A 55348-nucleotide genomic window follows, 5' to 3' on the forward strand; every position below is an offset into this window, starting at 1 on the left:
AGCGCCGAAGCGATCGCCCGCGGCCTGGCGACCAGGAGGCTCCACGCCGAGATCTGGGTCGCGCCGCGCAAGTGACGGCTTACCGTCCCGGTTATGGGAACTCCGCCCAAGCACATTTTCTGGCGGGTCGTCGTTTATTGTGCGTTGCACAAAATCTGGCCGGGGGTTACCATTCCCGGCGATATGGGCGAATAGGGTTTGGGGTGTGCCGGAGCGGCGACGACTAACGTCGATGCTGTTCCATCGACATTTTGAGGACCCCGATGACCCTTTCAAGCCCTGACAAGTCCGGCGCTGCAAGCCTCGAGGCGATCGCACGAAACGGCGGCACGCTGCGCCGCATCGCCGCCCGCATCCCGACCTATCTTTCCGACCTTCGCGAGAATCCGGCATGGCTGCCGATGTTCATGCTGGCCCGCACCATGCCGGCGCGGCGCCTGCACTGGCGCGGTGCAAAGCCCGTTCCGCCGGCGCGCAATGTCGGTGAAACGATGTTCGCCGGCGTTGACCGCGATGCCGTCGTCGGCGCGCTGCGCACCGAGGGGCTCTGTTCGGGCCTGATGCTGCCGGTCGCCATCCATGACGAGATCGCCCGCTTCGCCGAGCTCACGCCATGCTTCGGCAATTTCGACCGCCGGCTGGAATTCCTGCCCGAAAAACACGCCGATGCCGAAAAGCATTTCGGCCGCCCGCTGCTCAGCGGTCACTATTTCGAACGGGTCCTCGACTGCAACGCTGCGGTCGCCGTGCAGCGCGATCCGCTGCTTCTCGATATCGCAGCGCACTATCTCGGCAGCCAGGCCAAGCTGATCACGACCCGCGTCTGGTGGAGCTTTCCGACCGGTGGCGTCTCGGACGCCGACAAGAACATGGCCTCGCTCGGCAAATACCATTTCGACCTCGACGACTGGCGCATGCTGAAGTTCTTTTTCTACCTGGTGCCGGTCGACGCCGACACTGGGCCGCATGTCTATGTCCGCGGCTCCCACAACCGCCGCATCCTGAAGCATCAGCTGACGCTGCTGGTCGGCCATTCGGCGGAAGAGGTGCTGGGCGTCTACGGCGAGCAGAGCCCGGTCACGCTGACTGGGCCGGCCGGCCTCGGCTTTGTCGAGGATCCGTTCGGCTTCCATATGGGCACCGTGCCGACGCGCACGCCACGACTGATGATGGAAGTCGGCTTTGGCGTCTCGCCGCCGTCGCGCCGGCGTTTTCACGGCGAGCCGGTCATTCGCTAAACCGACGTCGCTTGGCTGATACCTCGGTTCTCAGCCGCGCCGCAAATGCTCGTCCAGCCGCGGCATGATCTCGACGAAGTTGCAGGGCATGTGCCGATAGTCGAGCTGCGGCTTCAAGATGCCGTCCCAGGCGTCCTTGCAGGCGCCGGGCGAGCCCGGCAGCACGAAGACGAAGGTGGCATTGACGACGCCGCCGGTTGCCCGGCTCTGGATCGTCGAAGTGCCGATCTTGTCGTAGGAGATGCGGTGGAACACTTCGGAAAAGCCGTCCATGCGCTTTTCGAAGATCGGCTCCAGCGCTTCCGGCGTCACGTCGCGGCCGGTGAAGCCGGTGCCGCCGGTGGTGATGACGACATCGATCGCATCGTCCTTCGACCAGCCCAGGACCCTGTCGCGGATCTTGTCGCGGTCGTCGGTAACGATGTCGCGGGCGGCCAGGACATGGCCGGCCTCGGCAATGCGGTCGGCCAGCGTCTGCCCGGATTTGTCGTCGGCGAGGCTGCGCGTATCGGAAACGGTCAGTACCGCGATGCGCACGGGAACGAAGGGGCGGCTCTCGTCAATCCTGGCCATGGGCGTCAGCCTCCGATGTCACGCTTCGCGTCGCCGCGACAAACCAGTCGGGATGGCGGCCGCGGATATCGATGGCCGCGCGCTTGGCCACATTGCCGGTCTCGAACAGCCCGAAGCAGGTGGCGCCTGAACCGGACATCCTGGCAAAACCGGCTCCGGCCTTGTTGAGCACGGAAAGCGCCTTGCCGATGGCGGGCTGGATTGCGCGCGCCGCAGGCTCGAGGTCGTTGCGGGTGATCTCCAGCCAGTTGCGGATGCTGTGGAAGTCGAGGCTGCGCGGCAGCGGCGGCAGCCCCGCATTGTCGCGGCGGCCAAGCGCCTCGAACACGTCGGCCGTCGAGACGGCAGTGCCGGGATTGACGAGCACCAGACCCAGCGCCGGGAAACCCGGCACGAGCGTCAGCTCGTCGCCGATGCCGCGGGCTATCAGCGGTCTGGCTGCGAGGCACATCGGCACGTCGGCGCCGAGCGACAGGCCGATCCGCGCCAGTTCGGCATCGCCGATGTCGAGGCTCCAGGTCTGGACCAAGGCGCGCAGCACAGCCGCCGCATCGCTCGACCCGCCGCCGACACCGGACGCGACCGGCAGGTTCTTTTCGAGCCTGATGGCGACAGCCGGTGCGTGCTGGGGACCGGCCTCGCGCCGCAGTGCGTCGCGCGCTCTCACCACCAGATTATTGTCGTCGACCGGCACCGCGGAGGCGTATTTGCCGGACACGGAAAACCCATCGCTGTCGGCAAGCTCCGTTTCGATGCGGTCGCCGAAGCGCGTGAACACAGCCAGGCTTTCGATCGTGTGATAGCCGTCGGCGCGCTGGCCGGTGACGTGCAGCGCGAGATTTATCTTGGCGTGCGCATGCGACGCGCGGATGCTGGCCTCGGCGTTCACTGGCTCGGCCGCGAGGGGGACGACGGTCAATCCTTGGCCAGACGGTATTCGCCGGTCTTCGGGTCCTTGACCAATGTTCCCATTGTACCGTTGGCGGCCTGCTTTTCGGTACGCCGCACCTTGGCGGTCACACGCTCGGCTTCCCTGACGAAGGAGCGGTAGCCGAAATAGGCGGCAATGCCGACGACGGCGAAGAAAATGATCTGCGGCATGTCAAACTCCTCCCTCGCAAGGCCGGCAAGGCCGCCGGTCGGGTCGGTTGATGATTTATGCTAGACGCTTTCACCGGCTTTTCAAAGCCCGAAGCGCGCCCACAGCGCGCGCTCTTCCGCCGCATCGATGACGCCGCTTGCCGCGGCGGCGGCGATATCGGGCGCCGAAAAGCTCGAGCCGAACAGGCCGAAGCGGCCGAACAGGCCGCGCGGCGCGGTGATCAGCTTGAGCTGGGTTTTTGGCCCGAACCGGCTCTTCAGCACGCTGCGCATGTCGCCGAGCGCATCGACCAGCCCGAGTTCAAGCCCCTTCTTGGCCGTCCAGAACAGGCCGGTGAACAGGTCGGGATCGTCCTTGAGCTTGCTGCCGCGCCTGTCCTTGACGAGGTCGATGAAGGTCTCGTGGACCTCCAGCTGCAGCGCCTTCAGGCGCTCGACGTCCTCCTTCTTTTCCGGTTTGAACGGGTCGAGCACCGCCTTGTTCTGGCCGGCGGTGTGGACGCGGCGCTCGATGCCGATCTTCTTCAACAGCTCCGGAAAGCCGAACGAGGCAGACACCACGCCGATCGAGCCGACGATGGAGGACGGGTCGGCAAAGATCTCGTCGCCGGCGACCGCGATCATGTAGCCGCCCGATGCCGCCACGTCCTCGACGAAAACCAGGACCTTCTTGTTCTTCTCGCTCGCCAGGTCGCGGATGCGCCTGAAGATCAGCCGCGACTGCACCGGCGAGCCGCCTGGCGAATTGATCGAGATGGCGACCGCCGGCGCGTCGAAGGAAAACAGCTTTTCGAGAAGGCCGGCGGTGGAAGCGAGCGACAGGCTCGGCCGGAACTGGCCGCCGCCGGGCATGATCGTGCCGTGCAGCCGGATGACCGGAATGGTGACGACGGCGGAGCGCCAGGATTTCGGCAGCAGGCGGTTGAAAAGGCGTTTCACGAGGGGGCGGTCTCCGGTCGATTTGCTTGACGCATGTAGGAATTCGCCGGCCAACGGCAATGCCGTCACCCCGGCAATCAGAATGGATCAGTCTCCGAAAAGCGACGCCAGCCCGTTATTGATCAGCTCTGCCCGCTCCGAAGGGCCATTGCCTGAATAGGCATGCAGCATCAGCGGTGGTTGGATCGACAGTTTGCCGCGTGCGCCGAGTGCTGCCCGGACGACGATGCGGATCGCCGCCGCTTCGGGGCGAGGATGGACGGCCAGCATCTCGGCATCGCCGAAGCGGCCGGCGATGGCATCGAGGATGGCGCCGAGCTGTTCCGGCCGGGCGATGACGGCCAGCCCGCCGCCCGGCCTGACCACCGCGGCCGCGCTGCGGATCCAGCTGTCGAACAGCCCGTCCTCCGAGACATGCGCGGCCTTTTTCAGCGGATCGGGCGTCGCGCGATCCTCGGCGGCATTGAACGGCGGGTTCATGATGACGAAATCGAAGCTGTTGTCCTCAAGTCCGGCGGCCGTTCGCGCCCGGCCCGACAGCGCGACATCGGCGACGAGCACCGAGGCGCGGTCGCTGAGATGCGCATTGCCGGGGTGGGCAAGCGTGGTGGTGGCGAAGGCCGCCATTTCCGGGGAACGCTCGACGAGCACGGCCGCGGCCCCGGGGCAGCGCGACAGGACCGCCAGGCCGGCCGCACCAGCGCCCGCGCCAAAATCGGCAAGCCGCCCGGCGAAGGAGGACGGCACGGCAGCCGCCAGCATCATCGCATCCATGCCGGCGCGGTGGCCCGCCTTTCTCGGCTGCACCAGCCAGAAGCCACCGCGATGAAAGGCATCGACCGTATGAGCCGGCATGTCCGGGACAAGGGCAGCGGGCGACGCGGACATTATTTTTGGCGGATCTCGTTAGCGATGCCGGCATCCGTCAGGATGCGCCGCGCCGCATCGGCCTTGTCGGCGTCCACCATGACACGGCGGGGCAGGATGCCGATCGAGCCGTCGAGGACGCTCATGTTCTGGTCGGCGACGAAACAGCCGATGCCGGCATCGCGCATGAGCGATTCGACAAACGAAATGATGACGGCGTCGTTGGTGCGGATGAGCTCTATCATCGGATTAGGGCCATGATCTATCGATATGGTCGAAATGGCGCCTGAAACGGCAAGAAGATGCGAGGAGAAGCGTGAAGGTCGGGGTCTTTCCCCCGGCCGAGCGGTTCGACGACGCAGCTTGCAGCCGTTTCGGCGTCCGGAGGATGTGGTCCATCTGCCCGGCTACTTTGTCGCGAAGGACTTGAAAGCCGAATGGCTTCCTGCGCCTTCGCTCCGCGTATCCGGACAGATGGCCTCACACCATTTCGATCATATCGATAGATCATGGCCCTAAACTCGCAGTTTGCGGCGTTGATGTAAACGTAGGCGTGATCATGTACCAGAGCCGGCGCGCCAATTCGCCTCTTGCCGCAGCAGTGGGTGACACCCTAGAGTCTGTCCAGGGACCATGTTGCCGTCGTGCATATCGAGGTTGGGAGTTTTGCCGTGGGTGTCGTTCTCAACATTGAAAACGGGAAGCGCGAAGCCGCCTCGATAAAGGACCTCATCGACCTGACCGCGGCCGACATGGGGCGCGTCAACAAATTGATCCTGTCGAAGGCCGGCTCCGATGTCGAGATGATCCCGGAGATTGCCAACCATCTGATCTCGTCCGGCGGCAAACGGCTGCGGCCGATGCTGACGCTCGCCGCCGCCCAGATGTTCGGCTATTCCGGCGACGGCCATGTCAAGCTCGCCACATCGGTCGAATTCATGCATACCGCGACACTTCTCCACGACGACGTCGTCGACGAAAGCGGCATGCGGCGCGGCAAGAAGACGGCGCGTATGATCTGGGGCAACCAGGCCAGTGTTCTGGTCGGCGATTTCCTGCTCGGCCAGGCGTTCCGGATGATGGTCGATGTCGGCTCGCTGGAAGCGCTCGATATCCTGTCGAGCGCTGCTTCGATCATCGCCGAAGGCGAGGTGATGCAGCTTGCCGCCGCCAAAAACCTCGAGACCACCGAGGACGAACATTTCGCGGTGATCAAGGCCAAGACCGCGGCGCTGTTCTCGGCTGCCGCCGAGGTCGGCCCGGTCATCGCCCAGGCGACGCGCAATGATCGCGCGGCACTTCGCTCCTACGGCATGAATCTCGGCCTTGCCTTCCAGCTGATCGATGACGCGCTGGATTACGGCGGCACCAGCAAGGATCTCGGCAAGAATGTCGGCGACGATTTCCGCGAGGGCAAGGTGACGCTGCCGGTGATCCTCGCCTATCGGCGCGGCACCAAGGCCGAGCGCAGCTTCTGGAAACGCGCCATCGAGGACAATGCCGCCGACGATGCCGGGCTGGAAAAGGCCATCGGCCTGATGCTCCGCCACGGGGCGATTGCCGACACCATCGGGCGCGCCCGCCATTTCGGCGAGATAGCCCGCGACGCGCTGGCGCCGCTCGAGGCGACGCCGCAGAAGTCTGCACTGATCGACGTCATCGATTTCTGCATCAGCCGGGTGAATTGACAGGCGTCGCGGCGCGAGGCCGGGACGCCGCCTGCTCTCATCGAGCCTTTGCCGGAAGCACTATTGCTGCCAGCAAACTGACGACGATGCCCGCCGCCGCGAGCCGGAAGGCAACCTGGATGCCGTCGGCGACGGCAATTTTCAACGCATCGCCGGACAATTCGCCGATTTGGCTGTTCGCAATCGCAATCAGCACGGCCATGCCGATGGCGTTGCCGACATTGAGCGTCGTCGAAGCCATCCCCGAGGCGACGCCTTGCTGGTCATGGGCAACGCCGGAACCGGCGGCAATCCACATTGCGGTCCAGACGATGCCTTGTCCGACGCCGGAGACGATCAGGCCGGGTACGAGGGGCAGATAGCTGCTGTCGGCAGTCGCGCCTGATACCATCAATGCTGTGCCGACCGCGCCGACGATCATGCCGCCGACCAGGGTTCGGCGCGTCGAAAAGTGCGTTGCCAGACGCTCGCCGAGTTGCGTGCCGGTGGCGATGGCGACCGACGGCACGAGAAAGGCGAGGCCCGTCTGCAAGGCAGTGAAGCCGTGCACGTTCTGCAGCAGCACGGTGAGGAAGTAGGGCAGCGCGCCGAAAGTGCCCATGTAGAGGAAGGTTATCGTCATGCCGGCGACGAGGCTGCGGTTGTGGAACAGGCGCGGCGGCATCAGCGGGTCGGCGCTGTTGGCCTCGATCACGGTGAAGGCGATCAGGAAGAATGCCGCCAGTGCTGCGCTGGCGATGATTGCGCCAGAGCCCCAGCCATATTCGGGCCCCTGAACCAGGGTGAAGACAAGCAGCGTCGCGCCGGCGGTGACGGTCAGCGCGCCCGGCAGATCGAAGCTGCGCTGCTCGTGCCGCTTGCGATCGCGCGGGATGATGGCGAAAGCCGCGATGATGGCGATCCCGGCCAACAGCACGTTGACGTAGAAGACCGACGGCCAGCCGAAGGCGCTGGTCAGAAACCCGCCGGCAAGCGAACCGAGCGTCAGGCCGCTGGCGCCCGCGCCGCCCCAGACGGCGAGCGCCCGGTTGCGTTCCGGTCCCTCGGCGAACAGGCGGTTGATCAGCGACAACGTCGCAGGAAACAGGAACGCGGCGCCGATGCCTTGTACGGCGCGGGCCGCGATGATGATTTCCGGCGACCAGGCGAGGCCGCCGACCAGAGATGAGAGCGCGTAGAGCCAGAGCGCGAAGATGAAGACGCGGCGCTGGCCGATCAGGTCGGCGGCCCGGCCGCCGAACAGCAGGAAGCCGCCGGTGAAGACGGTGTAGGCGCTGACCACCCACTGCAGGGTCTGGCCTGAAAATCCGAGGCCGGTGCCGATCTTCGGCAACGCCACGAAGACTATGTTGAGGTCGAGCGAGATGATGAGCTGCGCGAAGGCGAGCAGCGCCAGCGTTGCGCCATGTTTCGCCCTGCTTGCTCCCTGCGTTATCGCCCCGAGCGGCGCGCCTTGATCCAGTGAACTCATGCCGGTCTCCTTGTCGACAATTATTTAATGATCGACAAAGAATTGAGATTTGCAATCCGAAGTCAAGCGGATTATTTGTTGATCGACAAAAATTGGAGACCGCCATGGCGGGAAGGCCAAGGGAGTTCGACCGCGACCAGGCGCTGGAGAAAGCCCGCGACGCTTTCTGGAGACGCGGCTACGAGGGCACCTCGATGGCCGATCTCGTATCGGCGCTTGGTCTCGCATCGGCGCGCATCTATGCCGCCTTCGGCTCGAAGGAGGATCTGTTTCGCGAAGCGGTGGCACTTTACGAGGCCAATGAGGGCGGCTTCGCCACACGCGCACTGCAGGAAGAACCAAATGTCCGGCGCGTCATCGAGCGCATGCTTCGCGACGCCGTCGAAATCTATACGCGGCCCGGGCGGCCGCAGGGCTGCATGGTGGTGACGGCCGCGACCAATTGCGCCGTCGAAAATGACGCCGTGCTGCAATGGCTGGTGGAGCATCGGCTGGCGCGTACCGCATCGATCATCGAGCGGTTGAAGCAGGCGGTGCGCGATGGCGAATTGAAGCCGGACACCGACGCCGAGACGTTGGGGGATTATTACGCCACGCTGCTGCACGGCCTTTCGGTGCAGGCACGCGACGGCGTGCCGAAAAAGCGGCTGCACGATCTTGTCACCGTCGCCATGCAGGCGCTTGACGCAAGCCTTTCGCAAACGTCCTGAGTTTCAGGGCCGTGATGCTCACTTGCCGGCTTGTTCGGCGGCCCTTCTGGGATTGACCGCCGGCGTCGGCGGGTCGGGTATTTCGGTGGCGACAGGCTTTGGCGGTTGCGGCTCCGTCGCCGGCGCTTCGGGGCCGGCCTTGCTGAGCGCGACCGAGATGCCGAACACCTTCCATTGCCGTTCGACCGGCGCAAACAACAGCTCGAAATTGACCTGCATCGGCACCGAGGGAAAGAAACCGGCCATATGCAACATGCCGTTGGACTCGATCTGCGGCAGCAGCGTCAATTGCGGCTCCAGCACCGCGACGCCGCCGAGGTCGAAGCCGTCATTGCGGTGGCTGGCGAAGATCTCGGCAAGCTTGGCCGCATTGTTGGTCTGGAAGCCCGGCGCGCCGAGATCGCGCAGCACCGTGTAATTCCCCGTCTTGTTGGCATGGTCGAGCGCCAGCAGCGAGCCGCGCACCAGGATCAGCACGCCGTTGCGGTCGATATTGGCCGGCTTCGGCGCCTGGGGCTTGGCCGATTTCTGGATTTTCGACGTTTGCGCCAGGGCAGGCTGGACAAGCTGCGGAACGGCTGCCGTCAGCACCAAGGCGGCCAGCAACATTCTGCCCGTCGGCCGCACCGATCCCGGCAAGATTGAGGTCATGCCCGCTGCATCAGTTGAGTGTCCACGATGCGCCGACGCTGACGCCGACATCGCCACGGTTGGTGGAGGCCGACACGGCGGCGTTGAGGCGGAAATCCAGGCTCGTGCTATAGCCAAGGCCGAGCGCCAGGCCCGACTGGCCCTTGAAATGGCCAAAGCCGCCGGCCAGCGACAATTTGCCGGGCCTGTCGTCGTAACGCAATCCCGCCGTCGCCAGCGCAAGCGCCGTTCCGGCGCGGGCTTCCGAGCGGTTTTCGCTGACCTGCTCGCCAAGGTTCTGCAACCCGCCCTCCAGCGCGCTGACGCGGCCGTCGAGCAGGGCGATGTTAGCCTCGTTGATCGTGGTGCGACTGTCGAGGCTGAAAATCTGCGCGGTGTGCAGGTTGAGCGTGTTGGTATTGTTGGTGATACGCGCCTCGTGATCGGCAAGCTGGATCGTATGATTGCCGACCGTCGTGTTGAGCGCGTTGATCTGGTTGGTGTTGTTGACAATGCGCGTCTCGTGATCGGCAAGCTGCATCGTGTGGCTGCTTACCGTGGTGTTGAGCGAGGCGATCTGGGTGGTATGGGCTGCAACGTCGTCGGCCAGTCCTTCGAGTTCGTCGATGTTCACGGAAGCGGTCGCCAGATTGCCCGCGGCGTCGGACGTCACCAGGTATTTCGGTCCGCTCTGGGCCTCCCTGCTGGCTGCGCTGTTGATGCCCGACAGAGTGTAGGTGGCGCTGCTGTTGCCGATAGCCACCTGATTGGCGCGTGTCGTGGTCACACCTTGGCCTACGGCGACTGAATCGGCAAAATTGGCCGTCGCACCGGTGCCGAGGGCGGTGGCATTCACCGCATTCGCCTTGGCCGAGGCGCCAAGAGCGGTAGCGTTGGCCTGGTTAGGGCCTCCCGCACCAGCCTGAGCACGGGCGCCGATAGCCGTCGTGCTTGCATTGTTATGGTTGATGGGACCCGAGATTCCCCCGGCCCACGCATCATCGCCAAGAGCGGTACTGAGGTCTCCATCAGAAACGGCTCTACCGCCGACCGCCGTCGAGGATCCGCCCGCAGCTTGGGCGATAGTTCCGCATGCCATACCGGTGGGCGAAGCCCCGGCGCCATCTGCGCCATAATTTATATCTTCACACACAAACGCAGCCGCCGGAGTCGGCGCGAGGGCCACCAGGCCGGCTGCCGCGGCTATCACCAAAGCTCCGGCCCCGCGAACCGGCACGCGGGACGACATCAGGATGCCGGCAGCCCCCAATGCAGCCGACCACTCAAAGCCTTCTACAACACGGCTCTTCATCGAATTATCCCCTTCTTTCCAGAACGGCGCCGGCCGATCGCAAAGCCCCCGATGAGATGGACCATGCATGAAGCCGGCAACGGCCGGACAGTCGGCAAATGCCTACACTTCGCGGCATTCCCCCTGTTCTTGCAGCGTTTTCAGTCCTGGCTGTTGCAATCTTGCAACGTCGGGCCGGTTGACTGACCGAAATCACGAAAACGGCCGCGCGCTCGTCAGCAGCGCCACGAACTGGCTTTGGCGACTGGTTCCGGTTTTCCGAAAAATTCGCTCGAGATAAGTACGGGCCGATTTGACGGCGATACCGATTTCGAGGGCGGCTTCCTGTACGGAACGGCCTGAGGCAAGCACGACGGCGAGCCGGGCTTCCGCCGGCGTCAAGTCGAACAGGCCCGAAAGGATATCGGGCGACGGCACCGTCGCGCTGATGCTGACGGCAGTTGCCGCGACAAGGATATCCGCGCCCGAAAAGATGTCATGTGCGGCACGGCGCAACGGCAAAAGGTGAACGATCAGCGCAGGCCGCCCCTCAACGGCTGGGACAGGGATGGACCGCACAACGCGATGGTCGTCGTTGTGCATGATGGCTTGCTGGAAAAGCGCGTTTGCAGATAGGTCCGCAAGCACCATGCCGCCGCCGGCCTGGGGGATGAACACGTCCTTCATATCTTCCAGCAGGCGGTTGACCGTCAGCACACGGCCTGATCCGCTCATGACAGCGGCCGGCAGTCCGATTTCGCCCAGCGCCGATGCGGCGGTCCTGGCGCGTTCCATGCCAAGACGCGCGGCAACAAGGCCGGCCCGCGCCAGATGCGGACGCAGTCCGTTCAGCAGGTCGATCGCCGCTTGATCGTACTTGCCGTCCTTCAGCCAGCGCTGGAAGACGAACAGCACCAGCTCTCCGCTCGGCATGGGAATCGACGTGCAGACGGGCGATCCGACGCCGAAATTTCTTGCCCATGCGTAGATCGGGTCCCGCTCGATCTCATCGCCGGTCATGAAGTCGTCGACCCGCACAAAGCTTGCCGGCTGGGTGCTGCACATGCGCTGCACGCTCTCGGAAAATTTCCAATCTGCCATGAAAGCGTCGATCAAGGGCTCGGCCTGCGCCTCGCCGATGGCGCGAAGCGGGGAATGATCGCTGATCATGAAAATCGAGCCGCTTGCCGAGCGCGTGATCGCACTGGTCGCTTCTAACGCTCCCGGCCACTGCTCGGCGGCGAACGCTGCTTCGTAGATACGATCGACGATGGCGAAGGCTTCTTCGTCGCGCGGCACTTCCAGCATCGGCGCCCCCATGGCTGGCGAAGCAAGAATTGAAATCTCATCCTGCCACGCAAAGTTGCATGGCGGAAGCTTTCAACCGCTGGCGCTTAGGGATCGCTTACGGCGTCGGGAAATAGCACCGCGCAGGCACCGCCAAAGCGGACGCCACGCGGTCAAGAGTCGCAGTTCAGGCCCTTTCGGCATGGTTTATTAATTGCTTGACCCGATTGTGAATTCGGGCCGGGTTGAAGCACGACCCCAAAAAGGCCATGCTTTACCTGTAAAAATCGAGTCTACGGCGATCCCGCTGACGCGGAGATGGCGTTTGGCTGAAAGGGATATGATGCGGCAAGGATATGCGCGCTGGCTGACGGGGCTGGCAATCGCGACGGGCATGGCGATCTCGGCTTTGCCGGCGCATGCCAAACAGACCGCCGAGCCGGTCAGGATCACATCCTTCTCGGGGGCCTATCTCGCCGCCAGGATTGCCGACGGCGACAACGACCTCGACAGCGCCATTTCCTATTACAAGCAGGCGCTTGCGTTCGATCCGAACGATAAGGGACTGCAGCAGAGCCTGATGCTGTCGCTGATCGCGCAGGGGCGCTTCGACGAATCCCTGGTCTATGCCGACAAGCTCAAGGCGGTTCCCGATGTCGAGCGCTTCTCGCGCCTGGCGCTGGCCATCGATTCCTTCCACAAGAAGGATTTCTCCAAGGCCGAATACTGGCTCAAGCTGTCGCTCGAGTCCGATCTCGACCGGCTGATCTCCGGCGTCATGACCGGCTGGGCCAAGCAGGGTGCGGGTGACGCCGGCGAGGCCATGGCTTCCATCGACAAGCTGCAAGGCCCCGACTGGTTCAGCCTGTTCAAGTCCTTCCACCGCGCCTTGATTGCCGACGCCTCCGGCCTGCCCGACAGGGCGGATGCGCTCTACACCGCCACCGTGCAGGACACGGCCGCCGGCGGTGCGGCCCCCGAAACATGGATGCGCAACGCGCAGGCCTACGCCTCTTTCCTCGCCCGCAAAGGCGACAAGGCCAAGGCGCTGTCGGTGCTCGACAAGGCCGAGGCGTTTGCGCCCGGCAAGGTCGAGATTGCGGCCCTTCGCGACAAGATCAACAAGGGCGAAAAGATCGAGCCCTTCGTTGCCGGTCCGTCGGACGGCGCCTCGGAAATCCTGCTCGATCTCGCCACCGCGCTCAACCGCGGCGGCGGCGAGCCGTTCGTGCGGCTTTATCTGCAATATGCCCTGGCGCTGCGGCCCGACAACGACGCGGCGCTCGTTCAGCTTGCCGCCGTTGCCGAGCAGTTGAAAGACGGCGAGGGCGCCATCGCGCTCTATCGCCGCATTCCCGCCGGCTCGCCGCTGAAGCAGCTTTCGGACCTGCAGCTTGGCCTCAACCTTGCCGATCTCGACCGCAACGACGAGGCGATCGCTCACCTCAAGGCCATCGTCGATGCGCATCCAGACGACATGCGCGCCTACCTGGCGCTCGGCGGCGTCTATTCCTCGAAGGACGATTTCCGCTCCGCCGCCAATCTTTACGACAAGGCGGTCGAGGTGCTGAAGACGCCGACCGCCGCCAACTGGAACATTTTCTACCAGCGCGGCATCGCCTATGAGCGGCTGAAGGAATGGCCGAAGGCCGAGCCGAATTTCCGCAAGGCGCTGGAGCTCTACCCCGACCAGCCGCAGGTTCTGAACTATCTCGGCTATTCCTGGGTCGACAAGAACATGAACCTCAAGGAAGGCCTCGCGATGATCCAGAAGGCCGTCGACCTGAGGCCGAGCGACGGCTACATCGTCGATTCGCTGGGCTGGGCCTATTACCGCCTTGGCCAGTTCGACGATGCAGTGCGCGAAATGGAACGCGCCGTTTCGTTGAAGCCGGAGGATCCGGTGCTCAACGATCACCTCGGCGACGCTTACTGGCGCGTCGGCCGCAAGCTGGAAGCCACCTTCCAGTGGAACCAGGCGCGCGACCTGAAGCCGGACCCGGATGTGCTTGCCGCCTTGCAGCAAAAGCTGATGAAAGGCCTGCCGCCGATCGAATCCAACACGGCGCAGGAAACCCCGAACGTAAAGCCCTTGCCGGCGCCCGCCCCTAAGGGGTGACCCTTCTTTCCTTCTCCCCTTGTGGGAGAAGGTGGATCGGCGCGCAGCGCCGAGACGGTTGAGGGGTGTCGGACGGATTGCCGTCGGTGCCAAGCTGGAACACCCCCTCATCCGACCGAGCTTCGCTCGGCCACCTTCTCCCACAAGGGGAGAAGGGAACACCTTCAAAGGCCTGACCCCCTCTGCCTTGACGCTTGCTGGCCAGGCATCTAGGACGTGCCGGCATCCCGCCTTTCCCGCCGAGGCCGCCGTGACCATTCCTGCCCACATGCACCCCAGCCGCTCGTTCCAGGGGCTGATCCTGACGTTGCATAATTATTGGGCGGACTATGGCTGCGTCGTCCTCCAGCCTTACGACATGGAAGTCGGCGCCGGCACATTCCATCCGGCAACGACATTGCGCGCGCTCGGCCCAAAACGCTGGAACGCGGCCTATGTCCAGCCCTCGCGCCGCCCCAAGGACGGCCGCTATGGCGAGAACCCGAACCGGCTGCAGCACTATTACCAATACCAGGTGATCCTGAAGCCCAATCCGCCCAATCTGCAGGAGCTTTACCTCGGCTCGCTGGCCGCGATCGGCATCGATCCGCTGCTGCATGACATCCGCTTCGTCGAGGACGACTGGGAAAGCCCGACGCTGGGCGCCTGGGGGCTGGGCTGGGAGTGCTGGTGCGACGGCATGGAGGTCTCGCAGTTCACCTATTTCCAGCAGGTCTGCGGCATCGAATGCGCCCCGGTGGCGGGCGAGCTCACTTACGGGCTGGAACGGCTGGCCATGTATGTGCAGGGCGTCGACAATGTCTACGACCTCAACTTCAACGGCCGCGAAGGCGCCGACAAGGTGACCTATGGCGACGTCTTCCTGCAGGCCGAGCAGGAATATTCGCGCCATAATTTCGAATTTGCCAACACCGCAATGCTGCTCAGGCATTTCGAGGACGCCGAAGCCGAGTGCAAGGCGCTGCTACAAGCCGGCGCGCCTGTCTCCCCCCTTGAGGGGGAGATGCCCGCGAAGCGGGCAGAGAGGGTCGCCTCGGAAGGCACTGCAGGTCAGGCGTCGAGCACTGCGCGGGCGACCCCTCCCGGCCAGACTTTGTCTGGTCCCCTCAAGGCGGAGGGATACCACCGCATGGTCTTCCCAGCCTACGACCAGTGCATCAAGGCCAGCCACGTCTTCAATCTGCTCGACGCACGCGGCGTGATTTCGGTCACCGAGCGCCAGAGTTATATTTTGCGGGTGCGCAATCTGGCCAAAGCCTGCGGCGAGGCGTTTCTGCTGACGCAGGCGGGCGGGCTGGCGGCCTAGCTCAAGGCGAATTCGGCAGGAGTGCTGATTGGCAACGTGCCTTGGCCGCTTGCACCGGCTATTGTCCGCAGCGCTTGCCTGACGCCGGGCATCGAGAACGTGCCGTGCACCTGCGCTGTAAAACAGGCGCTGAGCGCGAGGATCTGCAGGAATGTCGATGCCGTTCTCATGGTCGGTCAGCCAATAGCTCTCTGCCTGAGCGTTGGTCGCTTCAGCGCTGCGTTCGGTTCAGGGAAATCTTTGATCCAAGGACGGGCGGACCGGCGCGTGTCCGACAGGCGGCTGAATTTTTCGGAAATCGCCGTTAGATGTCCCGATCGAGCGGGGAAGGGTGACAGCGGCCAGCCGAGTTGCTATGCCCCCGCTTACCTCCCCCTCGATGGGGGAGGTCGCCGCGAAGCGGCGGCTATTTTTGTCCATGAGTTCCTTCGATGCCCGACCTGCTTTTAGAACTCCGTTCGGAAGAGATTCCCGCCCGCATGCAGCGCAAGGCTGCCGGCGATCTCAGGAAGCTTTTGACCGACGGGCTGGTCGACGCCGGGCTGACCTACGAGGCGGCGCGCGAATATTGGACGCCGCGCCGGTTGACGCTCGACATTCGCGGCCTGACCGCCCGCTCGAAGGACATCAGCGAGGAGATCAAGGGGCCCTCGACCAAGGCGCCCGAGCCGGCGGTGCAGGGTTTTCTGCGCAAGGCCGGCCTCGCCTCGATTGCCGAGGCGCATGTTCATTCCGATCCGAAGAAGGGCGACTTCTACGTCGCCCATATTTCCAGGCCGGGCAGGCCGGCGGAGCAGATCATCGCCGAGCTGGTGCCGGGCATCATCCGCAACTTCCCCTGGCCGAAATCGATGCGCTGGGGCCCGGCTTCGGCCAAGCCCGGCTCGCTGCGCTGGGTGCGGCCGCTGCAATCGATCCTGTGCACCTTCGGCCCCGAAACCGAGGAGCCGGTGGTCGTCGATTTCGAGATCGACGGCATCCGCTCAGGCAATATCACCTACGGCCACCGTTTCCATGCGCCTGGCGCCATCACGGTGCGCCGCTTCGACGATTATGTCGCCAGGCTTGAGGCGGCCAAGGTCGTGCTCGATGCCGACAGGCGCAAGGAGATCATCCTTGCCGATGCCAGGAACCTCGCCTTCGCCAGCGGGCTCGACCTCGTCGAGGACGAGGGGCTGCTGGAGGAAGTGTCGGGCCTGGTCGAATGGCCTGTCGTGCTGATGGGCGAATTCGAGCAGGATTTTCTCGCCATTCCGGCCGAGGTAATCAGGCTCACCATCCGCGCCAACCAGAAGTGTTTTGTGACGACGCGCCAAATCTCCCCCCTCGAGGGGGAGATGTCGCCGAAGGCGACAGAGGGGGTCGCCTCGCGTGGATCGGCGGCATCCCCTGTCCGCGATAGGGAGTCGCGTCAGGTCGTGCCGACCCCCTCTGGCCTGCCGGCCATCTCCCCCTCAAGGGGGGAGATCAGCCAATCGCCGCTCTCCAACCGCTTCATCCTGACCGCCAATATCGAGGCCAAGGATGGCGGCAAGGAGATCGCCCATGGCAATGGCAAGGTGGTGCGCGCGCGCCTGTCCGACGCGCTCTATTTCTGGAAGACCGACCAGGGCGACCTGCCGGATCTCGACCAGCTGCAGGCATCGGCGGAAAAGTTCGGGCTTGATCTAGAAAAACCGCTCGACCAGCGCATGGCCCGCCTCGACCACCTCAATGTAACGTTTCATGCCAAGCTCGGCACGCAAGGCGAGCGGGTGGAGCGGATCAAGCGATTGGCTGAGGAATTGGCGCCGCTCGTGGCGCAGTCGATCTCCCCCCTTGAGGGGGAGATGGCCGGCAGGCCAGAGGGGGTCGCCTCGCGTGAAGCGCCGGCATCCTCTGTTCGCGATAGGGCGTCGCGTCAGGACGTGCCGACCCCCTCTGTCGCCTTCGGTGACATCTCCCCCTCGAGGGGGGAGATTACCGCGCTGGCGCGCCGCGCTGCCGTCCTCGCCAAGGCCGACCTCACCACCGAAGTGGTTGGCGAGTTCCCGGAACTGCAAGGCGCCATGGGCCGCAAATACGCGCTGCTGCAGGGCGAGCATCCTTCCGTCGCCGCGGCGATCGAGGAACACTACAAGCCGCAGGGCCCGTCCGACCGCGTGCCGACCGATCCGGTGTCGGTGGCCGTGGCGGTTGCCGACAAGCTCGATACGCTGGTCGGCTTCTGGGCGATTGATGAAAAGCCGACCGGATCGAAGGACCCCTATGCGCTGAGACGGGCGGCGCTGGGGGTGATCAGGATGTTGGTCGAGAACGGGGTTCGATTGCGCCTTGAGCAGGATTGGCACAAAGCATGGCTTCGAGTTTTCTGGCAGATCGTTGATCAGAAGTACCGGCCAATATTTGAGAAATTTATCGAACTCGGTCGCATGCTTCCGATGTCCTCCGCAGGAGATTGGAAGTTTGATCAGGTCGCAGCCATCTTAGCTGAAGACAAGGCATTCCTGATAGAATGGGCAAACAGATTTAATGCTGCAGAAGCCGACCTCCTGTCCTTTTTCCACGATCGCCTCAAGGTCTATCTCCGCGACCAGGGCGCGCGGCATGATCTGATCGACGCGGTTCTGGCGGCGGGTTCGCGCCCAATCTCCCCCCTGGAGGGGGAGATGTCGGCGAAGCCGACAGAGGGGGGCGCTGTCCCGCCGGCCTCTCATTCTGTCGCGCCCCCCTCTGCCCTGCCGGGCATCTCCCCCTCTAGGGGGGAGATCGGCCAATCGTCCAACGACGACCTCCTGCAAATCGTCCGCCGCGTCGAAGCGCTTGGCTCCTTCCTCGACAGCGAGGACGGCAGGAACCTGCTTGCCGGCACCAAGCGCGCTGCCAACATCGTGGCTGCCGAAGAGAAGAAGGCGACGGCGATCGCAAGCAGCGTTTCGCCGGCGCTGTTCCGGGAGGACGCGGAGAAAGCCTTGTACGCCGCGGTCAATCAGGCCGAGAGGCAAGCCCGCGAAGCAATTCAAAACGAAGACTTTTCCGCCGCCATGCTGGCGCTTAGCGTGTTGCGCGAGCCGGTTGATTCATTCTTTGAGAAAGTCCTGGTAAACGATGAGGACCAGGCCGTGCGTGCCAATCGCCTGGCATTGCTCGTCCGCATCCGCGCGGCGACCGACCGGGTCGCGGATTTCTCCAAGATAGCCGGCTGACGTCCGGGAAAAATCATCGCTTGTGGCGCTATTTCGGCTGGTCGGGAGCTGCTAGCGGCGCAGGCTGCTGCGCAGCTGGTTCAGGGGTTTTGCTGGCGACCTTTGGGTCGGCCTTGCTGTCCGCGGCGGGCGCGGCAGCGGTGGCCGGCGCGGCCTTGGGCGCGGGCGTTGCAAAGGCATCGCCGACGATACCGCCGCGAATGATCATCGGACTTCCGTCGAAGCCATGACTCGGCTGGCTCGGGATTGCCGCGACCTTTTCATCGGCGACGTTTTCATTGACGTCAGGCAACTTCTCGCCGAGCGCGACGATCGACGGTGTTTTCGCCCGTTCGAGCGCGCCGGCACTTACAACCGAAGGCGTCGCCGTCGTTTGCCCGAGAAAAACGAGCGATGAGGCCTGTGCCGTGCCGGCCATAAACGCCAGACCAAGCGCTCCAACGATACGCATCGAAAGCATGATAATTCCCCTTGCCCAACAAGACGGCACCGTAGCCGAGGGCAGTTGATGCCGGCTTGCGGGGAAACAGAGCATTTTAGCGATTTGCGATTCGCCTACGCCCGGACTTGCTCCGTCGGCGTCAGCGTATTAGGCACCCGCATCCGTGAGGTGACGACAGTGGCTGAAATTCGTGCCGTCGGCGAGGCGATGGAAAGGGCGTTGGCGCTGCTCGAGAGCGGCGATGTCGTCGCCATCCCGACCGAGACCGTCTATGGGCTGGCCGGCGACGCGACCAATGGCGTTGCCGTGGCTCGTATCTTCGAAGCCAAGGGCCGCCCTCGCTTCAACCCGCTGATCGCCCATATAGCCGACCCGGCGATGGCCGAGCGCATCGCGCTGTTCGATCCGCTGTCGGAAAGATTGGCGCAGGCATTCTGGCCGGGGCCGCTGACGCTGGTGCTGCCGCAACGGCCCGGCAACGGCATTCATCCGCTGGTCACCGCCGGTCTGGAAACGATCGCGCTGCGCATGCCGAAAGGCTTTGGCGGCGAGCTGATCGCCAGGTTCGGCCGCGCGCTGGCGGCGCCCAGCGCCAATTCCTCGGGCAGGATCAGCGCCACGACGGCCGATGCCGTGGCCGCCGATCTCGGTCCCCGGATCAAGCTTGTGGTCGATGGCGGCGCGACGCCGGTCGGGCTGGAATCGACCATTGTCAAGGTTGAAGCTGGAAAGCTGCGGCTGCTGCGGCCGGGCGGCATTGCCGCCGAAGAGATCGAAGCGGTGGCCGGGTCAAAGTTGCTGCGCGGCGCTTCGGTCGTCGAGGCGCCCGGCATGCTCGCCTCGCACTATGCGCCAGGTGCGGCGGTGCGGCTCAATGCTGCGGAGGTCGCACGGGGCGAAGCCTTGCTGGCCTTCGGCCGCCGCCGTGCCGAAGGCTGGCGCGATGCAGCCGCCCTGCGCAACTTGTCGGAGACCGGCGACCTGCGCGAGGCGGCAAGCAATCTCTTCGCCCATCTGCAGGATCTCGATGACAGTGGCGCCAAAACCATCGCCGTCGAGCCGATCCCGTTCGAAGGGCTGGGCGAGGCGATCAACGACCGGCTTTCGCGCGCCGCCGCCCCGCGTGACAAGATGGATTGAGCACCATAGTTTCCACCCATGAACGACATTTCCCCCGATCTCGACCCCGCCGTCGTCGCCCGCTTTGCGGCAATCGTCGGCGACAAATATGCGCTGCGCGATCAGCGGGACATCGCGCCTTTCCTCACCGAGCGGCGCGGACTTTGGCACGGCAGGACGGCTTTGGTGCTGAGGCCGGGGAGCGTCGAGGAGGTCAGCAGCATCATGCGGCTGGCGACCGAAACCGGCACGCCCATCGTGCCGCAAAGCGGCAACACCGGGCTGGTTGGCGCCCAGGTGCCGGACGCATCTGGCCGCGAGATCGTGCTGTCGCTGTCGCGGCTGAACCGCATCCGCGAGATCGATACGCTGTCCAACACGGTGACGGTCGAAACCGGCGTCATCCTGCAGACGTTGCAGGAAGCGGCCGATGCCGCCGACCGGCTGTTTCCGCTGTCGCTTGCCGCGCAAGGCTCCTGCCAGATCGGCGGCAATCTCTCGTCCAACGCCGGCGGCACCGGCGTGCTTGCCTACGGCAATGCGCGCGAGCTCTGCCTCGGCGTCGAAGTGGTGCTGCCGACCGGCGAAGTGTTCGACGATCTGCGCAAGCTGAAAAAAGACAATACCGGCTACGATCTGAAGAACCTGTTCGTCGGCGCGGAAGGCACGCTCGGCATCATCACCGCCGCCGTGCTCAAGCTGTTCCCCAAGCCCAAGGGGCGCGAGGTGGCGTTTGCCGGCCTGTCATCGCCGGAGGCGGCACTGTCGCTGTTCAGTCTTGCGATGGACCGTGCAGGGGCAGCGCTCACCGCCTTCGAGCTGATCGGCCAGAGGCCCTACGACTTCACGCTTGCCCACGCACAAGGCGTGGTGCGGCCGCTTGCCGGCGATTGGCCGTGGTATGTGCTGATGCAGATCTCGTCGGGCCGTTCGGCCGACGATGCCGGGGCGCTGATCGAGGAGGTGCTGGAGGCAGGCCTCGAGCAAGGCATCGTCGGCGATGCGGTGATCGCGGCAAGCATGGCCCAGGGCGATGCGTTCTGGAATTTTCGCGAGGTGCTGCCCGAGGCGCAGAAGCCGGAAGGTGCCTCGATCAAGCACGACATCTCGGTGCCGGTGGCGTCAATCCCGCCCTTCATCGAAAAGGCCGCCGGCGCCGTGCAATCGGTCAGTCCCGGCGCGCGCGTCGTCTGCTTCGGCCACATGGGCGACGGCAATCTGCACTACAACATTTCCCGGCCGGTCGACGGCGATGACGAGGCGTTTCTCGGCCTTTACCACGTCATGAACAAGGCCGTGCACGAGGTCGTGCGCTCGTTTCATGGCTCGATCTCGGCCGAGCACGGCATCGGCCAGTTGAAGCGGGACGAATTGATCGCGACGGCGCCGCCGATGGCGATCGAGCTGATGCGCAGGGTGAAGGCCGCGTTCGACCCGGCCGGCATCATGAATCCGGGTAAGGTTATCTGATCCTTTCGCCGGCCCGCGCCGGTTCGCATTCCGATAACCATCCGCCCCGGATCAGCAAAATTTAACCGACTTTCTTAAGCGCGAAGATAAGAAGCCCGCGCTAATGTTTCTCCACAAACGAGGCTGGGAAAACCGGCCCGGAGAACCGGAAACACCGGCTCTCAGGAGAAACAGGAAGGCACGATATGAACACTGGACTGAAGCCAGTCTGGGCCGGGCGCAATATGCGCCTCGACCCATTCCGCCTGCCGCAAGTGGTGAGCTACGCCACCCGCGACGACTATGGCGACGTTACCTTCACCATCGACCAGCGCGGCGCGGTTATCCGCCGCACGCTGGAGATGAGCGGCGTGCCGGCGATCATCGCTCTGCCCGCCAACGCGTTTCGCGGCGTCGCCGCCCGCGCGATGGAGGATCCGGATGGCAATGTCACAGTGACGCTTGAGCTTCTGCACAATGACCCGATGCTGTCGGTGCCGCTGCTGGTCGCCGACGATCTCGACGACGTCGCCGCTGACTGGCGCGCCTGGGCCGACGCCTACCGCCTGCCGATGCTGCTGATCGAGGCCGACGGCATTGCCCGCACGCTGGAGGAATCGCTCGGCGCCGCCATCAAGGCGCTGCCGGCGCAGGACCGCCGCAAGGGTCGCGTCTCGACCATGCGCCGCCCGCGCTTCCTCGCCCGCCGCCGCGCCGGCGACCTCGGCCTCAGGCTGGTCATCGGCGGCGAGGAGCTCATTTCGCGGGAGTAGCTAAACCAGCGGCTTCAGCGCCACCCAGGCCGCGCCGCCGATCAGGCCGAGGAAGATCAGCCAGCCGACCTGGTTGTTCGATCTGAACAGCCTCAGGCACTGGTCCGGGTCGTCGATGTCGAGCACGCCGATCTGCCGCGCCAGATGCGCGCCGGCGGCGATCAGCCCGGCCAGTGCAGGCACCGGTGCCTGTGCCGAGGCAAAGGCGATGGCGAAGCAGACCAGCGCTCCGCCATAAAGCCCGGCCAGCCACGCCTTGGTATTGTCGCCGAACAGGCGCGCCGTCGAGCGCACGCCGACGATGGCGTCGTCTTCCTTGTCCTGATGCGCATAGATCGTGTCATAGCCGATCACCCACAGGATCGAGCCGATATAGAGCATGATTGCCGGCCCATCGAGATCGCCGAACTCGACCGCCCATCCCATCAGCGCTCCCCAGGAAAAGGCAAGGCCGAGAACGAGTTGCGGCCAATTGGTGTACCGCTTCATGAACGGGTAGACGGCGACGATGACCAGCGAGCCGATGCCGAGCAAGATGGCGAAGCTGTTGAACTGCAAAAGCACGGCAAGGCCGACCAGTGCCTGCACGACAACAAACATCCAGGCCTGCCGGCGCGTGACCTTGCCGGCCGGCAGCGGCCGCGAGCGCGTGCGTTCCACCTGGTTGTCGATGTCCTCGTCGACCAAATCATTGTAGGTGCAGCCGGCGCCGCGCATGGCGAACGCGCCAAGAAAAAACAGCAGCAGATACCACGGCGACGGCAGCAGAGAGAAAAGCGGGTCCGTCGGACGCGGATAGGCGCTCGCGGCAAGCGCAGCCGACCACCAGCATGGCCACAGCAGCAATTGCCAGCCGATCGGCCGGTCCCACCGGGCAAGCTGCGCATAGGGCCACAACCGCCGCGGCAGCACGCGATAGACCCAGTGGCCGCTCGGCGCATCTGCGACGCGGCCCTGGGCCGCTTTCGACTGGACGGTTTCCATTTTGCTGGAGTGGCAGCAGAGGCGAATGCCGTCAAGCGTCAAGCAGCCCCCGCACGCTCGCCACGCGCAATCGGCGCTTCGGCAGCCAAATGTCTTGACCCGTCGCGCGCGGCGCAATAGCGCAGTCCTGGTCTTGGAATGACGAGGAATCTGGGCATGCGTGTTTTGCTGATCGGCTCTGGCGGACGAGAGCATGCGCTGGCCTGGAAGATCGCGGCGTCGCCGCTGCTGACCAAACTCTACGCGGCGCCCGGCAATCCGGGGATCGGCCACGAAGCCGAACTGGTGAGGCTCGATACTGCCGATCACGCAGCGGTGGTCCGGTTTTGCCGCGAGAATGAAATAGGCCTCGTCGTGGTCGGGCCGGAAGGGCCGCTGGTCGCCGGCATTGCCGACGACCTGCGCGCCGAGGGCATCCGCGTCTTCGGACCGTCAAAGGCAGCGGCACGGCTGGAAGGCTCGAAAGGTTTCACCAAAGACCTCTGCGCCAAATACGGCATCCCGACCGCCGCCTATGGCCGCTTCGACGATCTGGCTTCGGCCAGGACCTATGTCGAGAAGACGGGTGCGCCGATCGTCATCAAGGCCGACGGCCTCGCTGCCGGCAAGGGCGTCACCGTCGCCATGACGCTTGACGAGGCGCTGGCCGCGCTCGACGCCTGTTTTGACGGCTCCTTCGGCCAGGCCGGCGCGGAAGTGGTGGTCGAGGAGTTTCTCGTCGGCGAAGAAGCAAGTTTCTTCTGCCTGTGCGACGGCACCACCGCGCTGCCCTTCGGCACCGCGCAGGACCACAAGCGCCTCAGTGACGGCGACACCGGCCCGAACACCGGCGGTATGGGCGCCTATTCGCCGGCCCCGGTGATGACGCCGGAAATGATCGACCGAACCATGCGCGAGATCGTCGAGCCGACCATGCGCGGCATGGCTGAAACAGGCGCGCCGTTTTCCGGCGTGCTGTTCGCCGGGCTGATGATCACTGACAGCGGGCCGAAGCTGATCGAATACAATACCCGTTTCGGCGACCCGGAATGCCAGGTGCTGATGATGCGGCTGAAGGACGATCTGCTCGTCCTGCTCAACGCAGCCGCCGACGGCCAGCTGGCGCATACTTCGGTGCGCTGGCGCGACGAGGCGGCGCTCACCGTGGTGATGGCAGCCAGGGGTTATCCCGGCACGCCGGAAAGGGGCTCGGTCATCCGCGGCGTCGAGGCGGCGGCGGGTGAGGGCGTCGAGATATTTCATGCCGGCACCGCCATCAACGGCGGCGCACTCGTCGCCAATGGCGGTCGCGTGCTCAACATCACGGCGACCGGCCGCACCGTCGGCGAGGCGCAGAAGAAGGCTTACGCCGCGCTCGACCGGATCGACTGGCCGCAAGGCTTTTGCCGCCGCGACATTGGCTGGCTGGCGGTGGCGCGCGAGCAGGCGAACTGATGCTTCGGGCTGCCTTCGGCCTCAGCGCAAGCCGTGGTCGAATTCGGTCGAGACGCTGCTGACCGCATCGGCGGTGGAGACAAATCCTGGCACCGATGCCGCACGCTTTTCGTTTCGCGTCCAGGCGACATATTCGGCAATCCCGCGCAGAAGGCCCGGCGCCGCCTTCGCCGCAGGCATTTGAAAGCCGCTGCTGAACCTGGCCAGGCGCGCCCTGAATACCGCGACCATCTCCTCGACGCTTGCTGGCGTCACGCTGGCGTAAGTGATGGTGCCGCCGGCGAGCCCCGCCTCGCGTGAGAGCGGCACCGGTATCGAGGTGAGATAATCCGGCTGCACGTCGATCAGGCCGCCGAACGGCCACTGCGCGCGCAATTCCGTGGCGTTCATCGGCGCGACGCTGACGTCGATATCGTTGGGTGTGCCCGCGACCCTGTAAGGGCAGCGGAACCGGCCGCAGTTTGCTCGCGCCGAAAACTGCCAGAGCGCATAACCCTGCCAGTTGCCCATCGGAAAATGCACGCCGATGTCTGGCTTGTAGCGCGCATACCACAGCGGCAGCCGCGACAGCAGCTGGTATTTGTATCTGTTGTCGGCGATGTGCCGGGCGGTCGTGCCGTTGGTGTAGAGCACCGGAAAGCGGCCGAGCCGCCGATGCACCTGGCGGACGAATTCTTCGGCGTCGTCCAGCGACATCCACTGCGTCGGGTCGTCGTCCTCGATGTCGAGGGCAAGCAGGTCGTCCGGCCCGGGTTCGGCGAACTCGATGAAATGATTGGCCTGGCCGACCGGGTTGCCGGGGCGGGCGAGGTGATAGGCGCCCCATTTCAAGCCAAGCGCCTTGGCCACAACCTTGCGCGTCTGGAACAGCTCACGCGCCACCGCATGGCGCTTCCAAAGCGTCTTGCACAGCCGCGTCTCGGTCTCGTCGCCGAAACAGAAATAGGGTGGCGGCATTCCGTCGGATGCCTTGTTGATGAAGCCGACAAGACGCTTGTCGGTGGCAAGCCTGGTCCAGTCGATGGAATTGTATTCGTAGGCGTCGACGACCAGCGCCCGGTCGGCATCCTTCCACGGTTCGGAGAAATCCGAGGCCTTTGCCGGCGTCAGCATCAGGGTCATCGCGGCCGCGACAAGGAGAAGCGCTGAGCGGACAAGGGGGCGCGCCGGCGTTTTCAAACAGCAGATCCTTGCTGGCCAAAGCCAAATCCTGAACCGCCATGGTTAAGGAAATGCTTCGGGTGCCGAGTGGGCGAGTTGGAGCGCTGGAGAAGCGATCCTTGGTGCTCCTCAAGAGCAAAGCGATGGTTGCGATTGTCAGCCAAATAGCTTCAACGCTGTTGCTATGGGCAGGAACAGTGATAGCGGGCGGCTCTGAAACGAGGTGAAGCCATGCCTGCGATAATACGCGACCGCCTGGTCATCCTTGGCATCGACAATCAACGCGAAGGCTGCTGGGGCAGCGCTAACGCTACGTCGTAGCGCATCCACGATCAGCGCCGACCCGACCCGCCGCCGCTGGTATCGGGCATCGACGGCCAGCCTGCCGACCAATATCGCGGGCAGAACCGGGTAGCGTGGCAGATGTTTTGTCTGTTCGTCAGGCAAGGACGCGATTGGTATGCTCGACGCCGCCAAAGTGTAATATCCGGCGATCGCGCCGCCATCGCGATCCACGGCAACAAAGCAATTGCCGACTCGGCGTTTGACATCCTGGCTGGCTTGCTCCCGAATGTAGCGGTCGAGCGCCGGTACCCCGCAGCTGAACGCCTTGCGATCATGCGATCCGCCGAGCGGTTCGATAATGACGGCGAAAGTCACCGGGTTTCGACGACCAGCCGTTTGTGGGCGTCGGCAGCTTTGCGCAGTGCCTCATTAGGCTCGGGCGGATTGAGAATCGCCTCCATCATGGCGCGCTGATCTTCGATGGAGATACGCATGATGGTGGTGTTCTCGATAGTACGCTGGGCCGCCTCTTGAGCGGCGGCGACCACGAAGTCGCTGACGCTGCGGCCCTGGATTTCGGCGGCACGTTTCACCACGTCCAGCATATCCGGCGAAATACGGGCTTCGAGACGGGCGGTGCGGGTCTGTTGGTTTGGCATTATCGTCACCCCTGATACTGCCTTGTACGGGAAATAGCCGTACAAATCAAGTGCGTCGTCCGGCTCTAAATAATTTTGCAGACGAGCCAGCAACTGCAAAATCCGCGTGACAAAGTTTGACGTTTACGTAAAACGAGGTGGACGGGGAGCGTCGGCACGGATCTTGAGTTGACCTGCCGGACTGAGGAGAGCCGGACAGAGGAGGAGCGAGCGCCATGTATCGGGCACCGGTCGAGGAGATCGCCTTCACCCTGAAGCATGTCGCCGGCTTGAAGCCGGCGCTCGATACCGGCATCTTTGGCGAACTCGGCGAGGACCTCGTCGACGCCATTCTGGCCGAGGCCGGCCGCTTCGCCAGTGAGGAGGTGGCGCCGCTCTACAAGATCGGCGACCAGCAAGGCGCGGTGCTCGACGGCGCTGCCGTCACCACCCCGCCCGGCTGGAAGGAACTTTATCGCCGCTGGATCGGCGGCGGCTGGAATGCGCTGTCCGCGCCTGAAGCGTATGGCGGCCAGGCGCTGCCGGCCATGCTCGGCGTCGCCGCGCTCGAAATGTGGAACTCCGCCTCGATGGCGTTCGGCATCGCCCCGACGCTGACCATGGGCGCGGTCGAAGCACTCGACAAACATGGCTCGCAGGCACTCAAGGCCAGATATCTGGAAAAGCTGGTCTCCGGCGAATGGATGGGCACCATGAACCTGACCGAGCCGCAGGCAGGGTCGGACCTGAATGCCTTGCGAACCCGCGCCGAACCGGCCGGCGACGGCACCTACCGCATCTTCGGGCAAAAGATCTTCATCACCTATGGCGAGCACGATTTCACCGACAACATCATCCATCTGGTGCTGGCGCGGCTGCCGGACGCGCCGGCCGGCACACGCGGCCTGTCGTTGTTCCTGGTGCCGAAATTCCTGGTCGGAGACGATGGCGCGCTGGGCGCACGCAACGACGTCTTCTGCTCCGGGCTGGAGCACAAACTGGGCATCCACGCTTCGCCGACCTGCACGATGATTTATGGCGATGGCTTCGAAGGCACCGCGCCCGGCGCGATCGGCTGGCTGGTCGGCGGGGAGAACAAGGGCCTCGCCTGCATGTTCACCATGATGAACAATGCGCGCCTTGCCGTCGGCATTCAGGGTGTCGCGGTCGCCGAGGCGGCGACGCAGAAGGCGCTCGCCTATGCAAACGATCGCCGCCAAGGCAAGGCGGCGAGCTATCGCGGTGCCGGCATGGCGCCGATCGTGCATCACCCCGACATCCAGCGCAGTCTTCTGACCATGAAGGCGCTGACCCAGATTGCCCGTGCCATCTGCTATTCCTGCGCCCACGCCATCGATCTTGCGTCGCAGAGCGAAGATGCAAAGCACTGGCAGGAACGCGCCAATCTGTTGACGCCGCTGGCCAAGGCCTTTTCGACCGACGTCGGCGTCGAGGTCGCCTCGCTTGGGCTGCAGGTGCATGGCGGCATGGGGTTCATCGAGGAGACAGGGGCCGCAGCACTTTATCGCGACGCGCGCATCGCGCCCATTTACGAAGGCACCAATGGCATCCAGGCGATCGATCTGGTGACACGCAAGCTGCCGCTCGGCGGCGGCCGGCATGTGCATGGCTACATCGCCGAACTCAAGGCCGTCGCCGATGCGGTGCGAGCGTCGAACCTTGAAGGCTTCGGCCGCACCGCCGATCGCCTCGACCAGGCGCTCGACGAGCTCTCCCAGGTAACCCGTTTGCTGCAAGACCTGCAGGCCGAAGGCCGTTCGGACGAGGCGCTGGCCGGCGCCACACCCTATCTCACGCTGATCTCGCTTGCCGCGGGCGGGGCCTATCTGGCGCGCGGCGCGCTTGCCGACCAAAACCGCATCGCGCTTTGCCGGTTCTTCGCCGAGAACCTGCTTGGCGAAGTGGCCGCGCTCAAAGAGCGCGTCGTCGGCGGCGCCGACAGCCTTGCCGTTGCCGGCAAGGCGCTGATTTCAGCCTGACGTTCGCACGCGCCGAAATTCACAAAGGCCCGAAATTCACAAAGGACCAATCCGTGACAGACCACATCCTCGTCGAGCGCCAGGGCGCCATCCAGATCATCCGCATGAACCGTCCGGACAAGAAGAACGCCCTGACCCGCGCCATGTACGCGACGATGTCGGCGGCTCTTGCCGGCGGCGACGCCGATCCGGCGATCCGCGTCCATGTCTTTCTCGGCGTGCCCGGTGCCTTTTCGTCCGGCAACGACCTTGCCGATTTCATGGTCGTCGCCTCGGGCGGCGAAGGCGGTTCCGAGGTCTGGGATTTCCTGATGGCGCTGGCCAAGGTGGAAAAGCCGATGGTTTCCGGCGTCGACGGCATTGCCGTCGGTATCGGCACCACGCTCAACCTACATTGCGACCTGACGTTCGCCACGCGGCGCACACTATTCCGAACGCCCTTCGTCGATCTCGGCCTTGTGCCGGAGGCAGGATCGAGCCTGCTCGCGCCGCAGATCCTCGGCCGCCAAGGCGCCTTCGCGCTGCTTGGCCTCGGCGAGGGCTTTTCGGCCGAGCGCGCGAAGGCCGCCGGGCTGATCTATGAGGTGGTCGAGGAAGAGGCACTCGAAGCATCGGTATTGGCGGCGGCGGGCCAGATCGCTGCCAAACCGCCGCAAGCGCTGAAGATCGCGCGCGACCTGATGCGCGGCTCGCGCGACGCCCTTGTCGAGCGCATCGGCCAAGAAAGCCAGCATTTCCGCGAGCGGCTCAAATCCGACGAGGCCCGCGCAGCCTTGACGGCCTTCATGACCAGGAAGAAGGCCTAGACCTTCTGGCCTTGTCTCGCATCGTGGACCCGCCGGCAGCAACCGGCGGGTTTTCTTGCCATGATCTCTTTGTCACATCGCCATTTTTTTACATTCGGCCTGGGCCTTTGCCGAAGACGTGTCGATCATGAATGTCTTGCCTTTGGCGTCGGTCATCAACATCATGCAATGCTTGATCGGTTTCGCCATTTTCATCATTTCGGCGCTCATCTTCGCGTCGGGCATCATGGTGCCCATATGCCCATCGGGCATGATCGCCATGACCTCCCCACCCTTCATCACCGTCATTGTCCCCATCGCATCCTCCGCAAAGGCCTGCGAAGCGAAGAGACAGGCAAGACCGGCCATCGTGACCAACCTGAGTGAATGCATTGTTTCCTCCTGAATTTGCGCCAGCGGCGCGTTGAGCCCTTTCCTGGTTCGTTCCGGCAAGCTGGAACGTTTCACGCACACGAGATCGTGATCGTGGGAATTGGAAATCCGCCAGAAGCGGCCCGGCCTTGGCCGCCTTCATGACCAGGAAGAAGGGCTGAAAAAATGGGCGCCGGTGCGGAAGCTGCCGATCTGCCCCACAAGGGCCCACAAGGGGGAGATCGGCGCTCCACCGTCGTGCCTACGGATAAAGCCTCATTTTGTCCCAGCCGCCCTCGGCGTTGCGCGAAAACACGACACGGTCGTGCAGCCGGAACGGACGGTCGTGCCAGAACTCAATGCTCTGCGGCACGATGCGAAAGCCCGACCAGTGTTTTGGCCGCGGGATCTCGCCGATCGCGTGGCGCGCCGTATATTCGGCAACCGCCTTTTCCAGCGCGAAGCGGCTTTCCAGCGGCCGCGACTGCTTGGAGGCCCAGGCGCCGATGCGGCTGCCGCGCGGACGCGTCGCATAATAGGCATCGGCTTCGGCGTCGGTGACAATCTCCACCGGGCCCCGCGCCCGCACCTGCCGGCGCAGAGATTTCCAGTGGAAGCACATCGCTGCTTTCATGCTGCCAAGGATCTCGCGGCCCTTGGCGCTCTCGAAATTCGTGTAGAAGACAAAGCCACCCTCATCGAACCCCTTGAGCAGCACCATTCGCACATTCGGCATGCCCTCGGCATCGACCGTCGCCAGCGCCACGCTGTTGGGGTCGTTGATCTCGCTCTTCGTAGCGTCGTCGAGCCACGCCGCAAAAAGCCGGAACGGCTCCGCCGCCTCGGTAAAGTCACCGCTTGTTAACCCGGTTTCGCTCATAGTTTTCCCAAATTTGTCGCCGGCTGGGGAGATTGCCGATTGTCGCGTATCGCGCAAGCTTTTGACAGTGGGCAATGGAGCGTTATCGCTTCGGCCAGCGCCAAAGCCATGATCGTGACAATCATCCTGCCGCTTGCCGCCTGTGGCGGGGGCGGCTTCAGCCTGGAGCAGGCGGAGGTGGACCGCTCGATACTGACCTCGAGCACGCCGGCCTCAGTCACGCCGCTCGATCAGGACCGCGCTTCCGACCAGGCTACGATCCGCAACGCCGTGTCCTCCGCCGACGTCGAGCAACTGGCCGGGCAGGCCATTCCCTGGGCGAATGCCGACACCGGCTCGCGCGGCTCCATCACCGAGCTCGCAGAATTCAGGGCTAACGGTGAGACATGCCGTCGCTTCACCGCGTCGCGCGAGAGCTTCGACGGCGTCGCGCTGTTCAAAGGCGAAGTATGCCTGGCCGGCGGCAGCGCCTGGCGAATGCAGGACTTCAAGGCGCTCTGATTTTCCGCCGGCTATATAGCGGTAAGCCACTGGAATTTCTTCCTATGCAAGCGCATATAGGAGGCGATCATGGAACCACTCCTTCTCCAGGGCAGTAAGCATGCGCGACCCCTATGAGGTGCTGGGCGTTGCCAAGAACGCATCGGCCAAGGACATAAAATCGGCGTACCGGAAGCTCGCCAAGAAGTATCATCCGGACCAGAATCCGGATCCCAAGGCAAAGGAGCGTTTTGCCGCCGCCAATCAGGCTTACGAGATCGTCGGCGACGAGAAGAACCGGGCGGCTTTCGATCGCGGTGAGATCGACGCCGAAGGCAAACCGCGGTTTCAGGGTTTCGAGAGTGCGGCCGGCGGCGCCGATCCTTTCGCCGGTTTCCGCCGGCAGCAAGGGCCGGGCGGCGCGCATTTCGAATTCCGCACGGGCCGTCCCGGTGGTGACCCGTTCGACGGCAACAGCGACATCTTCAGCCAGATCTTCGGCGATGCTTTCAGCCAGCAGCGCGGCGCCGGCACGGGCGGCCGCCGTCAGGCGCCGACGGCCGCAGATCTCAACGTGACGCTGGACGTCACCATCGAGGAAGCCGCCACCGCCGAGAAAGTGACGGCGATGTTCCCCGACGGCCGCAAGATGGCGGTCAAGTTGCCGGCCTATGTCGAGGACGGCCAGACCATCCGGTTGAAAGGCCAGGGTGAGCAAGGACCGGGGCAGCCGGGCGATGCGCTGGTCAAGATCCGTTTCCGCCGGCACCCGCGCTACCGCGTCGAGGGCCGCGACCTGCATGTCGACCTGCCGGTGGAACTGGCCGATGCGGTGCATGGCGCCAAGGTGGCAGTCGAAACCCCGACCGGCAGGATTGCGGTCAACGTCCCCCCTTGGTCGAGCTCGGACAAGGTTCTGCGGCTGAAGGGCAGGGGCCTGCCGGAAAAGGCCGGCGGTCACGGCGACCTCTACGCGCACGTGCGGCTGATGCTGCCGGAAGGCGGCGACGCCGAGCTAGAGGCGCTGATGCGCCGGCGAAAGCGCTGACGGTCGAAAAGGCCGGCGCTTGACGTCGTAAGCGGGCGTGAGTGGTTTCATGCCGCGTCGGTTATTGACAGGAAACGAGCAACCAGCGCCAGGAGCCGCCATTTGGCCGAAGTAGGTTCAACGTCAGCTAACGCCTCAAAGGCCGACATTTGCACGCGCCATAGTTCCGCTTCGCGAACACGGTCGAGGCCAGTCGACCGACTGGCGATGAGCCAGTTCGGCGGGGGTTAGCCGCACAAGCTTGTAGGGGTCGATCGATGCAGTCGCCAGGCCAGCAAGGTGGAGGGTCGCACCGCTGACCATCACCAGCGCATCGACGCCTGCGCCATTCTCCCTCTTGCCAGCCTGCTCGACGTGGCGGGCGAAATTTACCTCCGAGCCGACCAGAAAAGAGAAATCCCGCTGGCGATCGTTGACGAACATCACCTCGCCGGAGTGTAAGCCGATCCTGATGCGGCGCGACAGGGAGCCCATTGAACGCTTCCAAGCGTTGCCGAGCGAGATTTCCGGTACCAGTTCCGCGACGGCGGCCAGCGCCTTTAGCGCCGTTTCGCTGGGCGTCATTTCGCTCCCCAGCCAGAGAGCTAGCACGCCGTCGCCTGTAAAGTTTTGAACGATCCCCCCATTGGCCACCACGACCTGGCGGGTCAACGTGAAGTGCTCGATCATGAACCGCGTGGTTTCGATCAGGCCAAGTGCGCTCGCCAAGCCGGTCGAGTCCTCCACGTCGGTAAACATGATCGTGGCGATGGCGCGCTGGAATTTCGTTTCACCCATGCCGAATGACGGGAGCACGCGGTCAGTCTGTGGATTCGTATAGGCAGTGATCGGATGCATTGGAGTCCGGCCCCCGAGCGGTTTCAAATGTCGCTCGAATATGACTGGACGGCGTAGGCGGATCGTAAGCCCGCCGTGGCGGGCACGTCAGAATTACGTCAGAAATCCATTCGGGCCCGGCTTTGGCGGCTTGCAGCCGACCTTTTAGTCAAAATTCGGCGGGACCCTCAGCTCAGCAACTTCCGGAGGTCAAGCAGCCCCGCTCCAAACTGCTGATCGAACGAAGGCACCCTTCTCTCGCAATTAGGGCTGTCCGGTAGAATCGGAACGTCAGCTTTTTTAAGCCAAGGCCATGAAACCTCCTTTGCGCCTGACTGGGTCATCTTCGCCTTAACCTCTATGCCGTTGAGCGGCCTACCGGTGGAGCGATGTTTCGACTGCAACAAAGCGGCTGCTCCCGCGACGATGGCCGAGGCTGCAGATGTTCCGCCAAATACTGTGTAGAGCCCGGCGCGGTCTCTGCTTTCGACGCCCGGTGGCTGGATTCCTTCCAGCTGTCCGCCGGAATAGCCGTGGTGGCCCGGGATGTCCGTGGTGAGCACGCCCTGCGGCGCGTATTCAACCTGGGGGAGCTTCTCGTAGATCTCGAAATTGTGGTCACGTGAACGCAGCGACTCACGGTCCAGTCGTATTTGGCAGCGTGTACACACCTCCTGGTCGTCGGACGGCGCGGAAATGGTGACGGAATTGTCGGTCGGATCGCCGCTGTAGTTGGAATATGCCGAACGTCTCGCCAGATAAGTGGCGGCCGCCACCGCAACCACGCCATTGCTTTCGCCGGCCTTGCTCGCCGGGTAAATCAGATGGTCGTAGCCATCGTTGCCGGCTGCGCAGATGATGGGGATTTCCTCGCTGATCGCCTCGAAAAGCGTCTCGAAATAATCCCAAATTGGCTTTGCCTGTTCGACCGAAGTATATCTGCTGTCGCCATATCCAGGATAGGAACGGTGCGCTCGCCATGGATCGGGTACTTCCCGGGGAAAGTGTATGACTGAAACCTTCTGGTCGCGGGCATAGAGGAACGCCAGAATGAGCTGCGCTGCGTCGGGCCGTGCTGAAATCTCGATCGGCAGGAGTTCAGCGCCTGGGGCGACCCCCCAATAAGGTATTGCGCCTTCACCGTTGCTAAATTGCCTCAACTTCGTGGGCGGGGCCGCAGGGGCGCCGACCATCAGCCCGGCGCAGGCGGTCCCGTGCGCTGAGTAGCGCATACGCGAGGTCTCAGCAGTCTCCTGAATTACGCCGCGCCCATCTTTCAGTGCTCGAAGCAGCGATTTCTGAACCTCGACTTCCTGCGCATTGTTCCTCGATTTGATCAGGCTTGCCGCCCACGCCCAGGTATCGTCGCCCACAAAGCTCTTGCTCTGCTTTTTTTCCGGCCCTCGCAAGACGAGCGGTTGCTGCTTGGGTGTGACGTAACTCAACCCGAAAGGGTGAGCAGCGAAGCTGACCGCAGAAAGGATACGAGGCTCGAGATTGGGATGGCTTGAGTTCACTCCCGTATCGATCTGGGCAATGACCTCGCCGTAACCGGGCTTGTCAGTACCCAACAAATCCCAGGCGTCGGCCTCCAGCAGGTATGCGGCCTCGTGCGGCAACCGCGCTTCAGGGATGCGCGGACGATCGCGTAAGGCGCCGATTGCGATCAGGTGCCACAGGTAGTGATACCAGTCATAACAAAGATGGCCTTCGCCCTTCTTGATGTCGTCCATCATGGCACCCACCTACCATTCGCTCTGGGCGCGTCTGATCGTTTCATCCATCGCGTCCACCAAGTACGGAGAAATGCGCGCAGCCAGTTCCTCGCCGGCATCGGTGTCGCTGGCGTAGTGCAGCCCGGCCCATTCCCTGTTCTCGGCCACCCGGCGGGCGCGCTCATAAACCGCGGTTACGCCGGCGTGCTCGGGCAGCATCCGTTGCAGAACGTTCGCCACTGCAAATGACTGAAATGAATGGTTGGACGGGTAGGAAGCGTGCGAAGGAACCGGAAGCGCCGGCCGCAGCCTCGGCTCAATGATGTTGGGCCGTGGCCGATTGAATCGATCTTTGTAGTTGAGCCCGATCTCCTCCGTGAGTTCGAGGATCGCAACGATCAATGCGCATGTCCCCTCGAAGCCCGCGAGAGTGTCTATTCCGAGCGGTGCCGTGTAGTCCAAAATCCCGAACGATGCTTGGCGGACGATCTCCTCGCGCCGCAGCGGGTCACCTTCCCTCCTCTTCTGCAGATCGATAAGCGCTTCTGTCTCCCTGAGGCTCTCTGAAGGTCCGGGCGGGGGATCGATAAGAATGTCCTCCCAGATCGCACCGAGATATTTGTTGGCGACGCTTAGTCCGATCCTGTGCAAGGCACGCTTGTCGTGCCACGCCGGCAAAGCCTCCTCGCCAGTTTCGAAAGCCGTTTGCCCCCTGCCGCGTCCCCGTCCTCGTCCGCGCCCTCTGCCCCTGCCTCGACCTCGACCTGCGCTCGGCCCCGCCAGGAAGGCTGGCGAAAGGCGCATGGCACCCTCCACAGGGTCATCAGAAATCGTTATCACGATCTGCTCTTCTTGAATCGACAGAACGCTGCTCTTGGTCATCATAGACGCGAAAGGATGCAGTTTTTCGCCGCCTCTATTTTTGATGTATTCCTCAAGAGATTTTTCAGGACTTGCGTCACCCAATATCAGCGGATATTGCCTTATGGCCGATCCACTTACTAAGAATCGGGCGCTAAACAACTTGTTATTAAGATCAATTGTCGACATCATGTCCACCCCTCAACTAAAGCTTCTAAATTTGATCCGCGCCAACTGGTGGTCGGAGCCTCGACGTAACGCCTGCGGTGCGCAGCGCTAGGGTGCGTACCTTGGCAGCGTTATCCGCGACAACCCGCTCTTGATAACCGAAACTCCGAGTACGCCTGCAATTGGATAATTCTCCTCCGAAAGCAGCTCGAGCGAGAAATCCGGCTCCCAGGCGCGCAAGCGTTCGATAGTTCGAACTGCCTCCACAGTCTGCCCCAAATGCCCGTGGCAGGCAGCCGAGTATCTCAAAGCGGGTAGGTATGTGGGTTGCTGCGCAAGGACACGCTCGCCGTGACGTATCCCCTCCTCGAAGCGCCCGTTCAGAGTTGCCAAGATGCAGCACGTGGTATCGATGCAGTAACGATACAGGGGAGGCCCGCCCAGTGCACGTGCGCGCATCGCATCCTCATAGCCACGCTTCACTTCGCCGAGATAGCCGAGCGTCAAGGCGCGCATGTCCCAGCAAATGGCTTGTAGCGGGTTAGCGGCTATCGCTCGATCGGCGAGTTCCAGTGCCTGTGCGTATTCACGAAAGACGAACGAATGGGCATGAGCGGCCAACGCCAGGGTGATAGGATTGAAGGGGGCCACTTCGACGGCGCGACTGGCGCATTCCCGAACCTGATCGTGAAAGGTGCCCGAGCGGCCGACCCGTCTCTCGCCAAAGCGGGTGACAAACACAAACAGCTGCCACGCCAGATACGTGCTACGCGGGTCGAGCTCATATGCTTCGGCGAGCATGCGCTCCGCCGAATCCAGGTCCGTATCGCGCATGCGGAATACCTGTCGCAGCGCTGTCAATGCAAGCCGAGACGCCCGGTGTCGGGGCTCGTCGCGAATGGACTTAGGATCGAGAACGAATTCGAGGATCGAAAACACGATCTGATTGACCAACGACATCAGCTTCAGGCTCGCCGGGCCAGTCAGGTCGGCCGGCTCGAGAAAATCCGTATGCGACCACAAGAGCCGGCTGTCACCGGGCGCAATTAATGCAAATGTCAGGCCCACTCTGTCGCCCACCACCGTTGCCCTGGTTTGCAACAGCCAGTCTGGTAGCGCTGTGTCAGGCGCTTGGGTCAGCGGTCCCTGCGCTTGAAAATCCACGACGTCGACCACTTCGAAATTCAGGATCGATCGAACCACCAGATCCAGGACAAGGTCGCTGACGGCCCTGTTAGCGGAGCCCTCCGTCCACCTGGCATCGCGAACCAGGCCCAAGCATAGCCGCGACGAATTCAGAAGTGAGGCGCTTCGCTGTCCGGACAACTGATCTGCCGCGGCAACAGGAGAGACGTTTGCTGGCACTGTGCGAGGCCGGGGCCATTGGCTTCTTTGCTCACGAAGCCAATCCTCGAACTCTGGATCGCGAATATCGAGGCCCTCAAGCAGATCACGCGTGGCAGAGCCTTCGGGTGGATCGTTCAAATCGATGCCGATCGAAGCGACGTCGAGTCGAACCACATCACGATCGGTCGAGATTAGATCAATGCCGGCGCTGCGGAGCGACTTCCGAACCTCGGACAGCTCCTGCCGCAAGCTTGCTGCACCCTGCTCCTCGCCGCGAGTGCTCCAGAGCTTGCTTTGCAGCCATTTTCGGCTCCGCGTACCGTTGGGTGCCAGGGCGAGCATGGCCAAGAGCGCCTTAGACCGTCTGCCATGCGGCGTGACGTCCGCGCCATCCGCGCTCTCAATCGCGAATGGCCCAATCAATCTAAGGAAAGGACGGCAATCCGAGTACACTAGCGGCCCCTCGCGTCCCCGCACCCTAATATAGCATCTGCTAATATAAGTCTATCTGTAATTCTCGGCTTCCGTGAGGTCAAACCTACACGTGGCAAAGGATTCGAGACGGGAATTCTGCTGTGACGGAAGGACTCGGTAGCGACATCAAGCGGTCGTTCGATGTAAGCGGTCCCATTGTCGGCTCGGGGTCATGAGCGTGACTTCGGCCGCTGGCCAACGAACTTCCGCCAAAGGGTCCTCTTCCGCCGTGCCACACGGACACCCAGTGTCGGATTTTCCCACCGGCCCATGACTGCAAGGTCAAAGCGCTACAGCGTCCTTTGCACGTCCAAAGGACGCGCGGCGCTGTTGAGCAAACGCTTTTGTCCCCCGAACTGTCCGCTTTGAACGCTTGAAGGGGCACTGTGGCTGTGCGATAGGCACTCCACAAAGCAGAGAACCTTTCGGAGAGCGCTGACATGGCGGGTGGACGGGGCCTTATGGCCGGCAAGCGCGGCCTTATCCTTGGCATCGCCAACAATCGCTCGATCGCTTACGGCATCGCCAAGGCCTGTGTCGACCATGGCGCCGAGATCGCGCTGACCTATCAGGGCGAGGCGTTCAAGAAACGCGTCGAGCCGCTCGCGGCGGAACTGGGCGCGCATGTCGCCGGCCATTGCGACGTGACCGACCCGGCCAGCCTCGATGCGGTGTTCGAAAATGTCAGCAAGCACTGGGGTGGCAAGCTCGATTTCCTCGTCCACGCAATCGCCTTTTCCGACAAGGACGAACTGACCGGCCGCTATGTCGAGACGACGCGCGACAATTTCCTGCGCACCATGGATATTTCGGTCTATTCCTTCACCACCATCGCCAAACGTGCCGAGGCGCTGATGACCGACGGCGGCTCGCTGCTCACGCTGACCTATTACGGCGCGGAAAAGGTGATGCCGCACTATAACGTCATGGGTGTTGCCAAGGCGGCACTCGAAGCCAGCGTGCGCTATCTGGCCGTCGATCTCGGCGCCAAGAAGATCCGTGTCAACGCGATCTCCGCCGGCCCGATCAAGACGCTTGCCGCATCCGGCATCGGCGATTTCCGCTATATCCTGAAATGGAACGAATACAATTCGCCGTTGAAGCAGACGGTCACGCAGGAGGAGGTTGGCGATTCCGGCGTCTATTTCCTGTCCGACCTTTCGCGCGGCGTCACCGGCGAGATCCATCATGTCGATTCCGGCTATCATGTCGTCGGCATGAAGGCGGTCGACGCGCCGGATATTTCGACGGTCAAGGACTGACGCCACCGCCTGACCTCTTCCGGAAGACCTGATGTACCCGCTCGTCTATATCGTGCGCCACGGCCAGACGGCGTGGAACGCCGAGGCCCGGCTGCAGGGGCAGGCCGATACCGACCTCAACGAGCTCGGCCGCGAGCAGGCTAGCCGCAACGGGCGCAGGCTGGCCGAACTCATCGACAAGCCCGAAGATTTCGATTTTGTCGCCAGCCCGATGCGGCGCACGCGCGAGACGATGGAGCGCCTGCGCGCGGCGATGAAGCTCGATCCGCACGCCTATCGTACCGAGCCGCTGCTCGTGGAATTGAGCTTTGGCGACTGGCAGGGTTTCACCTTTGCCGAACTCGAGGCGAACAATCCCGGTTCGACCAGGCGCCGCCGCCTCGATAAATGGAATTTCCAGCCGCCCGGCGAGGGCGCCGAAAGCTATCAGATGCTGCTCGAACGGGTGAAGCCGTGGTTCGACGCGCTCGATCGCCAGACGGTCTGCGTGACCCATGGTGGCATCATGCGCGTAATGTTCCGCTTGGTACTGGGGATGTCCGAACAAGATGCGGTCAGCATGGAAGTGCCGCAGGATCGCGTGCTCAGACTGGACGGCCGGCGCCTGGAGTGGCTCTGAGACCGATGACCTAGCGTATGTTGAGATCAGGTCGGGCCGGCATCAGCTGAATATCGACGCGTCCTACTCGGTCGATCCGGTGTCCGGCAATTCCATGTCGGTGACGACGTTCTCGCCATTGGTCACGTCGTAGGCGAGGACGATGTCCATGCCTGGCTTCAGCGCATCGAGGTCGGTTTCGGCGTTCAGCTTGTAGGACTTGCCGTCGTCCAGCGTCAGCGTCAGCGCATCCTTGTCGACCTTCTTGATCAGGCCTTCGGTCTGGCCGGCGAAGGCGGCGGTGGAAATCAACAGCGTGGCGGCAACAGCGCCAATCAGGATACGCATCATCGTCCTCTTTAATCATTGCCGGTACAGCGGCTCGGTCCAACGGAACGGAACTGAGCAGAAACCAATCGAATGTGTCAAAACTAAATCCGCGGGATCACAGTTTGACCACTGTGGAAAACGCCAATAGAAGGCAGGCGACAGTGTCGCGCGTCCTCCTGGACGCGCAAGGGACGCTGTAGCACTTTTGATTTTGTGCATGATCCTTTCCGAAAATCGCTCCGATTTTCGGGGTCATGCGCTAGGCCGGCTCCGACGCCGGCAGGGCTGGTTCCATGTCGCACAACACGTTCGGCCATCTTTTCCGCGTCACCACCTGGGGCGAAAGCCATGGGCCGGCGCTGGGCTGCGTCGTCGACGGCTGTCCGCCAGGCATCCGCTTCACTCGCGACGAGATCCAGGCCGAACTCGACAAGCGCCGCCCCGGCCAGTCACGTTTTGTAACGCAGCGTCGCGAACCTGACGAGGTCAAGGTCCTGTCCGGCTTCATCCTCGATGAGGACGGTGAGACGATGGTCACCACCGGCACGCCGGTGTCGATGCTGATCGAGAACGTCGACCAGCGCTCCAAGGACTATGGCGACATCGCCCGCCAGTTCCGGCCGGGCCATGCCGATTACACTTACGAGGTCAAATACGGCCTGCGCGATTACCGCGGCGGCGGTCGCTCCTCGGCGCGTGAGACGGCGGCGCGGGTGGCGGCCGGGGCGCTTGCCCGCAAGGTCGTGCCCGGCATGGTGGTGCGCGGCGCGCTGGTGTCGATGGGCGATAAATCGATCGATCGCGCCAATTGGAACTGGAATTTCGTCGGCGACGCCGAAAACCCGTTCTTCACGCCTGATCCGGCGTCCGTCGCCGTCTTCACGAAATATCTGGACGGCATCCGCAAGGCGGGCTCCTCGGTCGGTGCGGTCATCGAGATCGTCGCCGACGGCGTTCCGGCGGGGCTTGGCGCGCCGATCTATGCCAAGCTCGACCAGGACATCGCCGCCGGCCTGATGTCGATCAACGCCGTCAAGGGCGTCGAGATCGGCAACGGTTTCGAGGCCGCCCGCATCACCGGCGAGGAGAATGCCGATGAGATGCGCATGGGCAATGACGGCAAGCCGGTCTTCCTGTCCAACAATGCCGGCGGCATCCTCGGCGGCATCTCGACCGGCCAGGCGATCGTCGCGCGTTTCGCCGTCAAGCCGACCTCGTCGATCCTGACGCCGCGAAAGTCGATCGACAAGGACGGTAACGACGTCGAGATCATGACCAAGGGCCGGCACGATCCATGCGTCGGCATCCGCGCCGTACCGATCGGCGAGGCGATGGTTGCCTGCGCCATTGCCGATCATTATCTGCGTCATCGGGGACAAACGGGAAGGGAGTAGGGGAGTAGGGGAGTAGGGGAGTAGGGGAGTAGGGGAGTAGGTTACGCAGCTCCCACGACAGCATTTTTTCCTTTTCCCTACTCCCGTACTGCCCTACTCCCTTACTCCCCTGTTCCCGCGAGCGAAGCGAGCACCCATGCCTTACGACCAGAAGAAAATCGTCGAAGCCCTGCGCGCCTTCGAGCGCGGCGAGATCGTCGTCGTTATGGACGATGACGGCCGCGAGAACGAGGGTGACCTGATCGTCGCCGCCGTCCATTGCACGCCGGAAAAGATGGCGTTCATCGTCCGCAACACGTCGGGCATCGTCTGCACGCCGATGCCGCGCGAGGAAGCAAAGCGGCTCAACCTGTCGCCGATGGTGGCTGACAATGATTCCGCCCACACCACCGCCTTTACCGTCAGCGTCGACTTCAAGCACGGCACCACGACCGGCATTTCGGCGGACGACCGGACGCTGACGGTGCGCAATCTCGCCAACGGCAATGTCGGCGCGTCCGATTTCGTGCGCCCCGGCCACATCTTTCCGCTGATCGCGCGCGAAGGCGGCGTGCTGATGCGTTCGGGCCATACCGAAGCCGCTGTCGACCTCTGCAAGCTCGCCGGCCTGCCGCCGGTCGGCGTCATTTCCGAGCTGGTCAATGATGACGGCACCGTTATGCGTGGCCCGCAGGTGCAGGCCTTCGCCGAAAAGCACGGGTTGAAGCAGATCTCGGTTGCCGACCTTATCGGCTACCGGCAACGCAAGGAAACGCTGGTCGAGCGCGTCGCCTGTTCCGACATCGAGACGCCGGGCGGCAAGGCGCAGGTCTTCACCTACACGCTGCCCTGGGACTCCATGCATCACGTGGCGGTCGTCTTCGGCGATATCCGCGACGGCGTCGAGGTGCCGGTGCGCCTTCATTCCGAGGACGTGGTCAGCGACGTCTTCGGCACCAGCCACAGGCTGGACGCCATCATGAAGGCAATGGGCGAGCGCCAACGCGGCGTCATCGTCTATCTGCGCGAAGGCTCGGTCGGCGTCGCCCATCAGGAGCGCAAGCGGCCGGCTGCCGGCGACCGCGAGGACCATGAAGAGGCTCGTCGCCGCGAAAACGAATGGCGCGAGATCGGCCTCGGCGCGCAAATCCTCAAGGATCTCGGCATTTCCTCAATCAATCTGATCGCCTCGCGCGAGCGCCATTATGTCGGCCTCGAAGGTTTTGGCATCCACATCGCCAAGACCGAGATTCTTTAGGCCATTCTCACGGTGCTGGTATGCGTCCGGCCCCGGCTCGGGCCGAACGCACCGGAAACTATTCCGCAGCGACCGCGGCTGCGTCGCATGCAGGCATGTCGCAGTTCGGCGCGGCAAGGCTGCGCTGGCCGGCGAGCACGATGACCAGCGCGATTGTGCCCGATGCCACCGATACCCAGAACCCGTTCTGCGCGCCGAAAGCGTCCACTACCCAGCCGGCGGCGAACGAGCCGAGCGCCATGCCGATGCCGATGCCGGTCATCACCCAGGTCACGCCCTCGGTCAGCACCGCCTCGGGCACGCGCCGTTCGATCAGGCCAAATGCCGTGATGAAGGTCGGCGAGATTGCCACGCCGCTGACGAAGACGGCCAGTGCCAGCAGCGGCACGGTGTCGGCGACGAGCAGCGGCAGCGAGGTAAGCGCAATGATGGCGATTGCGATGGCAAGCTGAATCTGCAGCGGCACTTTCAGGTTCAGGGCGCCGATGATGATGCCGACGACGAACGATCCGAGCGCGTAGACGCCGATGACGAAGCTGGCGGCGCCCGGCTGGGCAAGCTCCTTCGTGATCGCCACGGTGCTCACCTCCGTGGTGGCGAAGGTCGCGCCGATGAAGATCAGGGCCAAGGTGATGATCTGGACCGGCCGCAGCCGGATTGCCGAGCCGCCCGAACCGTGTTCCACCGGTCGGGCTCGCGGTTCGGTCGAACGCTGCAGGATGAAGGCCGTCGAACCGAAGGCGAGGAACAATGTGCTCGCGAGCACTCCCGCTTCCGGGAAAAGCGCGACGCTCAGCCCTACCGACAGCGATGCGCCGGCGATGTACACCAGTTCGTCCGCCGCCGACTCGAAGGCGAACGCCGTGTTCAACTCGGGGCGGTTGCGAAAAATCTCGGTCCAGCGTGCGCGCACCATTGCCGGTATGCTGGGCATGATGGCGGCGAGCAGCGCCCAGACGAATAGCGTCCATATCGGCCAATGCTGATTGGCCGCTGCAATCAGGATCGCAAAAGCGAGCGTGGAAATCATGGTGGTCGGCACCACAATCCGCGTCTGGCCGAGGCGGTCCACCAGTCGCGATACCTGCGGGGCGACAAAAGCGTTGGCCAGCGCATATGTCGCGGAGACGGCACCGGCCAGCCAGTATTCGCCATCGGTCTGCGACAGCATCGCGACGATCCCGATCGGAGCCATGGCCATCGGCAGCCGGGCAACGAAGCCGGCGGCGGCAAAGCCCTTGGCGCCCGACGCGCGAAAGATCTGGGAATAGGGATTTTGCATGGTCTGGCTCCTCGACAACGGCCGGTTCGGCGATTACATACGTAGCGTATGAGTTTAAATAGATCATACGCGGCGTATGTCAATTGGCATACGAGACGTATGTTAATAGGGCCAGAGCATGCATAGACCACGCAAGGAGATGATTGCCGAAACCCGCGCCAAGCTGATCGGAGCGGCGCGCCAGGCCTTCGGCACGCTCGGCTATGCCGAAGCCTCGATGGATGACTTCACGGCATCGGCCGGGCTGACGCGCGGTGCGCTCTATCATCACTTCGGCGACAAGAAGGGCCTACTCCAGGCGGTTATCGCCGAGATCGACGCCGAAATGGCAGCCCGGCTGAAGGTCGTTTCGGCCAAGCCGGGCAATCTCTGGCAGGGCTTTGTCGACGAATGCACCGCCTATATCGAGATGGCACTGGAGCCGGAGATCCAGCGTATCGTGCTTCGTGACGGGCCGGCGGTGCTCGGCGATCCATCGCAATGGCCAAGCCAGAGCACATGCATCCGCTCGATGACGGAGAGCCTGCAAAGACTGAGCGACGAGGGGACAATTCTCGCCGTCGATCCCGAAGCCGCGGCAAGGCTGGTCAGCGGCGCCTCGTTGCATGGGGCGCAGTGGATCGCAAATTCGAACGATCCCGAAGCGACGTCGAAGAAGGCAGTGAAGGCGTTCAAGGTTCTTCTGGAAGGGCTGCTCAATCGCACCGGCAAGCTGCCTAAGCCTGATCGATCGTCAGCGAAGCAGCCCCAGATTGACCGATCACCGGCCTGAGGTCATTCTTTTCGCCGATCCCAGGCGGCTCGCGGTGGGCTCAGCCGACGCCGGTTGCCTAAACCCTGTTGAACATCGCCTCACCAGCGCGCGAAAACATGGCCAAAGCGGCGAGGCGCGCCTATATCGGGGCATGGTCACGCGACTTTATACCCACCCGATTTTCCTCGAGCACATAACACCGCCCGGTCATCCGGAGCGGCCGGACCGTTTGCGCGCCATAGAGCGTGTGCTTGACGACGAGGCGTTCGCGGCGCTCGATCGCGTCCAGGCGCCGGAAGGCAACGAGGCAACCATCCTCTACGCACATCCGCCCGAATTCGTCAAACGGGTCCGTGCAGCGATACCGGACACCGGCATCGCCCGTATCGATGCCGACACCACCGCCAGCCCGAAGAGCTGGCAGGCGGCCGTGACCGCGATCGGCGCAGCCAACGCCGCGGTCGACGACGTCTTCACCGGCCGTGCCGAAAACGTCTTCGTCGCCGCACGGCCGCCCGGCCATCATGCCGAAAAGACCACCTCCATGGGTTTTTGCCTGTTCAACACCGCCGCGATCGCGGCACGCTACGCGCAGAAGAACCATGGCGCCGACCGTGTCGCCGTCGTCGACTGGGATGTACATCACGGCAACGGCACGCAGGACATTTTCTGGGACGATCCATCGGTGCTCTATTGCTCGACACACCAGATGCCGCTTTACCCGGGAACCGGGGCTGTGAGCGAAACCGGCGCCGGCAACATCGTCAACGCGCCGCTGGCGCCGCAGAGCGGCAGCGATAGTTTTCGCGACGCCTTTCTGTCACGCATCCTGCCGGCGCTCGACAATTTTGCGCCCGATCTCATCATCATCTCCGCCGGTTTCGATGCCCACCACCGCGATCCGCTGGCCGAGATCAACCTGACTGAGGATGATTTCGACTGGGCGACCGGCCAGTTGCTCGAACGAGCCGGGCGCCATAGCCGCAACCGGCTCGTCAGCGTGCTCGAGGGCGGCTACGATCTGCAGGGATTGGCATTTTCAGTCGCCGCCCATGTTGGGCGGCTGATGAAGGGATAGATGATGGCTGGTGAGACCAACGAGGACGTCAAGGCGATGAGCTTCGAGCAGGCGCTCGAGGCGCTGGAGAGGATCGTCGACGATCTGGAGCGCGGCGACGTTCCGCTCGACCAGTCGATCCGCATCTACGAGCGCGGCGAGGCGCTGAAGGCGCATTGCGACCGGCTGCTGAAGGCGGCCGAGGACAAGGTCGAGAAAATCAGGCTGTCGCGTGACGGCAAGCCGGTGGGGACAGAGCCGTTGGACGCGGATTGAGGCGCGGCGTCGAACGACAATTTTGCTTACCGGCTTTGGACATCATCACGATTGAGGGTAAAACTCATCCCGTTTGAAACGGCTCCAGGACGAGAGGAGATTGCGAAGGATGTGCAGAAACATCAAGACCCTGTTCAATTTCGATCCGCCGGCAACCAATGACGAGGTCCGCGATGCCGCACTTCAGTTTGTCCGCAAGCTGAGCGGAACGACGCGGCCGTCGAAACAGAACCAGCATGCGTTCGACCATGCCGTCGAGGCCATTGCCGCCTCGGCGCGCGAATTGCTCGACAGCCTCGAGACGACGCAGCATCCGCGCAATCGCGAAGAGGTGGCGGCCAAGGCGAAGGCCAAATCCGCACTTCGCTTCGCCTGAGGGGACCGCGTGAGCTTCTTTCCCGGAAACGATCCGCAGATGGGCGATGCCTTCGCCAGCGATCAGATCGAGCTGATGGTCATTCCGAATGCCAAGGATATTGGCGGATTTCAGGTTCGCCGCGCCCTGCCGACGGCCAGGCGCCGGCTGGTCGGACCCTTCATCTTCTTCGACCGCATGGGTCCAGCCGTTCTGCGAGCGGGCCAGGCGCTCGACGTGCGTCCGCACCCACATATCGGCCTGTCTACGGTGACTTACCTGTTCGACGGCAAGATCAGGCACCGCGATTCGCTCGGCACCGAGATGGTAATCCAGCCCGGGGACGTGAATTTGATGACCGCCGGCCGTGGCATCGTCCATTCGGAGCGCACGCCGGAAGAACTGCGCGGCGCGCCGATGTCGGTTTCCGGCCTGCAGACATGGCTGGCGCTGCCGGACGGCAAGGAGGAGGTCGCGCCGGTCTTCGAGAACACCGCAGCCCTGCGCCTGCCCGAAGTCGAGGCCGAGGGGGTCAGCGGCCGTGTGATCATCGGTGCGTTTTCCGGACTGCGCTCCCCGGTCGCCACCGCTTCGGACACGCTTTATGCCGATCTCAGGCTGGCGCCGGGTGCCAGCGTGAAAATCCCGGCCGATGCCGAGGAGCGCGCCATCTATACGCTGGAAGGCGAGGTTTCGATATCCGGTGACCGCTTTCCGGCCGAGCGGCTGCTGGTCTTCCGGCCCGGCGACGAAATCGTTGTCTCATCGGAACGCGGCGCCCATTTCATGCTGTTTGGCGGCGCCTCGCTCGGTTCGAAACGCTATATCTGGTGGAATTTCGTATCGTCCTCAAAGGAACGCATCGAGCAGGCGAAAGAAGAATGGAAGACAGGCCGCTTCGATATCGTTCCTGGAGACGAGCAAGAGTTCATCCCGCTGCCCGAAAGCTGATGCGCGTTACCGCCACATTTACATTCGCCGGCCAGCGGCATATTTCACGATGAACAGAAAATCTGACCAGGCTCGCAAACAGTGAACGCAAAGCCCGATACGCCGCTTCTCGACAAGGTCCGCGTCCCAGCCGATTTGCGCACGCTTGCCGAAGGCGACCTGCCGCAGCTTGCGTCAGAGCTTCGCGCCGAACTGATCGACGTCGTTTCCCACACCGGCGGCCATCTCGGCGCCGGCCTTGGCGTGGTCGAGTTGACCGTCGCGCTGCACTACGTCTTCAACACGCCGGACGACCGGCTGATCTGGGACGTCGGCCACCAGGCCTATCCGCACAAGATCCTGACCGGCCGCCGCGACCGCATCCGCACGCTGCGCCAGGAGGGCGGCCTGTCCGGCTTCACCCGTCGCGTCGAGAGCGAATACGATCCGTTCGGCGCAGCCCACTCCTCGACCTCGATTTCAGCCGGCCTCGGCATGGCGATGGCGCGCGATCTGTCCGATGGCCGCAACAATGTCATTGCCGTCATCGGCGACGGCGCCATGTCGGCCGGCATGGCCTATGAGGCGATGAACAATGCCGGCGCACTCGATGCCCGGCTGATCGTCATCTTGAACGACAACGATATGTCGATCGCTCCGCCGACCGGCGCAATGAGCGCCTATCTGGCCCGTCTGGCGTCGGGCAAGACCTATCTGGGCTTGCGCGATTTCGGCAAGAAGCTGACGTCGTATCTCGGCGAGCGCGCCGATCGCGCCATCAAGCGAGCGGTCGAGCATGCGCGCGGTTACGTCACCGGCGGCACGTTGTTCGAGGAAATGGGGTTCTACCACATCGGCCCGATCGACGGTCACAACCTCGAGCACCTGATCCCGGTGCTGAAGAACGTCCGCGACAATGCCGACGGCCCGGTGCTGATCCACGTCGTGACCCAGAAAGGCAAGGGCTACGCCCCGGCCGAGGCAGCGGCCGACAAATATCATGGCGTCAACAAATTCGACGTCATCACCGGCGCCCAGACCAAGGCGCCCGCCAATGCGCCGAGCTACACCAAGGTGTTTGCCGAAAGCCTGATCCAGGAGGCCCGAGAGGACGACCGCATCGTCGCCATCACCGCCGCCATGCCGAACGGCACCGGGCTTGACCTGTTCGGCGAAGCGTTTCCGGCGAGGACCTTCGATGTCGGCATCGCCGAGCAACATGCGGTGACCTTCGCCGCCGGTCTTGCCACGGAAGGCTTCAAGCCTTTCGCGGCGATCTACTCGACCTTTCTGCAGCGCGCCTACGACCAGGTCGTCCACGACGTGGCGATCCAGAAATTGCCGGTGCGCTTTCCGATCGATCGCGCCGGCTTCGTCGGCGCCGATGGTGCCACCCATTGCGGCGCCTTCGACACGACCTTCCTGGCGACGCTGCCCGGTTTCGTCGTCATGGCCGCGGCCGATGAGGCCGAGCTGCGCCATATGGTACGCACCGCTGCAAGCTACGATGACGGCCCGATCGCCTTCCGCTACCCGCGCGGCAACGGCGTTGGTGTCGAGATGCCGCAACGCGGCTCGGTATTGGAGATCGGCAAGGGCCGGATCGTCAGGGAGGGCACCAAGGTTGCGCTGCTTTCCTTCGGCACCAGGCTGCAGGATTGCCTGGCCGCGGCCGAGGAGCTTGGCGCGGCCGGGCTTTCGACCACGGTCGCCGATGCCCGTTTTGCCAAGCCGCTCGACGAGGACCTGATCCGGCGGCTGGCCCGTTCACACGAGGTGCTGGTGACGGTGGAAGAGGGCGCGGTCGGCGGCTTCGCCAGCCATGTGCTGCAGTTCCTGGCCCATGAAGGGCTGCTGGAGAGCGGCTTGAAGGTGCGCCCGCTGGTGCTGCCCGACACATTTGTCGACCATGCCAAGCCGGAAAAGATGTATGCCACTGCCGGGCTGGACAGCGCCGGCATCGTGCGCACCGTGTTCGTGGCGCTGGGGCATACCGCGCAGGCCCAGCGCGCCTAGTTTTTAGACGCATTTCCGGCGACGCCGAAGCGATTCAACTTGGCTGCAAGATGCTAGCCTGAATCAATATCTCAACTGCCTGAATCAAATTGCCGGCGAACAGTCGTAACCTGCTGTTTACGCTGCCGTTTGGCGATTTGCTTACCGTGTCCTTTGGCCGTTCTTCAACGCTGCCCTGCTAGAAGGCAACCAGGCAGGGGAAAGAAGACCAATGAGATCGCTTTTGGGCGGCATCGCGCTTGCGGCCATCTTCGCCGCGTCGGCCGGGGCCGAAACGCGCTACGACCGCAAACTCGAAGAGGCGGTGATGGGCATCGTCGCCGGCAAGATCGGCGAGATCCGTGGCGGCTTTTCCTACAAGCAGGCGCCGCAATTTGTCGTCATGCCAGATACCTCACCGAAGGCGTCAATTTCCGTTGACCGGCCGCGCCCGCAGGTGTTCGGCGACAGCAGCGACGGTCTGACGCCGGCCGTCGAACGGCGGGTTTCGCGGACCATATTCTAAAGCATGATCCCGAAGAGACTCTAGAAACTAGAACCACATATCCCGCACACAGCGACCATCTCTCGGCAAATCCTCGAATGCATCGAGACCATCGAAATGGTCGATCGGGAGATCGGCGACGGCCTCGGGCGGCGCAAGCCTCACATTGACGGCGATGCGGTAGCGCCCAGCCGCATCGGGATGCAAACCGCGCCAGGCCAGGACGCAAGCGCAGGTTGGGCAGAAGAGAATCTCAAGCGAAGGATGAGCCTTTCCGACGCGCCGATAGGCGCTTACGGGCCCGGCAAGGCGGATGCGTTCGTCGACATGGTCATAAGCCCAGAGCGTGCCGTAGCGACGGCAAAGTGTGCAATTGCAGGCAGTGATCGAACCGGGATCGCCCTCCAGGGTCCAGTGGGCTGCGCCGCAGTGGCAGGTTCCCGTCAGCATGTTTCCTCCTCCACGTTTCGACGGCTAAACGGCATCTCTTTCTTAGCATTGCGTCGGATCTCGTGCGAGGTTCGACAAACAGCGGAGTGGCTTGATGCGTTCACCCGTTGCCAACTATGCATTGTCTCATCGCCAATATCCTTGCCATCATCGTTGGCATTCGCCATGAAGGCCGATGACTTCCCTTCCGCCAGCCAGCATACGCCAGCGGCTCGACGAATTGCTCGTCCAGCGCGGTCTGTTTGCCAGCCGCTCGCGTGCCCGCGACGCGGTCGAGCGCGGCACCGTGACGGTCGATGGCATCGTCGCCCTCAAGCCGGGCCAGGCCGTTCTGCCTGAGTGCAACATTGTCGTTGACGATCCGGCGCAGGGTTACGTGTCGCGCGCCGCACTGAAGCTGAAGGCTGGTCTCGAGCATTTCGCCCTCGACCCCACCGGCAGCGAAGCGCTCGATGTCGGCGCCTCGACCGGGGGCTTTACGCAGGTGCTGCTCGAACGCGGCGCGGCGCATGTCACCGCGATCGATGTCGGGCACGGCCAGATGCACTCCGACATTGCCGGCGATCCGCGCGTGACGGTAATTGAAGGCCTGAATGCGCGCCAACTATCGGCCGCCGATCTCGGCGGCCGTGTGCCGGATTTCATCGTCTCGGATGTCAGCTTCATATCGCTGAAACTGGCGCTGCCGCCGGCGCTTGCCTTGGCCAGGAATGGCGCAAAAGCTGTGTTTCTGGTCAAGCCGCAATTCGAGGCCGGCCGCGAGGCGATCGGCAAGGGCGGCCTGCTTAAGGACCCCTATGATGCGGCGCGCATTGCCGGCCTGATGCAGGACTGGCTCGATGCCATTCCCGGCTGGCGCTCGCTGGGGCTTCATCTGTCACCGATAGAGGGCGGCGACGGCAACCGCGAGTTCCTGCTCGGCGGCATCAAGGACGTCGAGACCCAGAAGCGATGAGCACCCGTTTCACGATCGCAAGGTTGGGCTCGCAGGGCGACGGCATCGCCGAGACGGAAACCGGCGAGATTTTCATTCCGTTCGCGCTGCCGGGAGAGGTCGTCACCGCCGCGCGGGAGAAAGATCGCGCCACCTTGATGTCGGTCGTTGAGGCTTCGCCGTTGCGGGTCGATCCGCCGTGCCGGCATTTCGGCGCATGCGGCGGCTGCGCCGTCCAGCATCTCGAGACTGAAGCCTATCACCGGTGGAAGCGCGAAAAGGTCGTGCATGCGCTGAAGAGCAAGGGCATCGCTTGCGATGTCGGGGCGCTGGTGCCGTGCGCGCCGCACACGCGCCGCCGCGTCGTCTTCACCGCCCGGCGGAGCGAGGCGGGAATGCAGTTCGGCTTCGTTCGCGCGCTGTCATCCGAGATCATCTCGATCGAGGAATGCCCGATCTCGGCGCCGCAGATCGTCGCTGCGCTCGACCGTTTGAGGATGCTTGCCGGACTGATCTGCACCACGACCAAATCGTTCCACATGGCGGTGACGGTGACCGGCTCCGGCCTCGATGTCGCGGTTCACGATTCCGGCAAGCTCGGCGAGAACCAGCGCCGCGTCGCTTCCAACTTCGTCATCGCCGAGGGGCTGGCCAGGCTGTCGGTCGACGGCGAGATCATTATCGAACCAAACAAACCGGTCGACCTGTTTGGTGGCGTCGCCGTCGCAGTGCCTCCGGGCGCTTTCCTGCAGGCGACCGAGGCTGCCGAACAGGCGATGGCCAACATTGTCGGCCAGCATTTCGCGCGCGCCAAAAAGGTCGCCGATCTGTTCGCCGGCTGCGGCAGCTTCGCGCTGCGCCTGGCCGCAAGATCGGAGGTTCATGCGGTGGAAGGCGATGCGGCAGCACTCGCGGCGCTCGACCGGGCATTCCGTTTCGCCAGCGGCCTGAAGCGGGTGACCGGCGAACGTCGCGACCTGTTCCGGAGGCCGCTCACATTCAAGGAGTTGAATGCCTTTGACGGCGTTGTCTTCGACCCGCCTCGCGCCGGCGCCGAGGACCAGTCGAAGCAGATCGCGCGCTCCTACGTGCCGCTCGTCGCTGCGGTGTCTTGCAATCCGGTAACGCTGGCGCGGGACCTACGCATCCTCATGGACGGCGGCTATACCCTGAAGAGCGTGACGCCGATCGACCAGTTCCTGTGGTCGCCGCATGTCGAGGCCGTGGCGCTGTTGGAGAAGCCGAGACGAAGACGCTAGCAGCCAGGGCCTGAAACGCGCACCAAAAAAGCACATTTTTAGCGCACGTCGTTCAGACCGTGCTAGGGAATTGCCATGAGCACCGCAGCCTTCGAAATTTCGCCATCGTGCTTCGGCGAGGAGCGGGCGCCGTTTCTCTCGCCAAGGCGGGTCGCTGAACTGCTAGGGGTCAATACGACAGAACTGGCGGGGCTGACCGGTCTCGCGCGCAACACGCTTGCCGCCGAGTCCGGTGCGCGCAAGGTCGACGCCGCATTGAGTCCCATCGTCCGTATCCTGGCGATGGCCGGCGAGATGGCCGGTGATGAACATCGTGCGGCGATCTGGTTCAAGCATCAGCCGATCCCCGGTTGGGCCGGAAAGACCGCCTACGATCTGGTTCGCGAAGGCAAGACGGACAAGGTGCTTGCCTATCTGGAGGCAGTCCGCTCCGGCATCTATGCCTGAAACCAGGCTGACCCTGTGGCGCGCTTTTGTGCCGCGCTGGGCCGCTGTGAGCTGCTATGCTTCTTGCACGCGTTCGTATCCGGCCGCCTTCGCGGCCCTGACGAACTTGCGGTCAAAAGTCGCGAAGCCAGCGCAGTGAGCGGACTTGCCCAGATGCAGCGCATCAGCGAAATCCAACCCCTGTTCCGAGAGGTCGAGCGCGGACGACACGACCGCCCCGTCTTCCACCTCTACCGTGGGAAGCCCGCTAAACACCCGTAGCGTACGGGCGATTTCAAGCGGCGCAAAACCGTAGGCGCTGCGCAACACCCATTCGACTTCCAGCATCACCGTGACGGCGACAAAGACCGGCTGGCTATCGATCAGCGCCCGGGCGCGGGAAGACTGCGACGGGTGATCGCCCGTCAGGTAGCGGACGATCAGGTTGGTATCAATTGCGAGCATGGCGCCGCCGCGCTTCGGCGAGCACGCCCGCGTCCATTTCCTCCAACGTCTTCGGCCTGCCACTATAGCGCAGCGATCCAAACACGTCCTCTGGCCGTGTCTCGGCGAAGACTGGCGCAGGCTTCAGTAGCACGCCCTCCGGGGTATCCTCGACCAGAAGGCGTGTGCCGGCATGCCATTCCCTCCGTTTCCGGATCGCGCTGGGCAGGATGACCTGTCCCTTGGTCGAGACCGTAGTTACGAGCTTCTTTGCGGCAGCCATCTGCGCACGTCCTTAGGTGTAAGACGAATGTAAGATAGTCGAAGCTCTCCGCAAATTCAAGGCGCAAGCTACTCCTACTTAAAGCGATGACAAGGCAGTGGGCGACGGGGATTGGTTGTTCCGGAGCGGCGATAATTCGGCGTCAACTCCATCAAACCCTGGTGCCGCCGACTGTCATCTGGTTCATCCTGAGATGCGGCTGGCCGACGCCGACCGGCACGCCCTGTCCGGCCTTGCCACACATGCCGATGCCGGTGTCGAGCTTCATGTCGTTGCCGATCATCGCCACACGATGCATGGCATCCGGCCCGTTGCCGATCAGCATGGCGCCCTTGATCGGTTGCGTCACCTTGCCGTTCTCGATCATGTAGGCTTCGGTGCAGCCGAACACGAACTTGCCCGAAGTGATGTCAACCTGGCCGCCACCGAACGACACGGCATAGATGCCGTTCTTGACCGAGGCGATGATCTCGTCCGGCTCCATGTCGCCCGCTGTCATGTAGGTGTTGGTCATGCGCGGCATAGGCTCGTGCGCGTAACCTTGGCGTCGCCCGTTGCCGGTGGCTTTCATGCCCATCAGCCGGGCGTTCTGGCGGTCCTGCATGTAGCCGACCAGCTTGCCATCGTCGATCAGCACGTTATGGGCCGATGGCGTGCCCTCATCGTCGACGGTAAGCGAGCCACGCCGCTCGGGCAGGGTGCCGTCGTCAACGACGGTGACGCCTTTCGCCGCCACCTGCTGGCCAAGCAGGCCGGCAAAGGCCGACGTCTTCTTGCGGTTGAAATCGCCCTCCAGCCCGTGGCCGACGGCCTCGTGCAACATGACGCCCGGCCAGCCGCTCGACAGCACGATGTCGAAAGTGCCGGCAGGTGCTGGAACCGCTTCGAGATTGACCAGCGCTTGCCGCAATGCCTCCTTGGCCGCGTGCCGCCAGCTGTCCTCGATCAGGAATTCACCAAAATCCTTGCGGCCTCCCATGCCGTAGGAGCCGCTCTCCTGGCGGTCGCCGTCGCCGACCACCACCGACACGTTGATCCTGACCAGCGGACGGATGTCGCGCACCATCTGGCCGTCGGCGCGCACGATCTCGACATGCTGCCAGGAGGCGGCGAGCGATGCCGTCACCTGCCTGACGCGCGGATCCTCGGCCCGCAGCCATGCATCGATTTCCTGAAGCAGCTTGGCCTTGGCCTCGAAGGAAGGCGAGGGGATAGGGTTTCCGTCGCCGTAGAGATGGCGGTTGGTGCGGGCAGGCGCTGCGGCAAGCGTACCGGAATAGCCGCTCTTCACCGTCGAAACGGCATCGGCGGCGCGCAGCAGCGAGGCTTCGGAGAGATCGCTGGAATGGGCGTAGCCGCTGGCTTCGCCGGCGACGGCACGCAGGCCGAAACCCTGGTCGGTGTTGAAATTCGCGGTCTTCAGCTTGCCATTGTCGAACATCAGCGATTCGCTTTCGCTATATTCGAGAAACAGTTCGCCGTCGTCGGCGCCGTTAATAGTCTCGGCAACGATTTGCTTGATGCGATCGTCGGAAATGTCAAATTGGCCGATCAGGCTGTTCATGGCAGGTCCATTCGCAGGAGGATTGTTTCCCACGATGTAGGCGCGAAGGCCCGCACAGACAATCTGAAATGAGATTTGCCGTGACCCGGCCGGTCAACATCACTGGATCGTGCTACAAGACCCAGTCTCAAGGCAGGGCGGCGAAGCCGTCGGCGAAACCCTTGAGGTCGACGGGAATGCCGATGCCCTCTTCCGGCGTCTGGAAGACGATGAAGGTGGCGGACGTACCGGTCTTCAGCGTGTCGAGCAGCGGCTTTTCCAGGATGACCTCGGCATAGCAGCCGTCCTGGAAACAGCGCACGAAATAGGCGCGGCCGATATCCTTGCCGTCGACATTGAGGCCGAGGCCGTTGGGCAACAGCACGCCGAGCGGCGCC

At 63.5% G+C, this 55348-nt stretch carries 57 protein-coding genes and 2 pseudogenes (2 of these 59 only partly in view); 30 read left to right on the top strand and 29 right to left on the bottom strand.

What is annotated here, in order from left to right; genetic code table 11:
* Both NKJ15_RS07435 and NKJ15_RS07440 read left to right on the top strand, forming a co-directional pair.
* A protein-coding gene (locus tag NKJ15_RS07435) for a glycosyltransferase (protein ID WP_292664385.1) crosses the window boundary here: on the top strand, positions 1–75 show its final stretch. Its footprint begins 429 nt before the window's first position; 75 of the gene's 504 nt are visible here — the last part of the coding sequence; its start codon lies beyond the left edge, outside the window; the stop codon is at positions 73–75.
* Between the two features lie 188 nt (positions 76–263).
* Positions 264–1238 carry a phytanoyl-CoA dioxygenase family protein gene (locus NKJ15_RS07440; RefSeq protein ID WP_352681116.1) on the top strand — a complete coding sequence of 325 codons (975 nt, stop codon included), beginning with the start codon at positions 264–266 and terminating at the stop codon, positions 1236–1238.
* 30 nt (positions 1239–1268) lie between these two features.
* Here the strand turns inward: NKJ15_RS07440 and moaB are convergent, their stop codons facing one another.
* The 6 genes from moaB to NKJ15_RS07470 all read right to left on the bottom strand — a co-directional run bounded on the left by moaB (position 1269) and on the right by NKJ15_RS07470 (position 4963).
* Positions 1269–1811 carry a molybdenum cofactor biosynthesis protein B gene (gene moaB / locus NKJ15_RS07445; protein WP_352681118.1) on the bottom strand — a complete coding sequence of 181 codons (543 nt, stop codon included), beginning with the start codon at positions 1809–1811 and terminating at the stop codon, positions 1269–1271.
* Positions 1798–2700 carry a 4-(cytidine 5'-diphospho)-2-C-methyl-D-erythritol kinase gene (locus NKJ15_RS07450; RefSeq protein WP_352681215.1) on the bottom strand — a complete coding sequence of 301 codons (903 nt, stop codon included), beginning with the start codon at positions 2698–2700 and terminating at the stop codon, positions 1798–1800. Before NKJ15_RS07450 ends, moaB begins: the two co-directional genes overlap by 14 nt.
* A 26-nt stretch (positions 2701–2726) precedes the next feature.
* A complete protein-coding gene (locus NKJ15_RS07455; protein ID WP_023674078.1) occupies positions 2727–2912 on the bottom strand; it encodes a membrane protein in 186 nt (61 codons plus the stop codon).
* Between the two features lie 81 nt (positions 2913–2993).
* Positions 2994–3851 (bottom strand): S49 family peptidase, encoded by an 858-nt coding sequence (locus NKJ15_RS07460; RefSeq protein WP_352501988.1) that lies wholly within the window; start codon positions 3849–3851, stop codon positions 2994–2996.
* Positions 3852–3938: 87 nt separating this feature from the next.
* Complete coding sequence (locus NKJ15_RS07465; RefSeq protein ID WP_352814705.1) at positions 3939–4739, bottom strand: tRNA1(Val) (adenine(37)-N6)-methyltransferase; 801 nt, start codon at positions 4737–4739, stop codon at positions 3939–3941.
* Complete coding sequence (locus NKJ15_RS07470; protein WP_023674082.1) at positions 4739–4963, bottom strand: putative signal transducing protein; 225 nt, start codon at positions 4961–4963, stop codon at positions 4739–4741. The genes NKJ15_RS07465 and NKJ15_RS07470 overlap by 1 nt, the downstream gene beginning before the upstream one ends.
* Positions 4964–5389: 426 nt before the next feature.
* Here NKJ15_RS07470 and NKJ15_RS07475 point away from each other — a divergent pair, with 426 nt between their 5' ends.
* On the top strand, positions 5390–6406 hold the full coding sequence (locus tag NKJ15_RS07475) for a polyprenyl synthetase family protein (protein WP_352540118.1): 1017 nt from the start codon (positions 5390–5392) through the stop codon (positions 6404–6406).
* A gap of 37 nt (positions 6407–6443) precedes the next feature.
* On the opposite strand, the gene NKJ15_RS07480 is transcribed toward NKJ15_RS07475, so the two are convergent.
* Positions 6444–7877, bottom strand: a complete 1434-nt coding sequence (locus NKJ15_RS07480) for an MFS transporter (RefSeq protein WP_352681122.1) — start codon at positions 7875–7877, stop codon at positions 6444–6446.
* A gap of 104 nt (positions 7878–7981) precedes the next feature.
* On the opposite strand from NKJ15_RS07480, the gene NKJ15_RS07485 reads away from it, so the two are divergent.
* Positions 7982–8587: a TetR/AcrR family transcriptional regulator gene (locus tag NKJ15_RS07485; RefSeq protein ID WP_352681124.1), complete on the top strand. Its 606-nt coding sequence runs from the start codon at positions 7982–7984 to the stop codon at positions 8585–8587.
* 18 nt (positions 8588–8605) lie between these two features.
* Here the strand turns inward: NKJ15_RS07485 and NKJ15_RS07490 are convergent, their stop codons facing one another.
* The 3 genes from NKJ15_RS07490 to NKJ15_RS07500 all read right to left on the bottom strand — a co-directional run bounded on the left by NKJ15_RS07490 (position 8606) and on the right by NKJ15_RS07500 (position 11816).
* On the bottom strand, positions 8606–9238 hold the full coding sequence (locus tag NKJ15_RS07490; RefSeq protein ID WP_352681126.1) for a hypothetical protein: 633 nt from the start codon (positions 9236–9238) through the stop codon (positions 8606–8608).
* Between the two features lie 10 nt (positions 9239–9248).
* Complete coding sequence (locus NKJ15_RS07495) at positions 9249–10598, bottom strand: YadA-like family protein (RefSeq protein ID WP_352681127.1); 1350 nt, start codon at positions 10596–10598, stop codon at positions 9249–9251.
* Positions 10599–10721: 123 nt separating this feature from the next.
* The gene (locus tag NKJ15_RS07500; protein ID WP_352768796.1) at positions 10722–11816 is read right to left on the bottom strand and encodes a helix-turn-helix transcriptional regulator; all 1095 of its coding nucleotides are present in this window, start codon (positions 11814–11816) and stop codon (positions 10722–10724) included.
* Positions 11817–12138: 322 nt separating this feature from the next.
* Between NKJ15_RS07500 and NKJ15_RS07505 the strand changes: the two genes are divergently transcribed.
* From NKJ15_RS07505 to NKJ15_RS07515, 3 genes and pseudogenes are all read left to right on the top strand, one after another.
* On the top strand, positions 12139–13914 hold the full coding sequence (locus tag NKJ15_RS07505) for a tetratricopeptide repeat protein (protein WP_352681217.1): 1776 nt from the start codon (positions 12139–12141) through the stop codon (positions 13912–13914).
* Positions 13915–14182: 268 nt separating this feature from the next.
* Positions 14183–14896 (top strand): annotated as a pseudogene (locus tag NKJ15_RS07510) (glycine--tRNA ligase subunit alpha); the annotation flags it as partial.
* Positions 14897–15037: 141 nt separating this feature from the next.
* Positions 15038–15220 (top strand): annotated as a pseudogene (locus NKJ15_RS07515) (glycine--tRNA ligase subunit alpha); the annotation flags it as partial.
* Here NKJ15_RS07515 and NKJ15_RS07520 read toward each other — a convergent pair.
* Positions 15217–15390, bottom strand: a complete 174-nt coding sequence (locus tag NKJ15_RS07520; protein ID WP_352681131.1) for a hypothetical protein — start codon at positions 15388–15390, stop codon at positions 15217–15219. The pseudogene NKJ15_RS07515 and the gene NKJ15_RS07520 overlap by 4 nt on opposite strands.
* Before the next feature lie 261 nt (positions 15391–15651).
* Between NKJ15_RS07520 and NKJ15_RS07525 the strand changes: the two genes are divergently transcribed.
* Positions 15652–18405, top strand: coding sequence for a glycine--tRNA ligase subunit beta (locus NKJ15_RS07525; protein ID WP_352814709.1), 2754 nt, complete (start codon positions 15652–15654; stop codon positions 18403–18405).
* Positions 18406–18433: 28 nt separating this feature from the next.
* Here the strand turns inward: NKJ15_RS07525 and NKJ15_RS07530 are convergent, their stop codons facing one another.
* Entirely contained in the window at positions 18434–18865 is a 432-nt protein-coding gene (locus NKJ15_RS07530; RefSeq protein ID WP_352681134.1) for a hypothetical protein, read from the bottom strand.
* Between the two features lie 159 nt (positions 18866–19024).
* Between NKJ15_RS07530 and NKJ15_RS07535 the strand changes: the two genes are divergently transcribed.
* The 3 genes from NKJ15_RS07535 to NKJ15_RS07545 all read left to right on the top strand — a co-directional run bounded on the left by NKJ15_RS07535 (position 19025) and on the right by NKJ15_RS07545 (position 22188).
* Positions 19025–19987 carry an L-threonylcarbamoyladenylate synthase gene (locus NKJ15_RS07535; RefSeq protein WP_352814711.1) on the top strand — a complete coding sequence of 321 codons (963 nt, stop codon included), beginning with the start codon at positions 19025–19027 and terminating at the stop codon, positions 19985–19987.
* Positions 19988–20005: 18 nt separating this feature from the next.
* On the top strand, positions 20006–21436 hold the full coding sequence (locus NKJ15_RS07540) for an FAD-binding oxidoreductase (protein WP_352814713.1): 1431 nt from the start codon (positions 20006–20008) through the stop codon (positions 21434–21436).
* Between the two features lie 185 nt (positions 21437–21621).
* Positions 21622–22188 (top strand): DUF6101 family protein, encoded by a 567-nt coding sequence (locus tag NKJ15_RS07545; protein WP_023674094.1) that lies wholly within the window; start codon positions 21622–21624, stop codon positions 22186–22188.
* Here the strand turns inward: NKJ15_RS07545 and ubiA are convergent, their stop codons facing one another.
* Entirely contained in the window at positions 22189–23172 is a 984-nt protein-coding gene (gene ubiA, locus NKJ15_RS07550) for a 4-hydroxybenzoate octaprenyltransferase (protein ID WP_352681219.1), read from the bottom strand.
* A 156-nt stretch (positions 23173–23328) separates the two neighbouring features.
* Here ubiA and purD point away from each other — a divergent pair, with 156 nt between their 5' ends.
* A complete protein-coding gene (gene purD / locus NKJ15_RS07555; RefSeq protein WP_352737074.1) occupies positions 23329–24606 on the top strand; it encodes a phosphoribosylamine--glycine ligase in 1278 nt (425 codons plus the stop codon).
* Between the two features lie 21 nt (positions 24607–24627).
* Here purD and NKJ15_RS07560 read toward each other — a convergent pair whose 3' ends face one another.
* From NKJ15_RS07560 to NKJ15_RS07570, 3 genes are all read right to left on the bottom strand, one after another.
* Positions 24628–25785 carry a glycoside hydrolase family 25 protein gene (locus NKJ15_RS07560; RefSeq protein WP_502906873.1) on the bottom strand — a complete coding sequence of 386 codons (1158 nt, stop codon included), beginning with the start codon at positions 25783–25785 and terminating at the stop codon, positions 24628–24630.
* 138 nt (positions 25786–25923) lie between these two features.
* A complete protein-coding gene (locus NKJ15_RS07565) occupies positions 25924–26427 on the bottom strand; it encodes a GNAT family N-acetyltransferase (protein ID WP_352501976.1) in 504 nt (167 codons plus the stop codon).
* A complete protein-coding gene (locus NKJ15_RS07570) occupies positions 26424–26804 on the bottom strand; it encodes a type II toxin-antitoxin system TacA family antitoxin (RefSeq protein WP_352501975.1) in 381 nt (126 codons plus the stop codon). Before NKJ15_RS07570 ends, NKJ15_RS07565 begins: the two co-directional genes overlap by 4 nt.
* A gap of 122 nt (positions 26805–26926) precedes the next feature.
* On the opposite strand from NKJ15_RS07570, the gene NKJ15_RS07575 reads away from it, so the two are divergent.
* Positions 26927–28690 (top strand): acyl-CoA dehydrogenase family protein, encoded by a 1764-nt coding sequence (locus tag NKJ15_RS07575; protein ID WP_352501974.1) that lies wholly within the window; start codon positions 26927–26929, stop codon positions 28688–28690.
* A 53-nt stretch (positions 28691–28743) separates the two neighbouring features.
* Entirely contained in the window at positions 28744–29496 is a 753-nt protein-coding gene (locus tag NKJ15_RS07580; protein ID WP_352681144.1) for a crotonase/enoyl-CoA hydratase family protein, read from the top strand.
* Between the two features lie 72 nt (positions 29497–29568).
* Here NKJ15_RS07580 and NKJ15_RS07585 read toward each other — a convergent pair whose 3' ends face one another.
* Both NKJ15_RS07585 and pdxH read right to left on the bottom strand, forming a co-directional pair.
* Entirely contained in the window at positions 29569–29928 is a 360-nt protein-coding gene (locus NKJ15_RS07585) for a hypothetical protein (protein ID WP_352681146.1), read from the bottom strand.
* Between the two features lie 181 nt (positions 29929–30109).
* Positions 30110–30727 carry a pyridoxamine 5'-phosphate oxidase gene (gene pdxH, locus NKJ15_RS07590; RefSeq protein WP_352470672.1) on the bottom strand — a complete coding sequence of 206 codons (618 nt, stop codon included), beginning with the start codon at positions 30725–30727 and terminating at the stop codon, positions 30110–30112.
* A gap of 39 nt (positions 30728–30766) precedes the next feature.
* Here pdxH and NKJ15_RS07595 point away from each other — a divergent pair, with 39 nt between their 5' ends.
* Together NKJ15_RS07595 and NKJ15_RS07600 are read left to right on the top strand one after the other, a co-directional pair.
* On the top strand, positions 30767–31228 hold the full coding sequence (locus NKJ15_RS07595; protein WP_352470671.1) for an RT0821/Lpp0805 family surface protein: 462 nt from the start codon (positions 30767–30769) through the stop codon (positions 31226–31228).
* 100 nt (positions 31229–31328) lie between these two features.
* On the top strand, positions 31329–32255 hold the full coding sequence (locus NKJ15_RS07600; RefSeq protein WP_352501969.1) for a DnaJ C-terminal domain-containing protein: 927 nt from the start codon (positions 31329–31331) through the stop codon (positions 32253–32255).
* A 135-nt stretch (positions 32256–32390) separates the two neighbouring features.
* Here the strand turns inward: NKJ15_RS07600 and NKJ15_RS07605 are convergent, their stop codons facing one another.
* From NKJ15_RS07605 to NKJ15_RS07620, 4 genes are all read right to left on the bottom strand, one after another.
* On the bottom strand, positions 32391–33092 hold the full coding sequence (locus NKJ15_RS07605) for an adenylate/guanylate cyclase domain-containing protein (RefSeq protein ID WP_352501968.1): 702 nt from the start codon (positions 33090–33092) through the stop codon (positions 32391–32393).
* Between the two features lie 167 nt (positions 33093–33259).
* Positions 33260–34807, bottom strand: coding sequence for a S8 family serine peptidase (locus NKJ15_RS07610; RefSeq protein WP_352612392.1), 1548 nt, complete (start codon positions 34805–34807; stop codon positions 33260–33262).
* 9 nt (positions 34808–34816) lie between these two features.
* A complete protein-coding gene (locus NKJ15_RS07615; protein WP_352449905.1) occupies positions 34817–35839 on the bottom strand; it encodes a phosphatase PAP2 family protein in 1023 nt (340 codons plus the stop codon).
* Positions 35840–35923: 84 nt separating this feature from the next.
* Positions 35924–37504, bottom strand: a complete 1581-nt coding sequence (locus NKJ15_RS07620; RefSeq protein ID WP_352470667.1) for a hypothetical protein — start codon at positions 37502–37504, stop codon at positions 35924–35926.
* Positions 37505–38076: 572 nt separating this feature from the next.
* Here NKJ15_RS07620 and fabI point away from each other — a divergent pair.
* Both fabI and NKJ15_RS07630 read left to right on the top strand, forming a co-directional pair.
* Positions 38077–38898 carry an enoyl-ACP reductase FabI gene (gene fabI, locus NKJ15_RS07625; RefSeq protein WP_352449903.1) on the top strand — a complete coding sequence of 274 codons (822 nt, stop codon included), beginning with the start codon at positions 38077–38079 and terminating at the stop codon, positions 38896–38898.
* Between the two features lie 31 nt (positions 38899–38929).
* A complete protein-coding gene (locus NKJ15_RS07630; RefSeq protein ID WP_352456876.1) occupies positions 38930–39517 on the top strand; it encodes a histidine phosphatase family protein in 588 nt (195 codons plus the stop codon).
* A 63-nt stretch (positions 39518–39580) separates the two neighbouring features.
* Here the strand turns inward: NKJ15_RS07630 and NKJ15_RS07635 are convergent, their stop codons facing one another.
* The gene (locus NKJ15_RS07635) at positions 39581–39844 is read right to left on the bottom strand and encodes a DUF1344 domain-containing protein (RefSeq protein WP_023716902.1); all 264 of its coding nucleotides are present in this window, start codon (positions 39842–39844) and stop codon (positions 39581–39583) included.
* 275 nt (positions 39845–40119) lie between these two features.
* On the opposite strand from NKJ15_RS07635, the gene aroC reads away from it, so the two are divergent.
* Together aroC and ribB are read left to right on the top strand one after the other, a co-directional pair.
* Positions 40120–41220 carry a chorismate synthase gene (aroC, locus tag NKJ15_RS07640; RefSeq protein WP_352470666.1) on the top strand — a complete coding sequence of 367 codons (1101 nt, stop codon included), beginning with the start codon at positions 40120–40122 and terminating at the stop codon, positions 41218–41220.
* Positions 41221–41356: 136 nt separating this feature from the next.
* Positions 41357–42457, top strand: a complete 1101-nt coding sequence (gene ribB, locus NKJ15_RS07645) for a 3,4-dihydroxy-2-butanone-4-phosphate synthase (protein ID WP_352449900.1) — start codon at positions 41357–41359, stop codon at positions 42455–42457.
* A 58-nt stretch (positions 42458–42515) separates the two neighbouring features.
* Here the strand turns inward: ribB and NKJ15_RS07650 are convergent, their stop codons facing one another.
* The gene (locus NKJ15_RS07650; protein ID WP_352814717.1) at positions 42516–43739 is read right to left on the bottom strand and encodes an MFS transporter; all 1224 of its coding nucleotides are present in this window, start codon (positions 43737–43739) and stop codon (positions 42516–42518) included.
* A 118-nt stretch (positions 43740–43857) separates the two neighbouring features.
* Between NKJ15_RS07650 and NKJ15_RS07655 the strand changes: the two genes are divergently transcribed.
* The 7 genes from NKJ15_RS07655 (at position 43858) to NKJ15_RS07685 (ending at position 49632) form a co-directional block, all read left to right on the top strand.
* Entirely contained in the window at positions 43858–44511 is a 654-nt protein-coding gene (locus NKJ15_RS07655; RefSeq protein WP_352470664.1) for a TetR/AcrR family transcriptional regulator, read from the top strand.
* A gap of 133 nt (positions 44512–44644) precedes the next feature.
* The gene (locus NKJ15_RS07660) at positions 44645–45571 is read left to right on the top strand and encodes a histone deacetylase family protein (protein ID WP_352470663.1); all 927 of its coding nucleotides are present in this window, start codon (positions 44645–44647) and stop codon (positions 45569–45571) included.
* A 3-nt stretch (positions 45572–45574) separates the two neighbouring features.
* Positions 45575–45826, top strand: a complete 252-nt coding sequence (locus tag NKJ15_RS07665) for an exodeoxyribonuclease VII small subunit (RefSeq protein ID WP_031211056.1) — start codon at positions 45575–45577, stop codon at positions 45824–45826.
* 109 nt (positions 45827–45935) lie between these two features.
* Positions 45936–46202, top strand: coding sequence for a DUF2277 domain-containing protein (locus tag NKJ15_RS07670; RefSeq protein ID WP_023716908.1), 267 nt, complete (start codon positions 45936–45938; stop codon positions 46200–46202).
* A gap of 9 nt (positions 46203–46211) precedes the next feature.
* The gene (locus NKJ15_RS07675; protein ID WP_352540104.1) at positions 46212–47132 is read left to right on the top strand and encodes a pirin family protein; all 921 of its coding nucleotides are present in this window, start codon (positions 46212–46214) and stop codon (positions 47130–47132) included.
* An 81-nt stretch (positions 47133–47213) separates the two neighbouring features.
* Complete coding sequence (gene dxs, locus NKJ15_RS07680; protein WP_352814720.1) at positions 47214–49127, top strand: 1-deoxy-D-xylulose-5-phosphate synthase; 1914 nt, start codon at positions 47214–47216, stop codon at positions 49125–49127.
* 211 nt (positions 49128–49338) lie between these two features.
* Positions 49339–49632, top strand: coding sequence for a hypothetical protein (locus tag NKJ15_RS07685; RefSeq protein ID WP_352449894.1), 294 nt, complete (start codon positions 49339–49341; stop codon positions 49630–49632).
* Between the two features lie 27 nt (positions 49633–49659).
* Here NKJ15_RS07685 and NKJ15_RS07690 read toward each other — a convergent pair whose 3' ends face one another.
* The gene (locus tag NKJ15_RS07690; protein WP_352449893.1) at positions 49660–50061 is read right to left on the bottom strand and encodes a GFA family protein; all 402 of its coding nucleotides are present in this window, start codon (positions 50059–50061) and stop codon (positions 49660–49662) included.
* A gap of 175 nt (positions 50062–50236) precedes the next feature.
* Between NKJ15_RS07690 and NKJ15_RS07695 the strand changes: the two genes are divergently transcribed.
* The 3 genes from NKJ15_RS07695 (at position 50237) to NKJ15_RS07705 (ending at position 52701) form a co-directional block, all read left to right on the top strand.
* Positions 50237–51016: a TlyA family RNA methyltransferase gene (locus NKJ15_RS07695; protein WP_352470660.1), complete on the top strand. Its 780-nt coding sequence runs from the start codon at positions 50237–50239 to the stop codon at positions 51014–51016.
* Positions 51013–52254 (top strand): class I SAM-dependent RNA methyltransferase, encoded by a 1242-nt coding sequence (locus NKJ15_RS07700; RefSeq protein WP_352470659.1) that lies wholly within the window; start codon positions 51013–51015, stop codon positions 52252–52254. Before NKJ15_RS07695 ends, NKJ15_RS07700 begins: the two co-directional genes overlap by 4 nt.
* Before the next feature lie 75 nt (positions 52255–52329).
* On the top strand, positions 52330–52701 hold the full coding sequence (locus NKJ15_RS07705) for an antitoxin Xre/MbcA/ParS toxin-binding domain-containing protein (protein WP_352470658.1): 372 nt from the start codon (positions 52330–52332) through the stop codon (positions 52699–52701).
* A gap of 54 nt (positions 52702–52755) precedes the next feature.
* On the opposite strand, the gene NKJ15_RS07710 is transcribed toward NKJ15_RS07705, so the two are convergent.
* The 4 genes from NKJ15_RS07710 to NKJ15_RS07725 form a co-directional block, all read right to left on the bottom strand.
* Positions 52756–53145: a type II toxin-antitoxin system VapC family toxin gene (locus NKJ15_RS07710; protein WP_023674128.1), complete on the bottom strand. Its 390-nt coding sequence runs from the start codon at positions 53143–53145 to the stop codon at positions 52756–52758.
* The gene (locus NKJ15_RS07715) at positions 53132–53407 is read right to left on the bottom strand and encodes an AbrB/MazE/SpoVT family DNA-binding domain-containing protein (RefSeq protein ID WP_352449889.1); all 276 of its coding nucleotides are present in this window, start codon (positions 53405–53407) and stop codon (positions 53132–53134) included. The genes NKJ15_RS07710 and NKJ15_RS07715 overlap by 14 nt, the downstream gene beginning before the upstream one ends.
* Before the next feature lie 151 nt (positions 53408–53558).
* Positions 53559–54971: a metalloprotease TldD gene (gene tldD, locus NKJ15_RS07720; protein ID WP_352470657.1), complete on the bottom strand. Its 1413-nt coding sequence runs from the start codon at positions 54969–54971 to the stop codon at positions 53559–53561.
* A 127-nt stretch (positions 54972–55098) separates the two neighbouring features.
* A protein-coding gene (locus NKJ15_RS07725; protein WP_352449887.1) for an invasion associated locus B family protein crosses the window boundary here: on the bottom strand, positions 55099–55348 show its final stretch. The gene runs 275 nt beyond the window's last position; 250 of the gene's 525 nt are visible here — the last part of the coding sequence; the start codon falls outside the window, past its right edge — the gene reads right to left on this strand; the stop codon is at positions 55099–55101.

Origin of the sequence: Mesorhizobium sp. M0207, from assembly GCF_040321995.1 — a bacterium.
In the GTDB taxonomy this organism is placed as follows: domain Bacteria; phylum Pseudomonadota; class Alphaproteobacteria; order Rhizobiales; family Rhizobiaceae; genus Mesorhizobium.

Excerpts from the sequence above, each read along its gene's own strand:
- NKJ15_RS07500 (WP_352768796.1), bottom strand. The coding sequence starts at position 11,816 with ATGCTGGAAGTGCCGCGCGACGAAGAAGCCTTCGCCATCGTCGATCGT.
- NKJ15_RS07690 (WP_352449893.1), bottom strand. The coding sequence starts at position 50,061 with ATGCTGACGGGAACCTGCCACTGCGGCGCAGCCCACTGGACCCTGGAG.
- NKJ15_RS07600 (WP_352501969.1), top strand. The coding sequence starts at position 31,329 with ATGCGCGACCCCTATGAGGTGCTGGGCGTTGCCAAGAACGCATCGGCC.
- NKJ15_RS07575 (WP_352501974.1), top strand. The coding sequence starts at position 26,927 with ATGTATCGGGCACCGGTCGAGGAGATCGCCTTCACCCTGAAGCATGTC.
- NKJ15_RS07695 (WP_352470660.1), top strand. The coding sequence starts at position 50,237 with ATGACTTCCCTTCCGCCAGCCAGCATACGCCAGCGGCTCGACGAATTG.
- fabI (WP_352449903.1), top strand. The coding sequence starts at position 38,077 with ATGGCGGGTGGACGGGGCCTTATGGCCGGCAAGCGCGGCCTTATCCTT.
- NKJ15_RS07525 (WP_352814709.1), top strand. The coding sequence starts at position 15,652 with ATGCCCGACCTGCTTTTAGAACTCCGTTCGGAAGAGATTCCCGCCCGC.
- NKJ15_RS07485 (WP_352681124.1), top strand. The coding sequence starts at position 7,982 with ATGGCGGGAAGGCCAAGGGAGTTCGACCGCGACCAGGCGCTGGAGAAA.
- NKJ15_RS07660 (WP_352470663.1), top strand. The coding sequence starts at position 44,645 with ATGGTCACGCGACTTTATACCCACCCGATTTTCCTCGAGCACATAACA.
- pdxH (WP_352470672.1), bottom strand. The coding sequence starts at position 30,727 with ATGAGCGAAACCGGGTTAACAAGCGGTGACTTTACCGAGGCGGCGGAG.
- NKJ15_RS07700 (WP_352470659.1), top strand. The coding sequence starts at position 51,013 with ATGAGCACCCGTTTCACGATCGCAAGGTTGGGCTCGCAGGGCGACGGC.
- NKJ15_RS07670 (WP_023716908.1), top strand. The coding sequence starts at position 45,936 with ATGTGCAGAAACATCAAGACCCTGTTCAATTTCGATCCGCCGGCAACC.
- NKJ15_RS07505 (WP_352681217.1), top strand. The coding sequence starts at position 12,139 with ATGCGGCAAGGATATGCGCGCTGGCTGACGGGGCTGGCAATCGCGACG.
- purD (WP_352737074.1), top strand. The coding sequence starts at position 23,329 with ATGCGTGTTTTGCTGATCGGCTCTGGCGGACGAGAGCATGCGCTGGCC.
- ubiA (WP_352681219.1), bottom strand. The coding sequence starts at position 23,172 with ATGGAAACCGTCCAGTCGAAAGCGGCCCAGGGCCGCGTCGCAGATGCG.
- NKJ15_RS07705 (WP_352470658.1), top strand. The coding sequence starts at position 52,330 with ATGAGCACCGCAGCCTTCGAAATTTCGCCATCGTGCTTCGGCGAGGAG.
- NKJ15_RS07455 (WP_023674078.1), bottom strand. The coding sequence starts at position 2,912 with ATGCCGCAGATCATTTTCTTCGCCGTCGTCGGCATTGCCGCCTATTTC.
- NKJ15_RS07655 (WP_352470664.1), top strand. The coding sequence starts at position 43,858 with ATGCATAGACCACGCAAGGAGATGATTGCCGAAACCCGCGCCAAGCTG.
- moaB (WP_352681118.1), bottom strand. The coding sequence starts at position 1,811 with ATGGCCAGGATTGACGAGAGCCGCCCCTTCGTTCCCGTGCGCATCGCG.
- NKJ15_RS07440 (WP_352681116.1), top strand. The coding sequence starts at position 264 with ATGACCCTTTCAAGCCCTGACAAGTCCGGCGCTGCAAGCCTCGAGGCG.
- NKJ15_RS07615 (WP_352449905.1), bottom strand. The coding sequence starts at position 35,839 with ATGATGTCGACAATTGATCTTAATAACAAGTTGTTTAGCGCCCGATTC.
- NKJ15_RS07490 (WP_352681126.1), bottom strand. The coding sequence starts at position 9,238 with ATGACCTCAATCTTGCCGGGATCGGTGCGGCCGACGGGCAGAATGTTG.
- NKJ15_RS07630 (WP_352456876.1), top strand. The coding sequence starts at position 38,930 with ATGTACCCGCTCGTCTATATCGTGCGCCACGGCCAGACGGCGTGGAAC.
- aroC (WP_352470666.1), top strand. The coding sequence starts at position 40,120 with ATGTCGCACAACACGTTCGGCCATCTTTTCCGCGTCACCACCTGGGGC.
- NKJ15_RS07635 (WP_023716902.1), bottom strand. The coding sequence starts at position 39,844 with ATGCGTATCCTGATTGGCGCTGTTGCCGCCACGCTGTTGATTTCCACC.
- NKJ15_RS07715 (WP_352449889.1), bottom strand. The coding sequence starts at position 53,407 with ATGGCTGCCGCAAAGAAGCTCGTAACTACGGTCTCGACCAAGGGACAG.
- NKJ15_RS07465 (WP_352814705.1), bottom strand. The coding sequence starts at position 4,739 with ATGTCCGCGTCGCCCGCTGCCCTTGTCCCGGACATGCCGGCTCATACG.
- NKJ15_RS07620 (WP_352470667.1), bottom strand. The coding sequence starts at position 37,504 with ATGCTCGCCCTGGCACCCAACGGTACGCGGAGCCGAAAATGGCTGCAA.
- tldD (WP_352470657.1), bottom strand. The coding sequence starts at position 54,971 with ATGAACAGCCTGATCGGCCAATTTGACATTTCCGACGATCGCATCAAG.
- NKJ15_RS07610 (WP_352612392.1), bottom strand. The coding sequence starts at position 34,807 with ATGATGGACGACATCAAGAAGGGCGAAGGCCATCTTTGTTATGACTGG.
- NKJ15_RS07650 (WP_352814717.1), bottom strand. The coding sequence starts at position 43,739 with ATGCAAAATCCCTATTCCCAGATCTTTCGCGCGTCGGGCGCCAAGGGC.
- NKJ15_RS07605 (WP_352501968.1), bottom strand. The coding sequence starts at position 33,092 with ATGCATCCGATCACTGCCTATACGAATCCACAGACTGACCGCGTGCTC.
- NKJ15_RS07495 (WP_352681127.1), bottom strand. The coding sequence starts at position 10,598 with ATGCATGGTCCATCTCATCGGGGGCTTTGCGATCGGCCGGCGCCGTTC.
- NKJ15_RS07480 (WP_352681122.1), bottom strand. The coding sequence starts at position 7,877 with ATGAGTTCACTGGATCAAGGCGCGCCGCTCGGGGCGATAACGCAGGGA.
- NKJ15_RS07685 (WP_352449894.1), top strand. The coding sequence starts at position 49,339 with ATGAGATCGCTTTTGGGCGGCATCGCGCTTGCGGCCATCTTCGCCGCG.
- NKJ15_RS07665 (WP_031211056.1), top strand. The coding sequence starts at position 45,575 with ATGGCTGGTGAGACCAACGAGGACGTCAAGGCGATGAGCTTCGAGCAG.
- ribB (WP_352449900.1), top strand. The coding sequence starts at position 41,357 with ATGCCTTACGACCAGAAGAAAATCGTCGAAGCCCTGCGCGCCTTCGAG.
- NKJ15_RS07540 (WP_352814713.1), top strand. The coding sequence starts at position 20,006 with ATGAACGACATTTCCCCCGATCTCGACCCCGCCGTCGTCGCCCGCTTT.
- NKJ15_RS07470 (WP_023674082.1), bottom strand. The coding sequence starts at position 4,963 with ATGATAGAGCTCATCCGCACCAACGACGCCGTCATCATTTCGTTTGTC.
- NKJ15_RS07520 (WP_352681131.1), bottom strand. The coding sequence starts at position 15,390 with ATGAGAACGGCATCGACATTCCTGCAGATCCTCGCGCTCAGCGCCTGT.
- NKJ15_RS07710 (WP_023674128.1), bottom strand. The coding sequence starts at position 53,145 with ATGCTCGCAATTGATACCAACCTGATCGTCCGCTACCTGACGGGCGAT.
- NKJ15_RS07530 (WP_352681134.1), bottom strand. The coding sequence starts at position 18,865 with ATGCTTTCGATGCGTATCGTTGGAGCGCTTGGTCTGGCGTTTATGGCC.
- NKJ15_RS07545 (WP_023674094.1), top strand. The coding sequence starts at position 21,622 with ATGAACACTGGACTGAAGCCAGTCTGGGCCGGGCGCAATATGCGCCTC.